The 57,671-nt window shown below is 44.4% G+C and carries 50 protein-coding genes and 2 tRNA genes (1 of these 52 cut by a window edge); 33 read left to right on the plus strand and 19 right to left on the minus strand.

All coding sequences use genetic code 11. The annotated features are described in order from the left end of the window. Positions 1-25: 25 nt before the first annotated feature. The 10 genes from truB to tpiA form a co-directional block, all read right to left on the minus strand. A complete protein-coding gene (gene truB / locus ACH0AB_RS01555; RefSeq protein WP_406876896.1) occupies positions 26-976 on the minus strand; it encodes a tRNA pseudouridine(55) synthase TruB in 951 nt (316 codons plus the stop codon). Between the two features lie 20 nt (positions 977-996). Next, entirely contained in the window at positions 997-2,013 is a 1,017-nt protein-coding gene (locus ACH0AB_RS01560) for an Lnb N-terminal periplasmic domain-containing protein (protein WP_406876898.1), read from the minus strand. 58 nt (positions 2,014-2,071) lie between these two features. Next, the gene (locus ACH0AB_RS01565) at positions 2,072-2,461 is read right to left on the minus strand and encodes a ribosome-binding factor A (protein WP_007115084.1); all 390 of its coding nucleotides are present in this window, start codon (positions 2,459-2,461) and stop codon (positions 2,072-2,074) included. Positions 2,462-2,566: 105 nt separating this feature from the next. Continuing rightward, complete coding sequence (gene infB / locus ACH0AB_RS01570; protein WP_406876899.1) at positions 2,567-5,296, minus strand: translation initiation factor IF-2; 2,730 nt, start codon at positions 5,294-5,296, stop codon at positions 2,567-2,569. A 13-nt stretch (positions 5,297-5,309) separates the two neighbouring features. Next, positions 5,310-6,791, minus strand: coding sequence for a transcription termination factor NusA (nusA, locus tag ACH0AB_RS01575; RefSeq protein WP_406876900.1), 1,482 nt, complete (start codon positions 6,789-6,791; stop codon positions 5,310-5,312). A 117-nt stretch (positions 6,792-6,908) separates the two neighbouring features. Then, positions 6,909-7,418: a ribosome maturation factor RimP gene (gene rimP, locus ACH0AB_RS01580; RefSeq protein WP_406876901.1), complete on the minus strand. Its 510-nt coding sequence runs from the start codon at positions 7,416-7,418 to the stop codon at positions 6,909-6,911. Positions 7,419-7,642: 224 nt separating this feature from the next. Then, positions 7,643-7,719: transfer RNA gene (locus tag ACH0AB_RS01585), tRNA-Met, on the minus strand. A gap of 68 nt (positions 7,720-7,787) precedes the next feature. Further along, positions 7,788-7,872: transfer RNA gene (locus ACH0AB_RS01590), tRNA-Leu, on the minus strand. A gap of 108 nt (positions 7,873-7,980) precedes the next feature. Continuing rightward, complete coding sequence (gene secG, locus ACH0AB_RS01595; RefSeq protein WP_278931163.1) at positions 7,981-8,301, minus strand: preprotein translocase subunit SecG; 321 nt, start codon at positions 8,299-8,301, stop codon at positions 7,981-7,983. A 91-nt stretch (positions 8,302-8,392) separates the two neighbouring features. Beyond that, positions 8,393-9,202 (minus strand): triose-phosphate isomerase, encoded by an 810-nt coding sequence (gene tpiA, locus ACH0AB_RS01600; RefSeq protein WP_406876902.1) that lies wholly within the window; start codon positions 9,200-9,202, stop codon positions 8,393-8,395. Between the two features lie 418 nt (positions 9,203-9,620). Between tpiA and pilB the strand changes: the two genes are divergently transcribed. The 4 genes from pilB to coaE are packed head-to-tail and all read left to right on the plus strand — an operon-like array spanning position 9,621 to position 14,141. Continuing rightward, positions 9,621-11,327, plus strand: a complete 1,707-nt coding sequence (gene pilB / locus ACH0AB_RS01605; RefSeq protein WP_406876903.1) for a type IV-A pilus assembly ATPase PilB — start codon at positions 9,621-9,623, stop codon at positions 11,325-11,327. A gap of 56 nt (positions 11,328-11,383) precedes the next feature. Then, complete coding sequence (locus ACH0AB_RS01610) at positions 11,384-12,607, plus strand: type II secretion system F family protein (protein ID WP_406876904.1); 1,224 nt, start codon at positions 11,384-11,386, stop codon at positions 12,605-12,607. Positions 12,608-12,612: 5 nt separating this feature from the next. Further along, complete coding sequence (locus ACH0AB_RS01615) at positions 12,613-13,488, plus strand: prepilin peptidase (RefSeq protein WP_406876905.1); 876 nt, start codon at positions 12,613-12,615, stop codon at positions 13,486-13,488. Further along, on the plus strand, positions 13,485-14,141 hold the full coding sequence (gene coaE, locus ACH0AB_RS01620) for a dephospho-CoA kinase (protein WP_406876906.1): 657 nt from the start codon (positions 13,485-13,487) through the stop codon (positions 14,139-14,141). Before ACH0AB_RS01615 ends, coaE begins: the two co-directional genes overlap by 4 nt. A 57-nt stretch (positions 14,142-14,198) precedes the next feature. Here coaE and ACH0AB_RS01625 read toward each other — a convergent pair whose 3' ends face one another. Both ACH0AB_RS01625 and ACH0AB_RS01630 read right to left on the minus strand, forming a co-directional pair. Continuing rightward, entirely contained in the window at positions 14,199-15,605 is a 1,407-nt protein-coding gene (locus ACH0AB_RS01625; RefSeq protein WP_406876907.1) for a nicotinate phosphoribosyltransferase, read from the minus strand. A gap of 69 nt (positions 15,606-15,674) precedes the next feature. After that, positions 15,675-16,778 carry a bifunctional nicotinamide-nucleotide adenylyltransferase/Nudix hydroxylase gene (locus tag ACH0AB_RS01630; protein WP_406876908.1) on the minus strand — a complete coding sequence of 368 codons (1,104 nt, stop codon included), beginning with the start codon at positions 16,776-16,778 and terminating at the stop codon, positions 15,675-15,677. A gap of 284 nt (positions 16,779-17,062) precedes the next feature. Here ACH0AB_RS01630 and nfuA point away from each other — a divergent pair, with 284 nt between their 5' ends. Beyond that, positions 17,063-17,680: a Fe-S biogenesis protein NfuA gene (gene nfuA, locus ACH0AB_RS01635; protein ID WP_036594945.1), complete on the plus strand. Its 618-nt coding sequence runs from the start codon at positions 17,063-17,065 to the stop codon at positions 17,678-17,680. A gap of 168 nt (positions 17,681-17,848) precedes the next feature. On the opposite strand, the gene gltA is transcribed toward nfuA, so the two are convergent. Next, on the minus strand, positions 17,849-19,135 hold the full coding sequence (gene gltA, locus ACH0AB_RS01640; protein ID WP_095356558.1) for a citrate synthase: 1,287 nt from the start codon (positions 19,133-19,135) through the stop codon (positions 17,849-17,851). A 779-nt stretch (positions 19,136-19,914) separates the two neighbouring features. Here gltA and sdhC point away from each other — a divergent pair. The 22 genes from sdhC (at position 19,915) to ACH0AB_RS01750 (ending at position 48,011) form a co-directional block, all read left to right on the plus strand. After that, on the plus strand, positions 19,915-20,304 hold the full coding sequence (gene sdhC, locus ACH0AB_RS01645; protein WP_188875239.1) for a succinate dehydrogenase, cytochrome b556 subunit: 390 nt from the start codon (positions 19,915-19,917) through the stop codon (positions 20,302-20,304). Further along, positions 20,304-20,639: a succinate dehydrogenase, hydrophobic membrane anchor protein gene (sdhD, locus tag ACH0AB_RS01650; protein WP_065264324.1), complete on the plus strand. Its 336-nt coding sequence runs from the start codon at positions 20,304-20,306 to the stop codon at positions 20,637-20,639. Before sdhC ends, sdhD begins: the two co-directional genes overlap by 1 nt. Before the next feature lie 98 nt (positions 20,640-20,737). Beyond that, positions 20,738-22,600, plus strand: coding sequence for a succinate dehydrogenase flavoprotein subunit (sdhA, locus tag ACH0AB_RS01655; RefSeq protein WP_178086238.1), 1,863 nt, complete (start codon positions 20,738-20,740; stop codon positions 22,598-22,600). 77 nt (positions 22,601-22,677) lie between these two features. Next, positions 22,678-23,388 carry a succinate dehydrogenase iron-sulfur subunit gene (locus tag ACH0AB_RS01660; protein WP_007115066.1) on the plus strand — a complete coding sequence of 237 codons (711 nt, stop codon included), beginning with the start codon at positions 22,678-22,680 and terminating at the stop codon, positions 23,386-23,388. A gap of 427 nt (positions 23,389-23,815) precedes the next feature. Next, positions 23,816-26,758: a 2-oxoglutarate dehydrogenase E1 component gene (locus tag ACH0AB_RS01665; protein ID WP_406876909.1), complete on the plus strand. Its 2,943-nt coding sequence runs from the start codon at positions 23,816-23,818 to the stop codon at positions 26,756-26,758. A gap of 140 nt (positions 26,759-26,898) precedes the next feature. Continuing rightward, positions 26,899-28,134, plus strand: a complete 1,236-nt coding sequence (odhB, locus tag ACH0AB_RS01670; RefSeq protein ID WP_007115064.1) for a 2-oxoglutarate dehydrogenase complex dihydrolipoyllysine-residue succinyltransferase — start codon at positions 26,899-26,901, stop codon at positions 28,132-28,134. 87 nt (positions 28,135-28,221) lie between these two features. Further along, positions 28,222-29,670 (plus strand): dihydrolipoyl dehydrogenase, encoded by a 1,449-nt coding sequence (lpdA, locus tag ACH0AB_RS01675; RefSeq protein WP_065253793.1) that lies wholly within the window; start codon positions 28,222-28,224, stop codon positions 29,668-29,670. A 189-nt stretch (positions 29,671-29,859) separates the two neighbouring features. After that, on the plus strand, positions 29,860-31,035 hold the full coding sequence (sucC, locus tag ACH0AB_RS01680; protein ID WP_007115062.1) for an ADP-forming succinate--CoA ligase subunit beta: 1,176 nt from the start codon (positions 29,860-29,862) through the stop codon (positions 31,033-31,035). Positions 31,036-31,122: 87 nt separating this feature from the next. Next, a complete protein-coding gene (gene sucD, locus ACH0AB_RS01685; protein WP_312115404.1) occupies positions 31,123-32,025 on the plus strand; it encodes a succinate--CoA ligase subunit alpha in 903 nt (300 codons plus the stop codon). 213 nt (positions 32,026-32,238) lie between these two features. Next, positions 32,239-33,126, plus strand: a complete 888-nt coding sequence (locus ACH0AB_RS01690; protein WP_406876910.1) for a UTP--glucose-1-phosphate uridylyltransferase — start codon at positions 32,239-32,241, stop codon at positions 33,124-33,126. A gap of 17 nt (positions 33,127-33,143) precedes the next feature. After that, the gene (gene pgi / locus ACH0AB_RS01695; protein ID WP_406876911.1) at positions 33,144-34,790 is read left to right on the plus strand and encodes a glucose-6-phosphate isomerase; all 1,647 of its coding nucleotides are present in this window, start codon (positions 33,144-33,146) and stop codon (positions 34,788-34,790) included. 40 nt (positions 34,791-34,830) lie between these two features. After that, positions 34,831-36,093, plus strand: a complete 1,263-nt coding sequence (locus ACH0AB_RS01700) for a UDP-glucose 6-dehydrogenase (RefSeq protein WP_406876912.1) — start codon at positions 34,831-34,833, stop codon at positions 36,091-36,093. A gap of 8 nt (positions 36,094-36,101) precedes the next feature. Next, positions 36,102-37,136: a UDP-glucose 4-epimerase GalE gene (galE, locus tag ACH0AB_RS01705; protein WP_406876913.1), complete on the plus strand. Its 1,035-nt coding sequence runs from the start codon at positions 36,102-36,104 to the stop codon at positions 37,134-37,136. Positions 37,137-37,383: 247 nt separating this feature from the next. Continuing rightward, a complete protein-coding gene (gene rsmH, locus ACH0AB_RS01710) occupies positions 37,384-38,343 on the plus strand; it encodes a 16S rRNA (cytosine(1402)-N(4))-methyltransferase RsmH (RefSeq protein WP_007115055.1) in 960 nt (319 codons plus the stop codon). A gap of 183 nt (positions 38,344-38,526) precedes the next feature. Continuing rightward, on the plus strand, positions 38,527-39,033 hold the full coding sequence (gene ftsL, locus ACH0AB_RS01715) for a cell division protein FtsL (RefSeq protein WP_406876914.1): 507 nt from the start codon (positions 38,527-38,529) through the stop codon (positions 39,031-39,033). Positions 39,034-39,045: 12 nt separating this feature from the next. Next, positions 39,046-41,115, plus strand: coding sequence for a peptidoglycan D,D-transpeptidase FtsI family protein (locus tag ACH0AB_RS01720; RefSeq protein ID WP_406876915.1), 2,070 nt, complete (start codon positions 39,046-39,048; stop codon positions 41,113-41,115). A gap of 19 nt (positions 41,116-41,134) precedes the next feature. Further along, the gene (locus tag ACH0AB_RS01725) at positions 41,135-42,712 is read left to right on the plus strand and encodes a UDP-N-acetylmuramoyl-L-alanyl-D-glutamate--2,6-diaminopimelate ligase (RefSeq protein ID WP_406876917.1); all 1,578 of its coding nucleotides are present in this window, start codon (positions 41,135-41,137) and stop codon (positions 42,710-42,712) included. A gap of 14 nt (positions 42,713-42,726) precedes the next feature. Next, positions 42,727-43,371 (plus strand): histidine phosphatase family protein, encoded by a 645-nt coding sequence (locus ACH0AB_RS01730; protein ID WP_007115051.1) that lies wholly within the window; start codon positions 42,727-42,729, stop codon positions 43,369-43,371. A 65-nt stretch (positions 43,372-43,436) separates the two neighbouring features. After that, positions 43,437-44,918: a UDP-N-acetylmuramoyl-tripeptide--D-alanyl-D-alanine ligase gene (locus ACH0AB_RS01735; RefSeq protein WP_406876918.1), complete on the plus strand. Its 1,482-nt coding sequence runs from the start codon at positions 43,437-43,439 to the stop codon at positions 44,916-44,918. Between the two features lie 233 nt (positions 44,919-45,151). Then, on the plus strand, positions 45,152-46,270 hold the full coding sequence (gene mraY / locus ACH0AB_RS01740) for a phospho-N-acetylmuramoyl-pentapeptide-transferase (protein WP_406876919.1): 1,119 nt from the start codon (positions 45,152-45,154) through the stop codon (positions 46,268-46,270). A gap of 205 nt (positions 46,271-46,475) precedes the next feature. Next, positions 46,476-47,051 (plus strand): hypothetical protein, encoded by a 576-nt coding sequence (locus ACH0AB_RS01745; protein ID WP_406876920.1) that lies wholly within the window; start codon positions 46,476-46,478, stop codon positions 47,049-47,051. 63 nt (positions 47,052-47,114) lie between these two features. Continuing rightward, positions 47,115-48,011, plus strand: coding sequence for a putative RNA methyltransferase (locus tag ACH0AB_RS01750; protein WP_406876921.1), 897 nt, complete (start codon positions 47,115-47,117; stop codon positions 48,009-48,011). Positions 48,012-48,056: 45 nt separating this feature from the next. Here the strand turns inward: ACH0AB_RS01750 and xerD are convergent, their stop codons facing one another. From xerD to recN, 6 genes are all read right to left on the minus strand, one after another. After that, positions 48,057-49,001 carry a site-specific tyrosine recombinase XerD gene (gene xerD / locus ACH0AB_RS01755; protein WP_406876923.1) on the minus strand — a complete coding sequence of 315 codons (945 nt, stop codon included), beginning with the start codon at positions 48,999-49,001 and terminating at the stop codon, positions 48,057-48,059. A gap of 36 nt (positions 49,002-49,037) precedes the next feature. Beyond that, the gene (gene tusA, locus ACH0AB_RS01760; RefSeq protein WP_406876924.1) at positions 49,038-49,310 is read right to left on the minus strand and encodes a sulfurtransferase TusA; all 273 of its coding nucleotides are present in this window, start codon (positions 49,308-49,310) and stop codon (positions 49,038-49,040) included. Further along, on the minus strand, positions 49,303-49,755 hold the full coding sequence (locus tag ACH0AB_RS01765) for a hypothetical protein (protein ID WP_406876925.1): 453 nt from the start codon (positions 49,753-49,755) through the stop codon (positions 49,303-49,305). The genes tusA and ACH0AB_RS01765 overlap by 8 nt, the downstream gene beginning before the upstream one ends. Beyond that, the gene (gene ruvX, locus ACH0AB_RS01770; RefSeq protein WP_406876926.1) at positions 49,752-50,237 is read right to left on the minus strand and encodes a Holliday junction resolvase RuvX; all 486 of its coding nucleotides are present in this window, start codon (positions 50,235-50,237) and stop codon (positions 49,752-49,754) included. The genes ACH0AB_RS01765 and ruvX overlap by 4 nt, the downstream gene beginning before the upstream one ends. Then, positions 50,230-50,796, minus strand: coding sequence for a YqgE/AlgH family protein (locus ACH0AB_RS01775; RefSeq protein ID WP_144918508.1), 567 nt, complete (start codon positions 50,794-50,796; stop codon positions 50,230-50,232). Before ACH0AB_RS01775 ends, ruvX begins: the two co-directional genes overlap by 8 nt. 99 nt (positions 50,797-50,895) lie before the next feature. Next, positions 50,896-52,602, minus strand: a complete 1,707-nt coding sequence (recN, locus tag ACH0AB_RS01780) for a DNA repair protein RecN (RefSeq protein ID WP_406876927.1) — start codon at positions 52,600-52,602, stop codon at positions 50,896-50,898. Positions 52,603-53,188: 586 nt separating this feature from the next. Here recN and ppnP point away from each other — a divergent pair. From ppnP to ACH0AB_RS01810, 6 genes are all read left to right on the plus strand, one after another. Then, entirely contained in the window at positions 53,189-53,527 is a 339-nt protein-coding gene (ppnP, locus tag ACH0AB_RS01785) for a pyrimidine/purine nucleoside phosphorylase (protein ID WP_007115041.1), read from the plus strand. Between the two features lie 61 nt (positions 53,528-53,588). Further along, positions 53,589-54,365: a 23S rRNA (guanosine(2251)-2'-O)-methyltransferase RlmB gene (gene rlmB / locus ACH0AB_RS01790; RefSeq protein WP_239743360.1), complete on the plus strand. Its 777-nt coding sequence runs from the start codon at positions 53,589-53,591 to the stop codon at positions 54,363-54,365. A 15-nt stretch (positions 54,366-54,380) separates the two neighbouring features. Further along, complete coding sequence (imm45, locus tag ACH0AB_RS01795; RefSeq protein WP_239743357.1) at positions 54,381-54,728, plus strand: Imm45 family immunity protein; 348 nt, start codon at positions 54,381-54,383, stop codon at positions 54,726-54,728. A 78-nt stretch (positions 54,729-54,806) separates the two neighbouring features. After that, positions 54,807-55,466 (plus strand): potassium channel family protein, encoded by a 660-nt coding sequence (locus ACH0AB_RS01800; RefSeq protein ID WP_135889987.1) that lies wholly within the window; start codon positions 54,807-54,809, stop codon positions 55,464-55,466. A 37-nt stretch (positions 55,467-55,503) separates the two neighbouring features. Further along, the gene (locus ACH0AB_RS01805) at positions 55,504-56,901 is read left to right on the plus strand and encodes a TrkH family potassium uptake protein (RefSeq protein WP_406876929.1); all 1,398 of its coding nucleotides are present in this window, start codon (positions 55,504-55,506) and stop codon (positions 56,899-56,901) included. A gap of 201 nt (positions 56,902-57,102) precedes the next feature. Continuing rightward, on the plus strand, positions 57,103-57,671 hold the 5' portion of the coding sequence (locus ACH0AB_RS01810) for an exonuclease domain-containing protein (RefSeq protein ID WP_406876930.1). It continues 142 nt past the right edge of the window; the window shows 569 of its 711 coding nt (coding positions 1-569); its start codon is at positions 57,103-57,105; the stop codon falls past the right edge of the window.

Here is a 57,671-nt window from a genome sequence, read left to right on the forward strand (position 1 = left end):
GGATAGATTTTTTGACTTATCGTGGCTAATTTAAATTGACCAGCTTCAGCGGTTGTAAACGACCATTGGGTTCAAGTAGCCCTGTACCCAAAAATTGCTGCTGGTCGTCAAACAAGCGAAACGTTTGATTGGCGGTTAAGTTAAGCTGATGAGTTAACATCGTCGCCTTGACGTTTAAGCGTTGACCCTGTTGGATGCGCTTTGATTGGCTATCGTCTAATACTAAGCTTGGTAATGAGTGAACGCAGGCATCCACTGCTAATAGCTTATCAAACCGCGCTGCAAAATCGAGCGCTACAAAATCGGCTAATGGGATGGCATTAGCAATCTCAAAATCACCCGTCTGTACACGCCTAAGCGCTGTCAGATGTCCTAGCGTACCTAGTGCTTTGGCAATATCTTCAGCCAGCACGCGCACATAAGTGCCTTTGGAGCAAGTAACGGTTAATTGCAATTGTTGGTCGGATAGGGGAGTGAGTGACAGCTTATAAATGGTGAGAGGACGTGCTGCTCGCTTAACTTCAATACCTTCACGCGCCAGTTCATACAGCTTTTTGCCGTCTTTTTTGAGCGCGGAATACATGGGCGGCACCTGCATTATCTCACCCAAAAATTGCTCAGTGACGCTTTGTAGCATCGCTTGTGTCACATTTGGCACAGGAATAGTGGCAATTATCTCACCCTCAGCATCCCCGGTATCGGTTTGCTCGCCGAGTTTAATAATGGCTTGGTAAGATTTGACCGCATCGAGTTGGTAATGGCTAAACTTGGTCGCTTCTCCCAGACAAATCGGCAGCAAGCCTGTTGCCATTGGATCAAGGGTACCGGTATGACCCGCTTTTTTACTATCGTGCACATCAGATTTGAGCAAGTATTTGACTTTTGATACCACTTGCTGGGAAGTCATCCCTTGCGGTTTATCAATCAGTAAGACACCAGAGACGATGGATTTGGCTGTTTTTGGTTGGGTCATCATGTTATGGATTTATCAATTCATTAAAAGTCGGTTCGAATCAGCTGCGAGTAATCTGCTGCGCTAATAGGGTGGTTGACAGAATACGGCTTTGACTTAGGGTTAATATGTGCCCGTTGTTGCCACTGTTGCAAGCTATAGCGGTTATCAATCAATTGCTGGTCATACAGATAACTGGGAATATAGCCTGATAACAAGATACGATAATCAAATGGCAAAGGTTGGATATCATCAATCAGCTCATAAATTGCCGTGGTACAGTTATTTACCAATGAATTATACCATGTCGGCTGCGTTTTTAAGGACTTAGCTTTCGCTAGATACGCAAACAGCAGCGCTTGAATATGGTCTTTTGGCATATTGATGGGATAAATATAAACATCTTCATGACGGATATTACTACGGGTGTAAATAATATCTTTTTCATCGGCAGCGATAATCACCAATTCAAACTTGCGAAAAAATCCACCCAGCGTACTAAACTGTTCATTGACTTCTTTGCGAATCTCGATAGATAACGCAAGCTGCTTTCCATCACTAAACCCAAAACTCACTAGCGTATGGGCAATGGCATCGCCCATCCAATAAGAGGCTATAAAATCGACAGTTTGTAGTTTTGCCAAGTCGTATTGCCTAGTTTCCCAGCGCGGCTGAAAATGGGTTTTATCTTGCCAATCAAAATTTCTAACATTGCTAATGGTGAGTGTATTGCCATCACTGTCAAGCCGATAGTCTAACATTTGGGCAACTTCAGGGTTCCAATCTCGCTCATTGCTAGCTGACATCGAAAAAAAGCATGCAATGGCAATCGCCACCACCGCAAAAAAAATCAATAATAAAGACTGGTGAGAAAGTAGGGATGAAAATAGGGTCGGTTTGATGATACTGACCAAAACAGCGAGGGTAAAAAATACCCATACGCTAATCAGTGCCAGACTGACATATCTGCCTAAGGGCTGATGCGTCCACACAAACACCCCGACCCACAGGCTTGAGAGAATAATGACGATAAACTTAATGATACCCCAAAGTAACTGCATTCAACATCCCTGTTAATGACTCAAAGTGATAAATAGGCTCGTCATAGCCTACAACGCATCAGTCGTCTGATGGCTGACCTTCGCTACTTTGTACCGCTTTAGAAATCAGATTCATCATATAGTTAGCGTTAGCTGTCACTTCATCATAGTGAAAGCGTAGACGTGGGGTAGTGCGGGTTTTTAGCAAATGACTAAGCTCAGTACGCAAAAAACCTGATGCTTTGTTGAGCACTTCTAAGCTCTCGGTATGATAATCTTTTGCCATGGCATCATCCATCGACTTTTCCATGATGGTGACATAGATATCAGCATAACCCAAATCTGGGCTGATTTTGACACTAGAAATGGTCACAAACCCAGTCAAGCGGGGGTCGTTAATCTCGTCACGAATCAAAACCGCTAGGTCGCGCTGAATTTGATCGGCAAGACGTTGTAAACGTTGATTCATTGGTAATCCTTTTTATAGTAAAAAAAGGTCTAATTAACCTAGATTAATTAGACCTCTGGGAAGGTTGCTAATAGCAAGCTGGCAATATTAGGTTGTCAGATTAGCTTATAAGGTACGTTTGACTTCATGAATCTCGAAGACTTCAATCTTATCGCCTTCTTTTACTTCATAACCTTTCACCGCTAGACCACACTCCATACCAGCACGCACCTCATTAACATCCTCTTTAAAGCGACGTAATGATTGTAATTGACCGGTGAAAATAACTTGGTCATCACGCAATACCCGAATTGGCTTGTTACGGATAATATTACCTTCCGTCACCATACAACCCGCTGCATAACCAAAGCGACTAGAATGGAAGACTTCACGTACTTCTGCGATACCCAAGATTTGCTCACGATGTTCTGGCGCAAGTAAACCGCTCATCGCCGCTTTCACATCATCAATCAACCCATAGATAACACTATAGTAGCGAATATCTAAGCCTGCTTCATCCGCTTTGCGTTTGGCAGCGGTATCGGCACGAACGTTGAAGCCTAATAATACCGCTTCGCTTGATTCAGCGAGTACCACATCCGATTCGGTGATTGGACCGACACCCGATGAGATGACTTTGACTTTAACTTCATCCGTAGATAATTCATCAAGCGCGGTTAACAAGGCTTCTAGTGAACCTCGAACATCAGTTTTAAGAATCAAATTAACGGAAGGTAGTTTGGCATCGCTCATTTGGTCAAACAAGTTTTCTAAGCGTGATTTGGCTTGACGTTCAAGCACTTTTTCACGCTCACGCACCGTGCGATATTCTGCAACTTCGCGCGCACGTTTCTCATCTGAAACCACCATAAACTCGCTACCAGCCGCTGGTGTATCAGGCAGACCTAAGATTTCAACAGGAATCGAAGGACCCGCTGAGGTGATTTTTTGACCGTTTTCATCGGTCATAGCACGGACGCGTCCATAATATTCGCCAGCAAGTACCAAGTCACCTTGATTTAAAGTACCTTGTTTAACCAGCAAACTGACCACTGCTCCGCGACCTTTTTCAAGACGTGATTCAATTACCACACCTTGTGCTGCACCGTCAGTAGCGACTTCAAGTTCCATCACTTCTGCTTGTAGGTTAATCACTTCGAGCAATTCATCGATGCCTTGACCTGTTAACGCAGAGACTTTGACCACCGGTGTGTCACCGCCCCATTCTTCAGGAACGACTTCTTTGGTGGTTAGTTCGTTGAGGACGCGGTCTGGATCGGCGCTGTCTTTATCCATCTTGTTGATAGCCACGATAATCGGGGTACCTGCGGCACGCGCATGGTCAATCGCTTCAGCCGTCTGCGGCATCATACCGTCATCGGCTGCAACCACTAACACCACGATATCTGTCGCTTTGGCACCACGAGAACGCATCGCGGTAAATGCGGCGTGACCTGGGGTGTCTAAGAAAGTAATAACGCCTTGGTCAGTCTGCACATGATAAGCACCGATATGCTGAGTAATACCACCTGCCTCGCCCGATGCCACTTTACTTGAACGGATCTTATCGAGCAGGGACGTTTTACCGTGGTCAACGTGACCCATGATGGTAACCACAGGCGGACGCGCTTGGACATTGCTACTTTTCTCGCCCACCGCCTCACGTAGTGAATCTTCAACTTGTGTTGAGCTCACAAGCACTGGGTTATGACCCATTTCTTCAACAAGTAGGGCAGCGGTTTCTTGGTCGATGGATTCGTTTTCACGGACCAACTCGCCCATTTTCATTAACATTTTGACGACTTCGCGTACTTTGATTGCCATTTTTTGGGCAAGTTCAGATACTACGATGGTCTCACCGATTTCAACGTTATGCACGATTTTTTCAACCGGTTTTTCAAATTTGTGTCTATTGGCTTGCGATGATTTTAGGCCGCGACCACGGTTCTTAATCTCTTGCTCACCTTCATCGTCACGGCGACGACGACGGTTTTTGTTCGCAGTGCTTGCGGTGCCGCGTTTAATTTCACGGCGTTCTTGTTCAAATGAGTCTTCAAGCGCTGCGCCCACCAAACCTTCTGCCAATGGTTCATCTTTTTTGACAACCATCGTAGTTTCAGTATCGGTTTCGCTATATTTACTCGCCATTTGGCGCATTTGCTCAAGGGTACGCTGCTGAGCTTCTTCAGCGGCTTTACGGCGATTTTCTGATTCGATTTGACGTAAGCGTTCTTCTTCTGCTTCACGCGCTTTGCGTTCACTATCCGATTCTTTTTTCGGCGCAGGTTTTTTGTCAGCTTTTTTGACTTCGATTGCCGCAGTTTTGTTGCCTTTTTTCACTACCACACTGGTGGTTGTGTGCTCTTTGGCAGCTTGACTACCACCACCTAAGTTAGCACGCATTGCAGCTAAAGTGGCTTGTTGACGCGCTTCAGCGGCTTGTTTGGCTTTGTCTTTTTCAGCTTGTTCTTGGGCGGCTTTTTCTTTTGCCAAACGCGCTTTTTCTTCAGCTTCTTTGGCCGCTGCTTCACGCAACGCTAGTTCTTCAGCGATTTTATTGGGATTTGGTTTATCAAATACCATTTTTTTGCGTACTTCAACATTGACACTTTTGGCTTTACCAGAAGTGCCTGTCACCCGCGCAGTAGAAGTGGTTTTGCTTTTTAAGCTAATGCGAGGTTTGTCATTTTGACCATGACTTTGTTGTAAAAAGCTGACCAGTTTTTGTTGTTCGCTATCGGTGACGATGTCATTGTCACCGCGCGCAGACAGCCCTGCCTTGACCAGTTGATTATTAATTGCTTCAACGGTCTTGTTGGTCATTGCTGCAAGTTCTTTTACGGTTTTATCTGCCATTCATACACCTTTTTTAATTAAACCATGATTCACGGGCTTTCATAATGAGCTCACCTGCGGTCTTTTCATCAAGACCTTCGATATCTTGGATATCAAAGATGGCTTGTTCGGCAAGGTCGTCGACGGTGATGACGTCACGTTCGGCAAGCTTGTAGGCCCATGCTTGAGTCATGCCTTCAAGGTTTAGAAGCTCTTGGCTTGGCTCTTTAATATTTTGTTGTTTGACCAATTCATCGGCGATTACCGCTTCTTTGGCACGTTCTTGGATTGCGTCGATGGCGTCATCATCTAGCCCATCGATGTCATAGAAAGTCTCAGCAGGGACATACGCAACTTCTTCAAGTGAGGTAAATCCAATATCCACCAAGGCTTGTGCCAAATCTTCATCGACTTCAAGACGTGTGTAGAATAGGTCGCGATACACTTTGGTTTCTGATTCTTGTTGTGCATTGTACTCGTCTTCGAGCATCATGTTAAGACGATAACCTGTTAATTCTGATGCAAGGCGCACGTTTTGACCTTGTGAGCCAATCGCACGGGCCAACTGATCGTTAGTGGCAAAGATGATATCTGCAGTTTTGGTATCTTCATCAAGAATAATACGATCGACATCGGCTGGTTCCAAAGCGCTGATAATGTACTGCACTGCATCATCCGACCATACCACGACGTCGATACGCTCGCCTTCAAGCTCTTGTTGCACCGCTTGGATACGGGTGCCACGCATACCAATACAAGCACCGACAGGGTCGATACGATGATCATTGGTTTTGACTGAAATCTTAGCACGTAAGCCAGGTTGACGCGCAACATCACGAATTTCAATGATTTGCTCAGCAATCTCTGGTACTTCTTTTTGCATCAGTGCCGTCAGCATTTGTGGTGAGGTACGAGACAATACGAGCTGAGCACCACGGTTATCACGATTGACTTGCTCCAAAATCGCATTGATACGACCTTTGATGCGTAGCTGCTCACGGGGCAACATTTTATCGCGTGGTAGATAGCCTTCGACATTATCGCCCAAATCAATAATATAACCATCGCGCGCCGGTTTTTTGACTTCACCCGTAATCATCTCGCCGATACGATGTTCAAATGCATCTGCCACCAGTGAGCGTTCAGCTTCACGGATTTTTTGAATAATGACTTGTTTGGCTTGGGTAGCAGCAATACGACCAAATTCAATGGATTCGATTTGTTCTTCTTTGACGTCGCCGATTTTCCACTCGTTTTCATCCAAATCGCTAATTGCTAGCTGACAGGCAGGCATTTCATGATCTTCATCTGCCACTACTGTCCAATAACGGTAAGTGTCATAGTCGCCCGTTTTGCGATTAATATGCACGCGCAAGGCAACTTCAGGCTGCTCACTATAAACTTTCTTTTTGGTCGATACCACCAAGGCTTGCTCAATCGCTTCAAAAATATCTTCAGGATTTAAGCCTTTTTCATTACTGACGGTTTCAACGACCGTTAAAATTTCTCGATTCATGTAATCACCTATAATTTAAGTCATTCTAGACTTTATTCTTTAAAATCTTGCTTTTAGCTAGAAAAGAGTTAGCTAGAAGACATAGCGTAAAAAAGGCGTTAACCCCAAATTTAAAAGCTAAAATTGGTAGACCAAATTGGCTTTATCAATATTATCAAGCTCGATGGCTAAAAGTTGGTCATTGACTTGATCATTTTCAGTTTTGACCATCAACTGGCGCTCGTCAATATTGACCAATTCGCCTGTGACTTTACGGCGCTTATCACTACCTTGTCCAATCGCATGAATCAATCGTAAGCTGAGGGTTTGCCCCACATAGTCATGCAGCTGCTCAGCAGAAAAAAACGCGCGGTCTAAACCGGGCGAAGACACCTCAAGTAGATACTCGCCTGCAATCGGGTCGTGTAAGTCTAACACACCACCGACTTGGTGGGTGACCGCAGCACAGTCTTCAATAGTGACTTGTTTGCCTTCGGCACGGTCTTCAGGTAGGGCTTCAATATAAATACGAAGAAGAGAGCGTCGACCTTGTGGTACAAATTCAATACCCCACAAGCTCACATCACAGGCAGTTACTGCTGGCTCAATGATTTGGGTCAGTTCAGCAACTTTCGTTGATAGTTTCATGATATCCTTTACAGTTGATTATTAACATCTTTGTTGATTTTAAAAGCTAATTTTAAAAATCGGTAAATTACTAAAACGCAACCGCTAATTTAGCAAAACTTAAGTTTTTTCGAAACCAACAGATACAAAAAAACCCACAAACTAATTGGTGGGCTTTAAATCAATAAAAGTGTGTCTAAATTGATTTTTCTAGTAATGATACCAAAGCAATGCTACTAGAAAAGTGGTAGCGGGGGCTGGATTTGAACCAACGACCTTCGGGTTATGAGCCCGACGAGCTACCAGACTGCTCCACCCCGCAACAATTCAGAGAGCGTATTATAGAGTGAGATATTAACCTTGTCAACAGTTATTTAAAATTAATTTAGTTGGTGCGAATGGAGGGACTCGAACCCTCACACCTTGCGGCACTACCACCTCAAGGTAGCGTGTCTACCAATTCCACCACAATCGCAAAAAACCAAACTACTTTAACCAAGCTATTTTTTAAATAACAACACTCTAAAATAGACGCTGTATTCTAGGTCAAAACTACCAATAACGCAACATTTTTTTTAATTACTTATTTGGATGGTGTAGGCGTCGTTGGTGTAGGGCTTGCAGGCGCAGTATTAGTCGCTAGGCTGGTATCAAGAGTACGACTAGATAGCGATTGCTGTTTAGCAAATACTGCCAGTGTCATACTGGTAATAAAGAAAATTGCTGTTAAAACCGCCGTCAAGCGCGTCAAAAAGTTGGCAGAGCCAGACGCACCAAATACGGTTGCCGAACCACCTGCACCAAATGAAGCGCCGGCATCGGCACCTTTACCGTGTTGAACTAAAATCAGACCAATCATTGAAATCGCGACAATGATATGAACCACTAAAATTGCATTATACATACTTATCTCTACAAAACTTGATAGCACTGATGCCCAACAAGAACGCTGTCAGTGGCAAAAGTAAAAAATTTTAAATGGGTGATATTTTACCTTAAATTTGGGCAAATGCTTGAATAATTTGTGTAAAGCCAGTCGCGTCAAGTGATGCCCCGCCTACCAACACCCCATTTACATTTGGGCATTGGGCGATTTCTGCAGCATTATCCGCTTTCACACTGCCACCATACAATATCGGTGTGGTCGCTAAAGAGGCATCCATGTCCATTAATGTGATGTTGATAAAGGCATGAATGTTTTGTACTTCTTGTATAGTTGGGATTTTACCTGTACCAATCGCCCAAACCGGTTCATAAGCGATAATTAACTTAGAGGATAAGTTATCACATTCAGCGGCTAGTTGTTTAACCACCGTTAATTGCGCTGCTAGCACATCTTGGGTCTGATTTTGCTCATACTGGGCTTGTGTTTCACCGATACAAAAAACAACGGTTAAATCATGGGCAAAGGCATTGCGAATTTTTTGGATTAAACAAGTGTCATCTTCATTAAAATATTGACGGCGTTCTGAATGTCCGACTAAAACATAATTTACTTGAGCGTCTTTGAGCTGAGCACCCGAAACCTCCCCAGTAAACGCGCCTTTATCGGCGTGTTGTGCACATAAGTTTTGCGCAGCTAGCCCGATGTTGCATGACCCATGTTGGATGGCTTGTTGTGTAGTCGCTAAATGAATAAAACTTGGCGCGACAACCACGTTACAGCTTTGCAGTGCATCTGCGGGTAGCTGCTGCTGTAAATCGGTCATGAGGGCTGTGACAGTCAGCTGTGTGCTAGGATTCATTTTCCAATTAGCAATCACCCAAGAATTCTGCCAATTTGCTACATAATCAGATGCTTTCATAATGTCCCTGTCAATTGAGGTAAATGGTTATCTATGGATTTGCAAAGTATAAATGTCAAGATAACCTTAAAGTATAAGTAACGCTATTTAACATATCACGATGTAAAACATCACCATTTAAAGATATCAAGATATGAAAATAGGAGTATTTAGAATACCAGGCATAAAATGGTAGGTATTATATAAGCAATTGCCGCGATTTGCCGAATAAATTATTGGGTCACGCAAGTGAGGGGTTTAAAGAAGGTATAAAGTATAAAACAGTTTTATGAAGGTTGATGGAGATAAAATGCGTTAAAAAAATATTTATCGCTTAATTCACGGATTTGTCGAGAATGATTTGTTAATATATAAATGAATAGTTTACACTAACAAACATTAGCCCATTTGAATCAATATTGAGGGAACGAGAAAAACAATGGCAGCATCACTTCCTGGTTTTGGTGGCATTGCGTCACGATTAGTGCATGAAGGACTAATTAGCGAAGCGTCAATGCAAAAAGTATTGGCAGAATCGCAGCAGCAAAAAATAAATTTAATCGCCTATGTGGTTGATAATAAGCTTGCGCAACCAGACGCGGTAGCGTGGGTGATTTCGCGAGAATTTGGCGATCCCCTCATTGATTTGGATGCCATCAATGTCAACTATATTCCAAAAGAAGCGGTTGATGAGAAAATTATTCGCGAATTTAATATTCTGCCGATTTTTCAACGAGGTAGTCGCTTATTTGTTGCCATGAGTGACCCGACGCGGGTAGATGCTTTAGACGCGCTGCGATTTGGTACAAGATTTACTGTAGAAACAGTGGTTGCCGAACACCATAAAATAAAATCACTCATCGAAAAAATCTTTACTACCACCAATTTAGCTGATTTTGATGATATGGAAGCGGTGGAGTTTGATGAAACCCGCGCCGATGACGACAATAGTGCCACCAGTCATTTAGATGTCAATGATGAAGCGCCTGTCGTCAAGTTCGTTAATGGGATGCTCATCAAAGCCATTACCATGGGCGCTTCAGACTTACACTTTGAACCCTATGAAAAATCTTATCGCGTGCGTTTTCGTATTGATGGGGTGTTACAAAAAATGGCAAATCCACCGACGCAGCTAGCGGGTAAAATTGCTGCCCGCTTGAAAGTCATGTCACAAATGGACATCTCTGAACGCCGCGTGCCGCAAGATGGTCGTATCAAATTAAAAATTTCCAAGGATAAGGCAATTGATTTTCGTGTCAACTCATTGCCAACCTTATTTGGTGAAAAAATCGTACTGCGTATTTTAGACCCATCATCAGCGATGCTTGGGATTGATGCACTCGGCTATGAGCCTGACCAAAAGCAGCTATTTATGGATGCGCTGGCAAAACCGCAAGGGATGTTATTGATTACCGGCCCTACTGGTTCGGGTAAAACCGTCTCCTTGTACACGGGTCTTAATATCTTAAACACAGTTGAGACCAATATTTCTACCGCAGAAGATCCGGTTGAAATTAACCTTGAAGGCATTAATCAGGTCAACGTGAACAATAAAGTTGGCTTGACCTTTGCCAGTGCGCTCAAATCATTCTTGCGTCAAGACCCTGATATTGTGATGGTCGGTGAGATTCGTGACTTGGAAACGGCGGAAATTGCTGTCAAAGCTGCCCAAACAGGGCATATGGTGCTGTCAACCTTGCATACCAACTCAGCGCCAGAAACCTTAACGCGTCTGCGGAATATGGGTGTGGCATCTTTTAACATTGCCACCTCAGTCAATTTGGTAATCGCACAGCGCTTAGCACGTCGCCTATGTAAATCCTGCAAAAAACCGACAGATGTACCAAAAAATAGCTTGCTTGAAATGGGCTTTACGGAAGAAGATTTGGCAGATCCCAGCAATGTCATTTATGAGCCCGTTGGCTGCTCTGAATGCCGCGATGGCTATAAAGGACGTGTTGGTATTTATGAAGTGATGAAAGTAACACCAGAGATTGCCCGAATTATTATGGAAGACGGCAACGCTATTGAGATTAAAGACGCTGCTTTAAAGCAAGGGTTTAGGGATTTAAGGCGCTCAGGTATTTTAAAGGTTCTAAAAGGCACGACCAGTATCCAAGAGATGTATCGTGTTACTAGCGAATAGTGCGTTTTTCATCCGTCTTTATTGAAGATTAGTTCAGATAGTAAGGGGTTAAGGGTATGGCAAAAGTCCAAACAGAAATGTTATTAGACTTTGTCTATGATGGGGTGAATCGCCGTGGCGAGAAAGTTAAAGGCGAAACCACTAGCCGCAATATTGAGCTGGCAAAGGCGCAACTACGTAAGCAGGGCATCCAAGTCAAGACGATTAAGAAAAAACCTAAGCCTATTTTTCAAATGAAAAAAAGCATCAAGGCAATCGATATTGCTATCTTTGTGCGGCAGTTGGCTACGATGATGAAAGCGGGTGTACCCCTTACACAGTCGTTTGAAATCGTTGCAGATGCGCTCGATAACCCCTCAATGAAAGAGTTGGTGCTTAGTGTCAAGTCAGAAGTGGAATCAGGGAGCACCTTTGCTGCAGCGCTGCGCAAACATCCCAGATATTTTGATGACCTATTTTGTTCATTGGTAGAGGCAGGTGAGCAATCAGGTGCCCTTGAAACCATGCTTGAGCGTGTCGCGACGTATAAAGAAAAAAGCGAGCTACTAAAAGCAAAAATTAAAAAAGCTTTGAAATACCCGATTGCGGTTATCGTGGTTGCGATTATCGTTACCATTATTTTGTTGGTCAAAGTGGTACCGGTATTTGCTGATTTATTCCATTCATTTGGCGCAGAATTACCCGCGTTTACCCGGATGGTAGTCAGTATGTCAGAGTGGATGCAAAAATGGTGGTGGTTATTGCTATTTAGCATTGCAGGTGCTGTTGTTGGCTTTTCTGAAGCTAAAAAACGTAGCAAGCCCTTTAATGATTTTTTAGACCGACTTACCTTAAAATTGCCAATCTTTGGCAATATTGCTTATCAAGCGGTGGTTGCCCGTTTTTCCCGCACCTTATCTACCACTTTTGCGGCAGGTGTGCCGCTGATTGATGCGTTAGATTCAACCGCTGGAGCAACCAATAATGTGGTGTTTTATAATGCCACGCAAAAAATTAAAGGCGATGTTGCGACGGGTCAACAGCTGCAGTTTTCGATGCGTTCTACTAATCTTTTTCCCAGTATGGCTATTCAAATGGTCGGTATTGGTGAGGAGTCAGGTAGTCTAGAGGAAATGCTTGATAAAGTCGCGACTTATTATGAAAACGAAGTGGATAACGCCGTAGACGGGTTAACAAGTCTGATGGAACCGATGATTATGGCTGTTTTGGGGGTGCTGGTAGGGGGTCTGGTGATTGCCATGTATCTACCAATTTTCCAAATGGGCTCGGTGGTGGGCTAAATACGATGGGGATTTTTTCAGATTTTATTTTGTTACTACAACAGTCGCAATGGCTGACGTTGATTATGGTATCAATCTTGGGCTTGTGTGTGGGTAGTTTTTTAAATGTGGTGATTTATCGCACGCCTTTGATGATGGAGCAGCAGTGGAAGAACGAATGCCAGCTATTGCTCCATCCTGAAGCTGTTGCTGACCCTCATGAACCGGTTACCTTAAGCCGTCCCGCTTCTCGTTGCCCGCATTGTGGGCATTCAATACGTTGGTTTGAAAATCTACCTGTTGTTAGTTGGCTACTGTTAAAAGGAAAATGTAGTGAGTGTCATCACGCCATTGGTTATCGCTATCCGCTTGTGGAAATCATCACCGCTATTTTGTCTATGCTGGTGGTGATGAAATTTGGTGTTACTTGGCAAGCGCTGGCAGGATTAGCACTCACATGGACATTAGTGGCTTTAACAGGCATTGATTTTGATACCCAATTGTTGCCTGACCGATTGACATTGCCGTTAGCGGGATTGGGCTTATTTGTCAATGCCTTTGGCTTGTTTGTCAGTCCCACAGCGGCTATTTTTGGCTATGTGTTTGGGTTTTTATGCTTGTGGATTGTCTACCAACTGTTTTTGCTGATTACGGGCAAGCACGGGATGGGGCATGGCGATTTTAAATTATTAGCAGCTTTGGGGGCTTGGCTAGGGCCTTTGATGCTACCGTTAATTGTGCTTTTATCTGCGTTTGTCGGCTCGGTTGTGGGTGTGATATTGATGAAGCGATCTGGCGAGAGCAAACCTTTTGCTTTTGGACCTTATATCGCAATTGCCGGCATGATAGCACTTTTGTATGGGCAATCAATAATGTCGTGGTATCTAGGTAAAATGTCATGACGTCATTTATGGGTCAATTATCCGTGAATCAAGGAGGGGTTGCAATGTTGGTAGTGGGGCTTACAGGTGGCATCGGTAGTGGTAAATCACAAGTGAGCCATTGGTTCGATGCGCATGGAATTGTTATTATTGACGCAGATGTATTGGCACGTGACGTCGTTGCCAAAGATTCGCCAACGCTAAAAAAAATTGTCGCCAAATTTGGTGACTGGGTGATTGATGAGGCAGGTGAACTTAATCGCCGTGCCATGCGAGAGCATGTATTTGGTAGCGCGCAAGCGTTAATGGATTTGGAACAAATCACCCATCCTGCCATTCGCAGCCGTGCCAAAGAATTACTAGCAACTGCCCAGTCGCCCTATGTAATTTTGGTAGCACCCTTACTGTTAGAAGCCTCTGAAGCAGGGTTAGCCAATCTGTGTGAGCGAATATTGGTAGTTGATAGTCATGAATCCTTGCAGATTGAGCGCGCCAGTCAACGGGATGGTCAAACACCTGAACGTATTCAAAATATTATGGCAAATCAACTGTCGCGTCATGACAGGCTCAGACAAGCCGATGACATTGTCGACAACAATGGTAGCTTAGACGATTTGTATTTAAAACTTGAACAGTTGCACAAAAAATATTTGGCAATGGCAGGGGTTAATTAGCTTTAACGATAAAAAGCCGTCTGATTAAGACGGCTGTTAAGATTGCGACAAGTTCAATTATGATTTTACCGATGAGCGTTGACGAATCGCGGTCAGTGTATCATCAACTAGTAAATCACCGTTCAAAAATACATCCTGCAATAAATTATTCTGCTCAGCAAGCTCATCTTCACGCAGCGTCATATAACTACCCTGACGTTTGACCAAGGCTAAACGCCCGCGTTTGCTGCGTTTGCTCACACTGGTAATCGGGTCTTTATATACATCTCGCCAAAAACCGTCCACCCGTGCGCTGCTGGTCTTCATGGCAAAATTCAAAGTATCGCGGTTGACTTGTTGCAGTAGCCCGCCACCCATCCCAAAGGTGATATTGTCACTACTAAATCCGGCTTTAATCACCGCATCAATAATTTTACTCATGCTGGTGGGGTTAATACCATCACCTTGGATGAGTCGCACGTAGCTTGGCAGTAGCTTATAGCCTTTTGAGTTGGTGGTAGTGCCAAATTTCGCTGCAAGGCGCTGAAGGGCTTCACGCACCACTTTAATCGGATCGCCACTGTCAGGGCGAATGACTAACGTGCCACCTGTTTGCGCCACTTTTTCTTTTAGCTCACCACCCCAGATATTATCAATGGCATTCCATAAATCGTAGCTATCACTCACCACCGCAAAGGTTTTACCTTCACCGCCAAATTTGGCAATCATATTGCCATAGGCATCCGCTTCATGCTCACGTCCCCAAGTGGTCATGGTGCTATGTTCTGCTGCAGGAATGGAAAAAGCAGTCATGTCATTTTGCATACCATACCAACGATTGGCAGCCACAATCGCGCTTAAAGTATCTGTACCAGAAAAATTTACCAAGTGGGCAAGAGCACCAAGCGCAGCTGATTCAAGGCTAGACACCCCACGGGCGCCAAAATCATGCAATTTAAACGGTAGATTATTTAAGTTATCGGCGGATTTTTCCAAGCCTGCTTTGATGATTTGTTTACAATAATAAGAAAGGCTCGCCACAGTGCTAGGATACCAAATAGCGCGTAATAGTGTGGTCTCGATATAGCTTGTCAACCAGTAAAACTCAGGGTCGGTATTTACCACCTGACACAATACTTGACCCGTTGGTACCACCATACCCTCTGGTATCGCTTGAATGCGAAGTGGTAATAGACCCCTATGTTTGGCGACTAATTGTCGCCAGCCTGCTTCATTAAACGGTACGCCATGAGCCGCAAGTAGCACTTTGGCTTCATCTATATCAGCGTCGGTAATGGGTTTGGTAAGATACTGTTTTAAAAAAGCTTGTAGACCAAAAAATAGCACATTTTCAAAGTTGCTATTGCCGCCACGCGCTTCAATATAGCTAGATACGTACTCGGTATTTGGCGGGTATTGCAGCCAATGCGACGTCTTATAGCTGTCAGTATTTAAAATAAAATTGTCAAAATTTTGACTAAACATCACAGAACTCCTCTGTTGATTGCTTGCGCAGGTTAAAACCAAACCGTCTATCAGTTTGGCAGGAAAAAATCAGAGACCCACCATTTTACAAATAATGGCATAATGGTCTTCAAACAGTTTATCGGCTCTTAATTCAGCCAAGGGTAGCCAAAACGCTTTTTTGGCATCATCGCCACCTTTCACTGATGGTAAGCCTTTGGGGTCGTTTTTGAGCATAAAGTAAAACGCTTGGGTGATGGTACGACCACGAGCTGAGCGATACGGGTCATCAAAAGTGTGTTGACTATGGCGTGAGCCGCGCAGAACCGCTTCAGGTACTTTTAACCGGGTCTCCTCACGTAGCTCACGAATACAGGCGTCAAATAGCGTCTCTTTAGGGTCGATAAAGCCACCAGGCAATGCCCATAGTCCTTGACCTGGCATACCACGACGCTCCACCAATAAGATGTGTCCTGATTGAATGACCACCGCATCAACCGTCATAAAGGTGGGTGGGTAGGGGCTTGATTCCCATTGTTTTTTGTATTTATCAATGAAGCCAGCCTCTTCGTGTAGGCGTTTATATGCTTCGGTCTTTTTAAATGCCTTCATGACATCGGTTGTCGATTGCGGTACCGCATCGGTTAACGGATCGGCACCCAGCAAAAAGCCTTCGCGAATTGGCGTGGCAGACAACTCATGAAAATTGGGCACAGCCACTGACTGCCAATTTGGGAAAAGTGACAAGTAATACGATGATCTGTCTTTTGAATGTCCAATTAGACCAATATTGGCGTTTAAATCGCCGGTAACCGACTTCACGCACTGCTGCACGTATTGAAGCCATTTTGTGTCATTGTATAAGGCATCATCCAAACCGACACAATGTATGCGTTTGGCATCTTTTTTGTCAAAGGCGCCCAAAATCATTTGGCTACGCGCTTCAACACTAAAGCTATTGCGGATACTACTTGGCAAATTGGCAGAGCCAATGAGCATAATCACATTTTCAGCAAGCTTTAATGCTTCATCGACAACCGATTTATGACCTAAGTGAAACGGCTGAAAACGCCCGATAAACACCAAATAGTCATATTGATAGCCTTTTTTATTTTTGGGTGTGCTAAAACGCCCTTTATCTTCGGTAATGTCGTTTTTAGTAACCGTGATAGTGTCAGTCGTGTTATTTGGCATGACGCAAACTCCTTGCGAATGATAACGCCCTCGGTCTATCCAATAGCGTTTTGGTGATAAAGTTCGGTGATAAAGCATGTTTTTTTAACTATCTTGCCTAAACTTTCAACCAATGCCAAGTTATTTTTGGTTAAAGATAATGGCTAGATTCAAGTTTTGGCTTAGCTAAAAAATATTGTGACGACCCTTGATAAGCCAAAAAACCACCCCCAATAAAATCCGAGTAAATTACTCAAGTTTATGCTAAAATATGGGTAAAAATTGATGACAAGCTAGGGTGACATATGAGCGATACAGAAAAAACCACAAATATCAAAATTACCGATTCAGCGCAAGGTTATCTGACTGAGTTATTGGCAAAACAAAATACTGACGGCATCGGCGTACGTATTTTTGTTGAACATCCAGGCACGCCGCGAGCAGAATGCTGTATGTCATACAGCCAGCCAGATGAACACAATCCGGATGATTTAAAATTGGATTATGAGACATTCACCGCTTATATAGATACCCCGTCTATTCCTTATCTTGAAGATGCGGTGATTGATTACAATAAAGACCGTTTCGGCGGTCAATTGACATTCCGTGCACCCAACTCAAAAGTGCCAAAACTGGGTGAAAATGCGAGCCTAGAGGAGCGTATCAATTACGTGTTGTCTTCAGAAATCAATCCAAATCTAGCGGCGCATGGGGGTAACGTGCAATTGGTGGATTTGGTACATGAAGAAGGGGTTGGTATCACCGCCGTACTCAAATTTGGCGGCGGCTGTCAAGGCTGCTCTGCAGTTGATATGACGCTAAAACAAGGGGTTGAAGTCTCGCTAAAACAGCAAATACCAGAATTAACCCAAGTGATTGATGAGACTGACCATACTTATACTGCCAATGCGTTCTATAAGTAAGGTGAAGAGATTGGCAAGTGATACTTAATTCAAGTGACACTTGATTAAAGAAAGGGTAATTCAAGAAAGGGCGTCATAAGATGTCCTTTTTTATTATTAAATTATTATTAAATTATACTCAATAAAAAACCCAGTTGTGCACTGGGTTTTTTGGTTTGACGTATTGGCTTAATCGCGGTCTTCAACTGGTACAAAATCACGCTGGGTATAGCCAGTATATAACTGACGTGGGCGACCGATTTTGTAAGGTGCAGAGTGCATTTCTAACCAGTGACTAATCCAACCAGAAGTACGTGCTAAAGCAAAGATTACGGTAAACATAGAGGTTGGAATACCGATGGCTTTTAGAATGATACCTGAGTAGAAGTCAACATTTGGATATAGGTTACGCTCTTTAAAGTACGGGTCATTCAAGGCGATTTGTTCAAGTTTCATCGCAAGTTCAAGTTGTGGATCTTTGATGCCAAGCTCGCCCAATACTTCGTCACAAGTTTCTTTCATCACTTTGGCGCGTGGGTCAAAGTTTTTATAAACACGGTGACCAAAGCCCATTAATTTCACTTCTTTACGTTTGACTTTTTCCATGAATTCGTCAACGTTGTCTACGCTGCCGATTTCATCAAGCATTTTAAGTACAGCTTCGTTGGCGCCACCGTGTGCAGGTCCCCAAAGAGCCGCAATACCCGCTGCGATACAAGCGTATGGGTTAGCGCCCGTAGAGCCTGCTAGACGTACAGTTGAGGTAGAGGCATTTTGTTCGTGGTCAGCATGTAAGGTAAAGATTTTATCCATCGCTTTTGCCAGGATTGGATTGACTTGATAGTTGACATCCGCTGGGGTTGCAAACATCATGTGTAAGAAGTTTTCAGCGTAGTTTAAATCATTACGCGGATACATAAATGGCTGACCATTGCTGTATTTGTAGCACATGGCGGCGATGGTAGGCACTTTAGCAATCAAGCGAATCGCAGTGATTTCACGATGGTCTTGTTTGCTCACATCAAGATTGTTGTGGTAGAACGCAGATAACGCACCCATCACACCGACCATAATCGCCATCGGATGAGCGTCACGGCGGAAACCTTCAAAGAAACGACGTAATTGGTCATTTACCATTGAATGTTTACGAACTTTTTCATAGAAGTCAGCTTTTTGCTCAGCATTGGGTAATTCACCGTGAATGAGTGCATACGCAACTTCTAAGTATTCTGCTTTATCAGCTAATTGGTCAATTGGGTAACCACGGTGTAACAAGATACCTTTGTCACCATCAATGAACGTGATTTTTGATTCAGTGGAAGCGGTTGACATGAAACCTGGATCGTATGTCCAAAAACCAGCTTGGGGTACGGCCTTAATATCGAGTACAGGATCGCCTAATGTTCCTTCAATGATAGGAAGCTCATAGTCCTGGCCATTGACGTGCAAGGTTGCAATATTGTCTTTCTCTGACATAAAATCCTCTCAGACGTGTAAAAAAAGAAGACCTATACTTGCTCAAATGCATTGGCGCAATGACAAGGATAGGTGAATGCCCAGCCACACAGAGACGTGCAGGGCGACTTTATTAATAGCGAAAAAATAGCGAAAACCCAAAACTAAAACATATCTATATTAACAGCATTTTTGCCAAAAATGAAAGTAAATTTACGCCTTACGCGTACAAACAGTTAGTTATAATTAACAGGAGTTAGCTAAAACTATGCTCTATACTACTGACATTCTATCAACCCTTGATACGGTTAACTATCTAGAAGAGTGGGTGGCAAAACGCTGAATCTTATCAAATTATTTCTGAATTTTAATAGTGCGCTACAGGGGTTTGATAAAAGATGGTTTTTTTTCTGTTTTTGTTTGTATTTGTAATCAAAGACTCTTATAATTATAAAAATTTTACTGGTGGCTAGCTTTGTATTATTAATATTTGCTAAACATAATTTACTTTTTAGGTTTGTAATTTAACAAAATTAAAAAGTAAATTGTGGGTGGCTTTTTGTCGATTATTAGTTGGTAATTTATTAGTTTTTAATTGTGAGATACGATTAGGTTTGCGGCTAATAACTATCTATTATTTAAATAATCCAAAGTACGCTAGCTATTCCTTATCTTCGATTTACCTGTTTTTTGACAGGCTATGTGATTCATCAAATCCTGCAAGTGATTTGAAGTTCGTGCTTGATATTTTGGATATTGGCATAGCGATAACACAGGTAAGTTATAACTGCGAATAAAGGATGCCCGCTGTGAAAAGCAACCGACCGATTGACCTTCCTTTAAGCCAAGTAATTAATGTTAATTCAAAAAACCCAATTGCTTTGGCTTCAATTACCCACCGTGTTTCTGGTGTGGTGCTATTTCTCCTAATTCCTGTGATGTTATGGATTTTTCAAACGTCGCTTGCCAGTGCTGAAGGCTTTGCAGATATTTTCACCAACCCAGTGGTGAAGTTTTTGGCTTGGATTTTTGTGGCTGCATTAGGCTACCATTTTGTGATGGGCTTCAAACATTTATTTGCCGACATGGGCATGAATGAAGAATTAAACAGTGGTCGCACCGCGACATTCATTGGTTTTGTGCTTGCAGCGCTTTGGGTTGTGGGTTCATTTGTATGGGTGATGTTCTAATGAAAAGTGCAACAGGTTTAACAGGCTCAGGCTCTCGCGATTGGGTGGTACAACGTATTAGTGCGGTTGTATTGGCAGTTTATTCATTGGTGATGTTGGGTTGGTTCTTAACCCACCAAGCAACGTTTGAATTATGGCAAGGCTTTATGCTAAGCCTACCGATGCGCTTATTTACGCTATTGATGATACTAGCATTAGTGGGTCATGCGTGGGTAGGGATGTGGACTGTATTAACAGACTACGTTAAGTCAAATGGTTTACGTTTTGTGCTGCAATCTGCCATGATTCTTGCAGTCCTGGTTTATTTATTTTGGGGCGTGATGATTTTCTTCTAAACATCCTGTTAGATAAATTTTGTTAACGTATTTATCGATTTTGACATCCATGGCTTTTCAAGTATGTGTATGGATAGAATCGAACCATCATTTAGGAAATTAAAGCAATGGCAACAAAACAAGACAACACCATTAGCAATATTCAAACCTTAACCTTCGATGCGGTTATCGTTGGCGGCGGTGGCTCTGGTATGCGTGCGTCGCTACAACTGGCGCGTGGCGGTATGAATGTTGCGGTATTAACCAAAGTGTTCCCAACGCGTTCTCACACGGTTGCTGCGCAAGGTGGTATTGGCGCAAGTTTGGGTAACATGAGTGATGATAACTGGCACTTTCACTTTTATGACACCATCAAAGGGTCTGACTGGTTAGGTGACCAAGACGCTATCGAGTACATGTGCCGTGAAGCACCAAAAGTGGTATATGAACTTGAGCATATGGGCATGCCATTTGACCGTAACGCAGATGGTACGATTTATCAGCGTCCCTTTGGTGGCCATACTGCCAACTACGGTGAAAAAGCGGTACAACGTGCGTGTGCGGCAGCTGACCGTACAGGTCATGCGTTATTACATACCTTATATCAAAAAAATCTTGAGCAAGGCACAGAGTTTTTTATTGAGTGGATTGCGCTTGATTTGGTCAAAGATAGCAAAGGCGACATTAACGGCGTTATCGCGCTGGAGCAAGAAACAGGTCGTGTTGCGGTATTCCAAGCAAAAACAACTGTGCTGGCAACGGGGGGTGCAGGTCGTATTTTCGCTGCGTCTACTAATGCCTTTATTAACACCGGTGACGGCCTAGGTATGGCAGTGCGTGCCGGTATTCCACTACAAGATATGGAATTTTGGCAATTTCACCCAACAGGCGTCGCAGGTGCGGGCGTATTATTGACCGAAGGTTGTCGTGGTGAAGGCGCGTTACTTCGTAATAAAGATGGCGAAGCCTTTATGGAGCGCTATGCGCCAACCCTAAAAGACTTGGCACCGCGTGACTTTGTATCACGCTCAATGGACCAAGAGATCAAAGAAGGTCGTGGTTGTGGTCCACAGGGCGATTACGTGGTACTTGACATGACGCACTTAGGTGTGGATACCATCATGAAGCGTTTACCATCGGTTTATGAAATTGGTAAAAACTTCGCCAACGTTGACATTACCAAAGAGCCAATCCCAGTTGTACCGACTATCCATTACCAAATGGGCGGTATCCCAACCAATATTCATGGTCAGGTTGTCATGCCAGATCTTGAGGCAGGTACGGATGCGGAAGGTTTATACGCCGAGCAAAAAATCGTGAAAGGCTTATATGCGATTGGTGAATGCTCATGTGTATCCGTTCACGGCGCCAACCGTCTAGGTACAAACTCACTACTCGACTTGGTAGTATTTGGTCGTGCAGCGGGTCAGCATATCATTGATGAGTTCCACGCCGCTGACCGTCATGACTATGAGCCACTATCACCGCGTGTTCTTGACAAAACCTTGGCGCGTTTGAATGTGTTACAGCAATCTACGCAAGGGCTAAATGCGCAAGATGTGGCTGACGAAATCCGTCGTACCATGCAGCAACATGCAGGTGTATTCCGTACCCAAGCGTCAATGAATGAAGGCGTACAAAAAATCTTGGCACTTGAAAGTAAGGTCAATAGTCTTCACCTAGCTGATAAATCACAAGTGTTTAATACCGCCCGTATTGAAGCGCTTGAAGTGGCTAACCTCTATGAAGTTGCCAAAGCGACAATGATTTCAGCTTCCCTGCGTCAAGAATGTCGTGGCGCGCACACCGTCGTTGACTACGAACGTGCGGCAGATGATGCGTATGCCCCGCTTGGTCGTAATGACCACGAATGGATGAAGCATACCCTTTGGTTCTCTGAAGGTAACCGTGTTATCTATAAACCTGTTCGTAAGAGCCCACTGACTGTAGACTATGTTGAGCCAAAAGTGCGTACATTCTAATTAATATTTTTTTGGTCTTTGCAAACTATTGTGAAGACCCTATAAACCAATACCATAAACGTGTGGAGTTTAGCATTATGAGCAGAGGTACTCGCACCATCGAGATTTTCCGCTACGATCCAGATAAAGACGCAGCACCCCGTATGCAGACATACCAAATTGAGCTTTTAGACTCTGACCGTATGTTATTAGACGTACTTGTCCGTTTGAAAAAAATGGACGAAACCATCAGTTTCCGCCGTTCGTGCCGTGAAGGTATTTGTGGCTCTGACGGTATGAACATCAATGGTAAAAACGGTCTATCATGTCTTATCAACATGAACACGCTGCCACAAAAAATTACTTTACGCCCGCTACCTGGTTTACCTGTCGTGCGTGACTTAGTGGTAGATATGAATCAATTCTATGAGCAATATGAAAAAGTTCATCCGTACTTGATTAATGACCAGCCAGCGCCACCGACTGAACGTCTACAATCACCTGAAGACCGCGAAAAGTTAAACGGTCTATATGAATGTATTCTATGTGCCTGTTGTTCAACTAGCTGTCCATCATTCTGGTGGAACCCAGATAAGTTCTTAGGTCCATCTGCGTTGTTGAATGGCTACCGCTTTGTGGCAGATAGCCGTGATACTAGTACACAGGAGCGTTTAGCACGTTTGGACGACCCATTTAGCTTGTTCCGTTGCCGTGGCATCATGAACTGTGTATCGGTTTGTCCAAAAGGCTTGAATCCTACCAAAGCGATTGGTCATTTACGTAACATGCTGTTAGACCAAGCAGGTTAGTACCAAAGTTTGGTGACAAAAAAGCTCTGTATCGACAGGGCTTTTTTTATTGGGATGTGATAAATTAATAGTAATTGGCTATCTATTAATGAAAGTAATAAATGATATCCAAATATCATAATATTTTTTATACCTTTTCAGCCTAATGAATGAGATAAATTATCATTAATTTTGTATAATATACGATAGGTATCTATAGGGAATATTCATTTAGGTTTTCTAAGGAAGGAGAAAACTAACTTTCACATTACTCTTCTTTTACTGCCATTTGATAGCCATTTATCCACACGCCAAGCCGCGTGAATCGCTATATTTAGTAAATGAATGGTAACTATTACCTTAACAAAATTTTTTGTTAATTATAAAAATGCTAGGCTATTCCCTAAAATTTTTATTTCCACCTTTAAATACTACAGTAGAAAGAATCATGGCTAACCAAAACCAAACTTCTGTCTCATCTGCTCAGTTTACCGAATTGTCAGCAGATAACGCAGTCTATCTTGAATCACTCTATGAACAGTATCTTCAAGATCCACAAAGCGTTGATGAAAAATACATTCCTTACTTTGCGCAGTTTGCCAAAGATGATGATAAGAACGCCCTTCACCATACTATTCAAGACCAATTTTTGCTATTAGCTCGCAATACCACTGCCCACAAAGTTACCGGTCAATCAGGTGCAGGTGCCGTCAGCCCTTCTGAAATTCGCGAATTTGCGGACAACCAAATGGGCGTGCAAAAACTGATTACCAGTTATCGCCGTCGTGGTCATCGTATTGCTAATTTAGATCCTTTAGGACTCATGCCACGTCCAGAAGTTGAAGAATTGACTTTGGCGTATTATGGTCTTTCTGAAGCGGATTTAGACACTGTATACCCTGTCAGTGACCTAAATATCGGTAAAGACAAAGCCACACTGCGTGAAATTATCCAAGTGTTAGAGCGAGTTTATTGTAGCAGCATTGGTGCAGAATATTTCCATGTGACCACTGCCAAAGAAAAACGCTGGATTGAAAAATACCTAGAGCAAAATCTTGGCTATGTCAAATTTGACAATGAAAAACGTAAATCTATCCTTGAGCGTTTGACAGCAGCGGAAGGATTAGAAAAATACTTAGCGCGTAAATATACTGGTGTGAAACGTTTTGGTCTTGAGGGTGGCGAGAGCTTTATCCCGATGGTCAATGAGATAATTCAGCGTGCGGGTGAAAACGGTACCAAAGAAATGGTTATCGGTATGGCACACCGTGGGCGTTTAAATTTATTAGTGAATATCTTAGGTAAAAACCCTAAAGATTTGTTTGATGAGTTTGATGGTAAAAAACAACCGACCGTGGGTTCAGGTGACGTAAAATACCACAATGGTTATTCATCTAACGTAATGACACCGGGCGGCGAAGCACACTTAGCCTTGGCATTTAACCCCTCGCATCTTGAGATTGTATCGCCTGTATTGATTGGTTCAGTGCGTGCCCGCCAAGTACGCCGTCAAGATAAGACGGGTGATGCCGTTTTGCCAATCGTGGTACACGGTGACGCCGCGTTCGCCGGTCAAGGTGTCAACCAAGAAACCTTCCAAATGTCACAAACCCGTGCCTACTCAACAGGTGGTACGCTGCATATTATTATCAATAACCAAGTGGGTTTTACCACCAGCCGCTTAGAAGATGCGCGTTCAACTGAATACTGTACCGACATCGCCAAGATGGTACACGCACCGATTTTTCATGTAAACGGTGACGATCCAGAAGCCGTGGTATTTATGGCACAGCTTGCCCACGACTATCGCCAAACTTTCCATAAAGATATCGTGATTGATATGTACTGTTACCGTCGTAACGGTCACAATGAAGCGGATGAGCCTTCCGCCACTCAGCCACTTATGTATTCGGTCATCAAAAAACTGCCAAGTACTCGTGAGCTATTTGCCAATAAATTGGTTGCTGAAGGCGTTATTAGCAAAGCTGAAAGTGTGGCATTTGAAGATGACTACCGTGAGTCACTCGATAAAGGCGAATATGTTGCTAGCGCACTCGTGCGTGAGCCAAATAAAACGCTGTATGTAGATTGGACACCTTATATTGGGCATAAGCTTGAAGACAATTGGGATACGGGCGTTGATCTCAATCAATTAAAAGCGTATGGCGAAAAAATGGCGCAAATCCCGGAAGGCTATGAGCTACAACGCCAAGTGCAAAAAGTGGTTGAACAACGTAAAGCCATGCAAACCGGCCAAGAGCCATTGAACTGGGGCGCGGCAGAGACCTTGGCTTATGCGTCACTGGTGGAAGAGGGCTATCCTGTCCGTATCACGGGTGAAGACGTGGGTCGTGGTACTTTCTCGCATCGCCATTCAGAATTATTCAACATGAAAGACGGCAGTATGTATGTACCGCTTGCCAACATGAGCCCTAACCAAGCACGTTTTGACACCTTTAACTCATTGTTGTCAGAAGAAGCGGTGTTGGCGTTTGAATATGGTTACGCAACGACAGTACCCAATGCGCTAGTGATTTGGGAAGCGCAGTTTGGTGACTTTGTCAATGGCGCACAAGTGGTCATTGACCAATTTATTTCATCAGGTGAAACAAAATGGCAACGTCTATGTGGTCTGACCATGCTATTACCACACGGCTATGAAGGTCAAGGTCCTGAGCACTCATCAGCGCGTCTAGAGCGTTTCTTACAGCTATGTGCTGAAGACAACATGCAAGTGATGACCCCAACTACACCTGCACAGATTTTCCATGCCCTGCGTCGTCAAGTCGTTCGCCCAGCGCGTAAACCGCTGATTGTGATGTCACCAAAATCATTGCTACGTCATAAATTGGCAGTGTCAACGCTTGAAGAGCTTGCGCAAGGTCAGTTCCAAACCGTGATTCCAGAGATTGACCAACTTGATAATAACCAAGTGACGCGTTTAGTGTTGTGTGGCGGTAAAGTATATTATGACTTGCTTGAAAAACGTCGTGAATTGGGTCTTAACCATGTGGCGATTGTGCGTATCGAGCAGCTTTATCCATTACCTGAAGCACGTATTTTGGAAGAAGTGGCAAAATATCCAAACCTTGAAGGTATTGTTTGGACACAAGAAGAGCCACGTAACCAAGGTGCTTGGTACTATCTAGCACCGCACTTATTCCGTTTGATTGCACCACCAAAACCCGCGACTCGTCCGACTAAAGCCTACTTGCTTGAGCCAGTGGCTCGCCCTTCATCGGCAGCACCTGCCGCAGGTTCGATGCAAATGCACGTTGCCCAACAACAAAAAGTTATCAACGAAGCATTGGGTTTGCCAAAGAATGAAGATTCAACCGAAGACAAGCTAGAAGCTAAAGCGGAGATCGCAGAAAAACAAGCGACTGACTAAGCGTTTTAAAGGATTAGTACTCACTAGATGTGTACTAATCCTTCTTGGTTTTTGGTATAGGCAATTGCGCCGAGTGCTAAGACAACAATGAATTTAACCCATTAAAAATGAAAGAATGTGAAATTAACTAGGAGTTTTCCATGAGTGAGATTAAAGTCCCCGTATTCCCAGAATCCGTTGCTGACGGTACAATTGTTGCTTGGAATTTTAATGAAGGCGACCAAGTAAGCCGTGACGCTGTATTGTGTGAAATCGAAACTGATAAAGTTGTGATGGAAGTGGTAGCACAAGCTGACGGCGTGCTTAGCAAAATTCTTAAACAAGTTGATGACACAGTGCTTTCTGCTGAAGTCATCGGTGAGCTGACTGAAGGCGCAACCGCGGCTGCACCAGCAAGCCAACCTGCTGAAACCCAAGCACCGGCTGCCCAAGCTGAAGCCGCGCCTGCAGCTGCACAACAAGCGCCTACCGCTCAAGCGACTGCTGAAGCAGATTATAAAGACCAAAGCCCAGCAGTTCGTAAAGCAGCGAATACCACAGGCGTCAATCCTGCAGATGTTGAAGGTTCAGGTCGTGGCGGTCGTGTGACTAAAGAAGACATGGCAAACCCAACCTTGAAAGCCAACAATGCAATTAAAGCAGACAACGGTCAAGTGGTTGCCAATGCCGTCGGTCAACGGGCAGACAAACGTGTGCCAATGACACGTTTACGCGCCCGTGTTGCTGAGCGTCTGTTAGCCGCTACCCAAGAAACTGCAATGTTGACCACGTTTAACGAAGTGAACATGAAACCTATCATGGACTTACGTAGTGAGTTCAAAGAGCGTTTTGAAAAACGTCACGGTGTAAAACTAGGTTTTATGTCATTGTTTGTAAAAGCTGCTACTGAAGCGTTAAAACGTTTTCCAGCGGTAAATGCCTCTATTGATGGCAGCGATATCGTTTATCATGGTTATTATGATGTGGGTGTTGCGGTATCTAGCGACCGTGGTCTTGTGGTGCCGGTATTACGTGACACTGATCAAATGGGTATGGCAGATATCGAACGTGCGATTGGTAACTATGCATCAAAAGCGCGTGAAGGTAAATTAGGCATTGAAGACATGACGGGTGGTACATTCACCATTACCAATGGTGGGGTATTTGGCTCATTGATGTCAACCCCAATCATCAATCCACCACAAACAGCGATTTTGGGTATGCATGCGACAAAAGAACGCCCAATGGCTGTTAATGGTGAAGTAGTAATTCTACCTATGATGTACTTGGCATTGTCGTATGACCATCGTTTAATTGATGGTAAAGAAGCCGTACAATTCTTGGTCACTATCAAAGAATTGGTTGAAAACCCAGCGATGCTACTTCTCGATTTATAATGAAAAAAGCCTGTATTGGCAAAGGTTGATACAGGCTTTTTTGTTTAACAACTTTAACAATAACAATTCAAATTTTTGGTGAAGATTATGAAAGAAAGCTATGATTTGGTAATTATCGGTGGTGGCCCTGGTGGCTACGAAGCCGCAATCCGTGCAGGCCAATTGGGTATGAGCGTGGCTTGTATCGAAAAACGTATTAATAAAGGTGAGCCAGCGTTAGGCGGTACCTGTTTGAACGTCGGTTGTATTCCTTCAAAAGCATTGCTAGACAGCTCACATCGCTATGAAGCAACCAAGCATGACTTAGCCGACCACGGTATCACCACAGGTGAGGTGGCGATTGACATCAGCAAAATGTTAAGTCGTAAAGACGCTATCGTTAAGCAATTGACCGGTGGTGTGGCTGCGTTATTAAAAGGTAACGGTGCTGACTGGCTACAAGGTACAGGTAAATTACTTGATGGTAAAGGTGCAGATAAACAAGTTGAATTTACCCCATTAGATGGTTCTGCGCCTACCACTATTACCGCTAAAAATGTGATTTTGGCCTCTGGTTCTGTGCCAATTGATATCCCTGTTGCCCCGATTGATAACGAATATATCGTTGATTCAACCGGTGCGTTAGACTTTACCGAAGTGCCTGCGCGTCTAGGGGTTATTGGTGGTGGTGTGATTGGTCTTGAACTAGGTTCGGTATGGCGTCGTTTGGGTAGTGAAGTGGTAGTATTTGAAGCCATGCCAGAATTTTTAGCAGCGGCTGACAAAGCCGTGAGCAAAGAAGCGGCAAAACTACTAAAAGCCCAAGGTATGGATATCCGTATTGATACCAAAGTTACTCAGGCTCAAGTAGAAAACGGTCAGGTACTTGTATCGTTTGACGCCAAAGGTCAAGCAGGACAAGAAACCTTCGATAAACTCATCGTGTGTGTGGGTCGCCGTGCTTATAAAGAAAACCTACTTAGCGAAAATTCAGGAGTAGAGCTTACTGAACGTGGTTTGGTAGCGGTAAATGACTTCTGTCAAACCAACCTTGATGGCGTCTATGCAATCGGTGACTTGGTGCGTGGTCCAATGCTGGCGCACAAAGCGATGGAAGAAGGCATGATGGCAGTTGAACGCATTCATGGTGAAAAAGTTCAAGTCAATTATGACACCATTATTAGCGTGATTTACACACACCCAGAAATTGCATGGGTGGGCTTGACTGAAGAACAAGCCAAAGAGCAAGGTCATGAAGTCAAAACAGGTCAATTCAGCTTAGCTGCCAATGGCCGTGCGTTAGCCGCTGGTGAAGGCCAAGGCTTTATCAAAGTGGTTGCCGATGCCAAAACTGACCGTTTATTGGGTATGCATGTCGTGTCAGCGGGTGCGGGTGATATCGTTCATCAAGGCATGATTGCGATGGAATTCGTATCAAGTATTGAAGACTTACAATTGATGACGTTTGCTCACCCAACCATTTCTGAAGCGGTACACGAGGCGGTGCTATCAGCGGATGGTCGTGCGATTCATGCGATTCAACGTAAGCGCAAGTAACGTAGTTCACAAGTAACTTGGCTCACAAGTAACTTAGTTCATAAGTAACTTGGCTAATTAGCTTATGCATCAATAGTTTGAATAAGGCAAGTGAGCTAACCTCATTATCAACTAGGTTAGCTTACTGTTGACCACAATATTCAAAAATAATTTTAAAACAATGTAAACCAAAACCGAGAGGATAAATTCATGAATTTACATGAGTATCAAGCCAAAGAATTATTAAAAAGCTATGGATTGCCAGTACAAGAAGGTATCATCGCTAAAAATGGCGACGAAGCCGCAGCAGCATTTGATAAAATGGCAGGCAACGCCGGTGCTGTGGTTGTTAAAGCCCAAGTACATGCCGGTGGCCGTGGTAAAGCGGGCGGCGTAAAAATCGCTAAAACGCGTGAAGAAGCCAAACAAATTGCTGAAGAATTAATTGGTAAAAACTTGGTAACTTACCAAACTGACGCCAACGGTCAACCTGTTAACAGCGTACTTATCGCCGAAGACATGTACCCAATCGCAACTGAATTGTACTTAGGTGCAGTAGTAGACCGTTCAGCCCGTCGTGTGGTATTCATGGCGTCAACTGAAGGCGGTGTTGAAATTGAAAAAGTTGCCGAAGAGACCCCAGAAAAAATCTTGAAAGTAGAAGTTGACCCACTGGTGGGCTTACAACCTAGCCAAGCTCGTGAAGTGGCTTTTAAACTGGGTCTAAAAGACAAACAAATCAACGAATTTGCCAAATTGATGACAGGGGCTTATAAAGCCTTTACGGAAAATGACTTCGCGTTATTTGAAATCAATCCATTAGCGGTTCGTAAATCTGGCGAATTAGCCTGTGTTGACGCCAAAATCGGCATCGACTCAAATGCCCTTTATCGCCTACCAAAAGTCGCTGAACAACGCGATAAATCACAAGAAAATGAGCGTGAATTAAAAGCCTCAGAATTTGACCTAAACTATGTTGCGCTTGAAGGTAACATCGGCTGTATGGTGAATGGTGCCGGTCTTGCGATGGCAACCATGGACATCATCAAACTATATGGCGGTCAACCCGCTAACTTCCTAGACGTAGGCGGCGGTGCGACCAAAGAACGTGTGGTTGAAGCGTTCAAATTAATTCTTGAAGACAAATCAGTCCAAGGCGTACTCATCAACATCTTTGGTGGTATCGTACGTTGTGACATGATTGCTGAAGCGATTATCGAAGCGGTAAAAGAAGTCAACGTCACCGTACCTGTGGTTGTGCGTCTTGAAGGTAACAACGCTGAAAAAGGTGCGCAAATCCTACGTGATTCAGGTCTTAAATTAATTCCTGCTGAAGGTCTTTCTGAAGCCGGTCAAAAAATTGTTGATGCGGTTAATAATGCCTAATTAAGAAAGTATAGGTATGAGCGAGTAGGGCTATGTGCCCTACTAGTTAATCGTTTAAATCAAACATAAAAAGTAAAAGGAAAAACAATGAGCGTATTAGTTGGAAAAGACACTAAAGTATTAGTGCAAGGTTTCACAGGTAAAAACGGTACTCTACACTCAGAGCAATCAATTGCTTATGGTACCAACATCGTTGGCGGTGTGACCCCAGGTAAAGGCGGTACAACCCACCTTGACCGTCCAGTATTTGATACCATGGATGAAGCAGTAACAGAAACGGGTGCTAATGCCTCTGTTATCTTTGTACCAGCACCATTTGTATTGGACTCAATCGTTGAAGCGATTAACTCTGGCGTAAAATTGATTGTGGTCATCACCGAAGGCGTACCTACCCTAGATATGCTAAAAGCCAAACGTTACTTAGAAAACGTCAACGCTGACCTACAAGCCAAGGGCGAAGAAATCATCCGTATGGTAGGTCCAAACTGTCCAGGCGTGATCAGCCCAGGTAAATGCAAAATCGGTATCATGCCAGGTCACATCCACCAAGAAGGTAAAGTCGGTATCATCTCACGTTCTGGTACATTGACTTATGAAGCGGTTGCCCAAACCACTAAACTTGGCTTTGGTCAATCAACCTGTATCGGTATCGGTGGTGACCCAATCCCAGGTATGAACCAAATCGACGCATTGAAATTGCTTCAAGACGACCCACAAACCGAAGCGATTGTATTGATCGGTGAAATCGGTGGTACGGCTGAAGAAGAAGCGGCTGCATATGTCAAAGACCACGTGACTAAACCCGTCATTGGTTATATCGCAGGTGTCACAGCACCAAAAGGTAAACGTATGGGACATGCCGGTGCGATTATCTCAGGTGGTAAAGGCACAGCGGAAGAAAAATTCAAAGCCTTTGAAGAGGCTGGTATTGCTTATACCCGTGACCCTTCAAAAATCGGTGAAAAAGTAAAAGAAGTCACTGGTTGGTAATCATCAGCTATTTTGACTAATTAAAAGCAGATAATTATTGGGTTATCTGCTTTTTTATTATCCGCTGGTGTTAGCAAACGCTGGTGTTAGCAAAATACCCTCAATCAATGTTAATAATGCCTTTAAAATATTCGGGCAGATAAAATATTTGCCATAAAAATATGTTAAGCTTGATGTAAACTATTTGAAAAACTTGTCTTATTAAGAGTCACTATGTCGAAAAAAATCACTCACGCTGTTATCCCTGTGGCAGGGTTTGGCACGCGTATGTTACCACTATCAAAAGCAGTGCCAAAAGAGTTACTACCGCTTGGCAATAAACCAGCCATTCAATATGTCGTTGAAGAAGCGATTGCCGCAGGTTTAACTAATATCGTCTTGGTCAATCATGGGCAAAAAACCGCCATTGAAAACTATTTTGATATCAATAGTGAGCTTGATACCCAATTACGGGGTAAAGGTAAAGCGGCGCTAGCAGATAGTTTAAACTGGCTACCTGCAGGGGTCACGGTTACCAGTGTGCGCCAAGGCAAACCGTTAGGGTTAGGGCATGCCGTTTTGCAAGCCAGTGCCATAGTAGGTGATGAACCGTTTGCTGTACTATTACCCGATGTGATTTTGAACCCTTATAATACTGACTATACTCAGCAGAATTTAGCCTACATGCTACAGCAGTTTGCCAAGCAGCAGCATTCACAGATATTGGTTGATCCAGTGAAAGAAAGTGATATTTCTAAATATGGTATTGCCAAGCTAGCCCGCACACAAATGGTAGCAAAGTCTGAACAAAACCAGTCATTTGCTGTGACAGGTTTTGTGGAAAAACCCAAAGCTGAGGATGCGCCCTCTAACTTGGCTGTCGTTGGGCGCTATGTATTTAATAATGCTATTTTTGATTATCTAGCCAACACGCAGCCAAGTGTGGGTGGAGAAATTCAGCTGACCGATGCCATTGATGCGCTTATTAGCACGCAAGGGGTAGAGGTGGTTAGCATGGTGGGTAACAGCTTTGATGCAGGTGATATGAATAGTTACTTGCAAGCCGTGGGTTATTTTGCCAATCAATTGGGTGTTGAAGCGTTTCAGCATACAGCAAATTAATATGAGGTCATAGACGAATGTCAACCGATACAAGTGCGAATCGTACATGGCAAACACTGTCTACCCAGGCAGATAGTATGGCCACGCTTAATCAATTGTTTAGCCAACAATCCAATCGCGGCTCACAGTACCGCGTTGCTGCGTGCGACATGATCATGGATTTTAGTAAACAAAAAATTGATGAGGCTGTGCTCAGTAATTTAATCACCCTGGCAAATGAGCGTGAATTAGCGCAAGAAATTCATCGGCTGATGACGGGCGAAATCGTGAACGATACTGAGCATCGTCCGGCACTGCATACCGCGTTAAGACAGCCGCAAGGCGAGCAGGTTTGGGTCGAAGGTGTCAATGTCATTGAGCAGGTGCATACTAGCTTACAAAAAGCGGAAAAGTTGGTTGAGCGGATTCGTAATGGGGTCTGGCGTGGTTATTCTGGGCAGGCAATCACCGATGTGGTGAATATCGGGGTCGGCGGCTCAGATCTAGGGCCAGTGATGGCAACAACGGCACTAAAAGAATGGACAGATACTGCTATCAATGTGCATTTTGTCTCCAATATGGATGGCACCCAGCTCGATAGTTTGCTTAAGGTATTAAATCCGCAAACCACGCTGTTTATTATCTCGTCAAAATCATTTTCCACCATTGATACGCTGTCCAATGCCAAGACGGCGATGTCATGGTTGTTAGCCAGTCATGATAACAAAGCCACTATTTTGCGTCGTCATTTTATTGGGATTTCTACCAAAGCCGATAAGATGTCAGAGTGGGGTATCCATGTCGATAACCAACTAATGCTCTGGGATTGGGTTGGGGGTCGATTTTCCATGTGGTCGGTGATTGGACTGGCAATTGCCATAAAAATTGGCATGCACAATTTTTATGAATTGCTAGCAGGTGCCTATGAGATGGATCGGCATTTTGCCACCGCCGATTTTACTCAAAACATGCCTGTGTTGTTAGGGCTACTCGGTGTTTGGAACAGTACGTTTTTGCACATTAATGCCCATACGGTGTTACCTTATGATGGTCGGTTATCTTTTTTCCCCAACTACTTAACCCAGCTTGAGATGGAGAGTAACGGTAAATCCGTCAATCGCCAAGGTGAGGCAGTGGCTTACAGTACTTGTCCGATTTTGTGGGGTGATATTGGCTCCAATGCCCAGCATGCGTTTTATCAGTTGCTGCATCAAGGCACACAGGCAGTCAGTTGTGATTTTATTGCGCCCATCAAACGCTACGCAGATGCCCAAACAATCAATAAAAACTTGCTTGAGCAGCATGGACTTTCGCTTGCCAACTGCTTAGCGCAAAGCCAAGTGCTGGCGTTTGGCAATGCCGCCATCAAAGACAGCAATAATGGTGTGGATAAATTCAAACATTATCGAGGCAATCAGCCATCAACGACCATTCTACTCAAACAGCTGACCCCAAGAACGTTAGGGTCATTGATTGCGCTGTATGAACACAAAGTATTTGTTATGTCAGTCATTTGGCAGATTAACCCATTTGACCAATGGGGAGTCGAAGTGGGTAAAGTGATGGCTAATGCCGTCTTTGATGCCTTGGTATCAACGCAAGAATTATCGCCGCAACAACCGCAGCCATTTGATAGCTCAACCAATCAGTTGCTAAATACCATTAAAACAACCTTTGCAAGCTGATGATAGATAGGGATAAAAGAAGAAAACGATGACAAAAACAATGACAAAAACTGTATATGTAATTGGCAGTACCAATGAATCAATCAATGCTTGTATTTTGCTTGCCACCCTTGAATACCAAGTTAGGCTATTGACCGATGATGATAGCCTTCAGCAGGTCATGAATGATTACCAGTTTGATCGGCAGATGGTGCTACTGTGGCAGTTGTACCAATCTCAAGGCAACATCGTTACCCAGCCTTTGCCAACCCATGATTTTTCAGCCTATGTCAGCGCAGATGATATTTGGTTGTTTGTCGATGGTGTATCAGCGCAGGCGCTTGAGCAATTTGGCTCATTTCATTTTAACCCCACCACCCAGATTATCATCAGCGGTGTCAAAGCCATGGGTGAGATTGAACAATTCGCCCGCAAATTGACGACTACTTGGGTGTATTATCTTCCCTTTATTTTTATGAAAGACGGGGCGAATTTTAGTTCTTTTTTCCAAGCTGATTTGGCATTGATTGGTGAAAAAACGCAAGGCAGTAGCGCGCACAACAACATTTTGCTGTTTTTCATTGAAAAAAGTGACAAGCACTTTATTACTGATATCAAAACGGCAGAATTTGCGCGCAGTAGTATCATGGGAATGTTGGCAACACGCTTATCTTTCATGAATGAAATGGCGCGTCTTGCCGCCAGTGAACAGGTCAATATCAAACAAGTTGAGCAAATCCTTGGGCTTGATAAACGCATTGGTAAAGATTATCTCAAAGCAGGTTGGGGATTTGGTGGCAAGTCATTACCGCTAGAATTGGATTTTTTGATTGATGGTTTTAAGCGCAATCAAGTGGAGACGTCATTGCTAGAGGCGGTAAAATCGATTAATGAAGACCAAAAAGAGCTGATTTTCCGTGAATTTTGGCAATATTTTGATGGTTTTATCGAAAATAAAACGGTGATGATTTGGGGCTCAGGCTATCGTAATGGTACAGGACGCACCATCCATTCAGCGTTTCACCCACTCATTAAATTATTGTGGTCATACAATATCAAGACGATTGTGTATGCCAACAATACCAAAGAAGAATTGTTAGAGTTGTACGGTAATCATCCGCTGTTTTCATTGACTGACGATGCCTATGCGCTGCTTACGCAAGTGCAAGCGTTGTTTATTGTCAATTGGTCGCTACCAATCAAGCCGGATATCAATCGTTTAAATAACATTGCATTACCCATTTTTGATGCAAAAAATACGTTAACCGAACCACAAATTCAGCAGCTCGTTGGTTTTTATACGGGTATAGGCTGTAAAAAATAGGCAAAACAATGATAAATCAAAGCAAAAAAATCTTAGTCACTGGCGGTGCAGGCTATATCGGCTCACATACATTAATTGAGCTAATTGCTGCAGGATTCACCCCCGTGGTGTATGATAATTTATCCAATAGTAGTCCAGCCTCGCTGGCGCGCGTCCAGCAAATTGTAGGGCAGTCCATTGAATTTATCGAAGGCGATATTTTGGACACACAGCTGCTTGCCAAAACCTTTGCCGCGCATGACTTCACTGCGGTGATTCATTTTGCAGGACTAAAGGCGGTCGGTGAATCGGTTGCCAAGCCACTTTGGTATTATCAAAACAATGTTGCAGGCACGCTCAATCTACTCGATGCGATGGCCAAAGCCCAAGTAAAAAACTTGATTTTCTCGTCATCAGCAACCGTCTATGGTGACCCAGAAGCCTTGCCGATTGTCGAATCCTCACCGCGTTCTGCGACCAATCCGTATGGGCAAAGCAAGCTGATGATTGAATATATGCTTGAAGATTTGGCAAAATCAGATAACCATTGGCAATTAATTTCACTGCGCTATTTTAATCCCATTGGTGCCTACCATACCGGAACCATAGGTGAAAATCCCAATGGTATCCCGAATAATTTGATGCCGTATGTCAGTCAAGTGGCAGTGGGTAAGCTGCCGCAGTTAAGCGTGTTTGGCAATGATTACGATACCGTGGATGGGACAGGCGTGCGAGATTACATCCATGTGGTTGATTTGGCAAAAGGGCATGTCGCCGCTTTACAGTATTTGCAACACCAAACCCAGCTCGGATTTGAGCCGATTAACTTGGGTACAGGTAAGGGAACATCTGTATTAGAATTGGTCAATGCCTTTATCAAAACCACTAATCAACCCGTGCCTTATAGCATAGCACCAAGACGACCTGGCGACATTGCCAGTTGTTATGCCAGTAGTGATAAAGCCAAGCATCTGTTGGGCTGGCAAGCTGAGTTTGATATCGAGCGTATGTGTACCGACACTTGGCGTTGGCAAAGCCAAAATCCTAATGGCTATGACGATTAAGCGCCCCTTTAATATTAGCGAGTATTAACGAATATTAATGACGGTTTTATGACCGTCTTTTTTATGGGTAGGTTTTATCAAAGATGAGCATTTTTATCATAAAAACCCAGTCAAGGTTATGATTTTACTTGACCTTAGGCTCGCTTCAGCGATAATAGGGGATTAGATAAATTATGCTTTTTATTTGTTTTCACCCTAGCGATTGTTTAGCGAATTTCTTTTTTCTTATTGTCCCATTGAGCCTGTTATGACTGTTAGCGCACCTGAATTTATCCATGAAACCGTTTTATTAAAGGAAACGGTAGCAAGTGTGCTCAATGTAACTGTAGCGGCGCTAGAAACAGGAATCATCAAAAAAACGGGCACCTTTGTCGATGCGACATTTGGGCGCGGTGGGCACAGCCGATTGCTGTTAACTTATTTGGATAAAGACAGTCGTCTGCTCGTGTTTGATAAAGACCCCCAAGCCATACAAACGGCGCAAGCATTGGCAGCCAGTGATGCGCGCGTGATAGTGATTCATGATAGTTTTGCCAAACTGCAAGACAATCTGCAGCGATTAGGCATTGAACAGGTCGATGGGATTATGGCAGATTTGGGCGTGTCCTCGCCGCAGCTGGATGACGGTAGCCGCGGCTTTAGCTTTATGCGCGATGGGGCAGTTGATATGCGCATGGATACCACTCGTGGCGAATCGGTCGCCCAATGGTTAAAACGCGTGGATGAAACCGTGCTTGCCGATGTGCTGTATAACTACGGCGAAGAACGACACAGCCGCCGTATTGCAAGGGCAATCAAACAAATGGAGCACTATGATTCTACCCTAGCGCTGGCAGAAACCATCAAGCAGGCGCATCCCAATTGGCAAAAAGGCAAGCACCCTGCCACCCAAAGTTTTCAAGCCATGCGTATTTTTATCAATAATGAACTCGGCGATATCGATAGCTTTTTGGCTCAATCGCTCATCGCGCTTAAGGTCGGGGGACGCTTGGCGGTGATTAGTTTTCATTCGCTAGAAGACCGCATCATCAAGCAGTTTTTGCAAAAACACAGTAAAGGTCAATATCCTGAAGATGCCAATTTGCCGATGCCACCCAAACGCCCCAAACTCCTATCTAAGCCTGAGCGTGTCGCCCCGTTGGCTACTGAAATAAAAACCAACCCGCGTGCCAGAAGTGCTTTGCTTCGGTCAGCCACCCGATTGTAAAAGCAGCCGTTTTTGTAACATGATATTTATAACAAACAATAAAAAGCGATTGCATTAACCAAACTTAGATGGGTTGCGTTATAATGACTTGTTTTATCTTGATACCCTGCTATTTGATATAAAAAGCTCTTTGATATAAAAATGCCAAAATCTCAGCCCCTGCCTCCCATGACGAGTAAACCCATGTCAAATGGCCGCGATAACCAAAATTCGCTCAAAAAAACGCGTCTTTTCTCCGCCAAAAATAAAGAAGCTACGGTAAAAAATAACACGACGATGAAAAAAAGCAGTGAAGGCTTGGGTGCCAGTATTAGCGAGATGCTCGATACCGAGTATCGCGGCGTTAGTCTATATACGGTTGCGATGATGCTATTAGTGATTGCGATTTTGTGGACAGGGGTGAGCGTCGTCGAGCAAATCCAAACTTATCACCAACAATATGGCGAGCTGCAAAAACTCAAAAAACAATTTCGCCATCTGCAAATGGAACACCAACGTATGCTGATTGAGCAGCAAACTTTTAGCGCTACCCCGCAAGTGACCAACCGCGCGGTGACCGAACTCAATATGTTTTACCCTAACTTGTCCGATCGTATGATTATTCACGACAACAAAGTCACGGTATTTACTAGTGACGCCAGCAGCAACGAGTCTAACACTCCAGCTATCAATCCAGAAACGCAGCATTGATGAGGCAACCGCGTGACTATTCGTAATAAAAAATCGATACCCACCAAAGTTGCCAATGCCATGTCAGGGCGACCCACCAAAGTGCCTGTGCTCAAAGTCACTGCCCCTAAAATTAATGCGTCAAAGCGTCGTAGTGGTGCATCACGCCAAGGCAGCATTGAAGAAGATGCCATTCGCTTTAAGTCCATTTGGATAGCGATGGGGCTGGTATTTGTAGCGATTTTTGGGCGATTGGCATACATCCAAGTCATTAATAAGTCCTACTATCAAGGTAAAGGTAATTCGCTCATTACCACCGTCAAAAAAGAGCCGTCTTACCGGGGTATGATCACCGACCGCAATAACATGCCGCTTGCGATTTCAGCGCCATTAACCTCTGCGTATTTTAGTCCGCATGATTATGCGGTGGAATACTATGAGCTCAAAGCGCGCCAACAAGAATTGCAAAAGTCTAAACCGAGTAAATCGGTCAGCCGTGAGCTTGAGCGCGTTGCAAAACGCTTGCAGAACATGGATTTAGCAAAACTTTCGGCATTGACAGGCATTAGCGTCAGCGAATTTAAAAATGCGGTACGTATCAATGACAACATCAATCTTGCCGATAAAGAGGCAATCAAAGCCGTATTGCCCACGGGCGCAGGGTCGCATTATTTTCCATTGATGAAAAATGTGCAACCTGAAGCAGCACAGCCGCTCATTGATGCCAATTTTGCTGGGGTCAGTACCGACACGTTTTATCAGCGCTACTACCCACAGCCACAGCCGAATGCCCAATTATTGGGCTTTATGGCGCGTACCAACATGACAGATGGCACGCATTACCAAGGGCAAGCTGGGGTAGAGCGCGTATTTAATGACATGCTATCGGGCAAAGATGGCGAAGTCATGGTCATGCGTGATGCCAAAAACAACAGCATTAAAGAAATCGAACAAGTCAAACCTGAGGTCGCTGGCAAGGATTTACAATTAACCGTTGATTCACGGCTACAATATATCTTGTACCAAGAACTTGAAAAAGTCGGGCGTGTGCAGCAGGCGCGTTGGGCAGCGGGCATGATTGTCGATGTCAACTCGGGCGAAGTGATGGCGATGTCCAACTGGCCGTCGTTTAACGCCAATGACTTAAATAGTTTATCCAATGAAAACCAGCGTAACCATGCCTTGATGGATGTATTTGAACCAGGTTCGGTGATGAAACCCATCACCGTTGCCACGGGCTTAAAGTCAGGACAATACAATGCCAACTCACTGGTTAATACCAGTCCAGGGAGCATGGTGGTGCAAGGGCATACTATTCGTGACCATGGCAATTTAGGCACTATTAGTCTGCGTACCCTACTGCAAAAATCGAGTAATATCGGCTCAGCAAAAATAGCCCTTTCTTTGCCAGCGAGTGCGATGAGTGATACGCAAAAAGCCTTTGGGTTTGGCGCAAAAACCAACCTAAAATTACCTGGTGAATCTGCAGGTCTAGTGCCAACGCCTGAGCAAAATGAAATCGCACGCCGCGCAACTGTGTCGTACGGTTACGGTCTGCAAGTCACGCTAGCGCAGCTTGCACAAGCTTACAGTGTGTTAGGTGCAGGGGGCGTGATGCATCCGTTGACGCTCCTTAAAAGTACCCGTGATAACGCGCTCAATAGCAGTAGTACCAATAATGTCTCCGTTCCTTTTGCCAAACCTGCCGCCAAGCAAGTCATCAAAACGAGTGATGCCCTTACCATTGTCGATATGATGACGTCAGTCACTGAGCCTGGTGGTACGGCAACCTTAGCGGCTATCGATGGCTATCGTGTGGCGGGTAAAACCGGTACGGCAAGACGCACCAATCCCAAAGGCGGTTATTACAACGACCAATACCGCACCGCGTTTGTCGGTATTGCCCCTGCTTCTAACCCGCGTTTTGTGGTCGCCATCATGGTTGAAGACCCGCGTGTTTACAAATTTGGTGGTTTGGTTGCAGCACCCGTGTTCCGCAGTGTGATGAAAGAAGCCTTGCGTTTGTACAATGTGCCGTTTGACAAGCCGCTATCGGGTAAAGAAACCACTGCCGCCAGCATCGAAAGTGTCAATGACTTATAACAACCCTATGGAAAAAGCTATGATTACGTTGCAACCGATGATGTCTGCGCTATCGCTACCAGAAAGCGTGCGACAACTGTTAAACCCTGTCATGAATCAACCATTTGGGCAGTTTGTGGTCGATAGCCGTCAAGTGGTTCAGGGCGATGTATTTGTATTGCTAAAGAGTCAAAACGCGACCGACAGCCTCGATTTGGAAAAAGTTGCAGGTTATCTTGCCCAAGTCGCAGACAAAGCGGCGTTTGTGTTGTCAGAAATTGATGTATCCGCGATCCAGTCGCAGTTTATGTTGCCGATTATTTATTTACCCACCATTCGTGATTTTTTAGGTTCTCTGATTCAAACCAGTTTGCAACAGCAACATCCCACCAAGTTACCGGCGGTCATCGCGGTGACAGGCACCAATGGCAAGACCACCGTAAGCCAACTGGTCGCCCAACTCATCAGTCAATCAGGCATCAAAACTGCGGTGATGGGCACGGCAGGTAATGGCGTGCTTGGTGAAAAAGGGGCGCCAAATTTAACCCCAAGTACCCACACCACCTTAGAAGTCTTTAATCTGCAACATGCGATTGATGATTTTGCCAAGCAAGGCGTACAAGCCTTAGCCATTGAAGCCAGCTCTCACGGATTGCACCAACAGCGGCTGCAAGGCGTACCCATCAACGTGGCGATGTTTACCAATTTAAGTCGTGATCATCTCGACTATCATACTGACATGGACGATTATGCGCAGGCGAAAGCGCGACTGTTTGATAAAGCACATTTTCCCACCCTCACTCACGCGATTATTAATTTAGATGATGAATTTAGTGAATTGATGATTGAGGCGGCTAACGCATCCCATTTAACCGTGTGGACGTATAGCTTGACCAATGACCAAGCCGATTTTTTTGCCAAAACCATCCTGCCTAGTTTGCAAGGGGGTGATTTGACCATTGCTCTTTCAAAAGCTGTCACGCCACAAGGTGAATTAACGGTGAACAGTCCACTGTTAGGGCGATTTAATGTGGCCAATTTGTTGGCGAGTATCGCAGGCGCCTTCGCGTTATCACAAAGTGCCGCGATGGGATTGAGTGTGGCGCAAATCCAAGCGGCAGTGCCAACGCTTCGCGGTGCCACAGGTCGTATGGATCGGGTGCCATCGACCAGTAGCTGTTTTATCGTGGATTATGCGCATACGCCAGATGCGCTAGAGCAGGTGTTGACCAGTTTAAAATCGCACTGTACAGGTGAGCTGTGGGCGGTATTTGGCTGTGGTGGCGACCGTGATAAGGGTAAACGTCCACTGATGGCACAAGCAGGACTTCGCCTAGCTGACAAAGTGATTTTGACTGCCGATAACCCACGCAGTGAAGACCCCAACGCGATTTTGAACGATATGCAAGCGGGCATGACTTGCCAGCAGCACTATCAAGCCATTATCGAGCCAGACCGTCAAAAGGCGATTGAATATGCGGTGCAGCATGCCAAGCCTAGTGATATCGTGGTGATTGCAGGCAAAGGGCATGAAACCTATCAAGAAATCAAAGGGGTGCGCCACGATTTTGATGATAAAGTGGTGGTAAAAAACGCCATTGAAAAATTCGGCAAATAACTTAGCCTAGCATCATGAAAAAAATCTACCTAATCCGTCATGCCCAAAGCGAGTCCAATGCAGGGCAAGCAGTGCGCCCCAATCATGCCATTAATCTTACTGACGTTGGCAAGACGCAAGCGCAAGCATTGGCGGATTGGCTTACTGACCATATCAGCGAGCCAGTCACCGAGATTTTTGTATCCCAGTATCTTCGCACCCAGCAAACGGCTCAGCCTTATCTTCAAAGCACTAAGCGCACAGCCACTGTCATCGAAGAATTGCACGAATTTAACTTTTTGGATTTTGACACCATCAAGGATTTGTCATTTGATGACATCCGTGTGATTGCCGATGATTTTTGGCAACAGCATTCTGCGCACCGAGCCAGTGAGGTGACGGACAGTTTTGAGCATTTCGTAGCGCGGGTACAAAAAGTGCGTGCGTATTTTGATGCCTTGCCCGATGGCACCTATCTAGTATTTACCCACGGCATGTGGATTGGCATGCTTATCTGGCAACTGCTACTTGGCGATAGCCCGCGTCTATATAACATGAAAAAATTCCGTGAGTTTGAACTGGCAATGCGCCCCAAAAATTGCGAAGTGTTGTTGCTCGCTCCTGCAGGAATCAAGAAAGTATGGGTGCGCAATGATGGGCAAGATGACGAGATTCGCTAGTAATAAACTATAAAGAGACCCGAATAAAGAGACCCCAATAAAGAGACCCTAATAAAGAGACGACAATGACTGCATATATTTGGCAATCTGCCAACTTAACCGAAGCGCTAAAAGATCTAAACCCAACCTTTCACAGTGATTTTACCCAGACATCCAAAAAAATTATCACCGACACCCGCAAAATCGAACAAGGCGATATCTTTTTAGCCATCCAAGGCGATAACTTTGACGGCCATGATTATGTAAAAACTGCCAAAGATAAAGGCGCGGTCTTAGCGATTGTCAGCCGTGCAGTCGAAAGTGACTTGCCGCAACTCGTAGTGACTGATACAAAATTGGCACTCGGCAAATTAGGTGCTTACCGCCGTGACCAACATCCCAATCTAAAAGTCGTCGCGATTACAGGCTCGAGCGGTAAAACCACTGCCAAAGAAATGCTTGGCAGTATTTTAAACCGTATTGCGCCGACACTTATCACCCGCGGCAATCTCAACAATGATTTGGGCGTGCCGATGATGCTGCTAGAACTGACCGATGCGCATCGTTACGCCGTCATGGAGCTTGGTGCCAATCATGTCGGAGAGATTGCTTATACCACCCAGCTTGTCAAGCCTGATGTCGCTTGTGTGCTCAATATCGGCACGGCCCATTTGGGGGAGTTTGGCGGGCGTGATAATATCGCCAAAACCAAATCTGAGATTTATCAAGGATTAAGTGACGCAGGTACAGCGATTGTGCCATTTGGTGATGATTATTTTGATACGCTACTCAATAATGCCCAACAATTTACCCAAAATATTCTGACCTTTGGCGAGCGTGACGTGTCCTTGGCGGATGCTGGCGTGGATATGCAACAAGCCAAAGAAATTGGCTTAACAGATGAAGATACGGTGCTACTGATGGGCGATGTGTTTGCTGATGATGTGGAAGTCGGTAATACCAGTACATTTAGCCTAAATTTCAATTTTGAAATTGATGAAATCGAGAGTCAAAACGTCAGCTTAAACTTTGCAGGTGAACACAACATCAGCAATGCCTTAGCCGCCGCGGCCTGTGCGCAAGCTTTGGGGCTGTCGATTGATGATATCGCCAAAGGACTCGATGCCGCCAAACCTGCCAAAGGTCGGCTCAATTTTATTGAGTTTGGTAAACATACTTTAATTGATGATACTTATAATGCCAATCCCAGTGCCGTCCTTGCTGCCACGCAAGTGTTGGTGAGTCAAGGTGCGCCCACCATGTTGGTATTGGGCGATATTGGTGAGTTGGGTGATGCCGCGCAAGAGGAGCATCGCAAGCTCGGTGAGGCTATTGCCGCCTCGGGCGTGACTGTGCTGTATACGGTGGGGGAGTTAACGCCTGTTACCGTCGCGCAAGCGCAGGCATCCGGCATGCAAGCACAGGCATATCCAGATAAAGCCACCCTACTTGCAGCGATCAAAGATAAGCTGACGAGTAGTGATGACGCTTGGCATATCTTGTTTAAAGGCTCGCGCTATATGATGATGGAGCAGGTAATTGACGAGTTAACCCGTCAGCCATCCTAGCTAAAAACAGAGCTTTCATCAGCCATTTGATAAAAATTGGCTGATTTTTTGTGAATTTTTACTTAAAATAGTCAACTTTTCATGATGGTTTTTTGCTGATGAGTCAACGTGAGACGGTTCTTATAGACGGTTTTCACAGATAGTTTTCATAGCGAGTTTTCATTTATTTCATCATGATCATGATAGGGACATTGCATCCCTGTTTTACCCGACATTCCCTAAGGAGTCCACTCGTGCTATTGTGGTTATTTGAATGGCTAAGCCAATTTTATTCCCCATTTTCGGCTGTGTCATCGCTGACCTTACGCGTTTTATTAGCGGTGCTGACTGCGCTGGGTATCAGTATGGTGTTTGGTGGAAGCGTCATTGAACGGTTGCGGGCGCTCAAATATGGACAAGCCATTCGTAACGACGGTCCACAAAGTCACCTTGCCAAAACAGGCACACCCACCATGGGCGGGATTTTGATTTTGGGCAGTATTTTGGTGACCACGCTATTATGGGCGAATCTAACCAACCCTTACGTATGGATTTTGATGGTGGTCTTGGTGATTTTTGGCGCCGTGGGCTGGGCAGATGACTGGCTAAAAATCAAATATAAAGACCCAAAAGGCTTGATTGCACGCAAAAAATATTTTTGGTTGTCGGTTGGTGCTTTATTTGTGGGTGTGTCCTTGTACTGGATTGCCAGTCAGCAGCCGCATGTGGCGACAGCTCACGCCATGCAAGATTTACTGATTCCGTTATTTAAAAACGTGTCAATTCCTTTCTCCGCTGTACCATTGGGTTTGGCGTTTATTATCTTTACTTATTTTGTGATTAACGGCACCTCAAATGCGGTCAACTTAACCGATGGTTTGGATGGTCTCGCCATTTTTCCTGTGGTGTTGGTCGCGGCAGGCTTAGGGGTGTTTGCTTATGTGTCAGGGGATTTTCGCTTTGCTGAATATCTCCACGTGCCCTATATTGCTTATAATAGCGATGTCACAGTCGTGTGTGGTGCCATGGTTGGGGCAGGCTTAGGGTTTTTATGGTTTAATGCCCATCCCGCCCAAGTGTTTATGGGCGATGTTGGTGCATTAGCCTTGGGCGCGATGCTTGGCACCATTGCTGTGATGACGCGCCAAGAGATTGTGCTGTTCATCATGGGTGGTTTATTTGTGGCAGAAGCGGTATCGGTCATGCTACAAGTAGGCTCTTACAAACTGCGTAAAAAACGCATCTTTCGCATGGCGCCCCTGCATCACCATTTTGAAGAAGGCGGCTGGAAAGAAACCCAAGTGGTCACCCGTTTTTGGATTATTACCATTGTCTTGGTTATTTTAGGGCTGATGACGTTGAAACTTCGCTAACTTTGCTAACTTTGCTACGCTCGCTAACGGCGCTTTGCATCAAATGGCATCTTTGGATGTCATTTTTTTTGTCTGTATTTATTTGCGCATGTGCAAAAAATTAAATATGTTATAATTTTTCTATGGTGATGACTAAATTATATGCAGGAATTTTGATGACAAGCCACTGATATAGCAGAGCACTGTCACAATAAGGAGGTGTGTGTTGAAAGTAACTATTAATGAAATCCCTGTTACACTAGCTTGTAGTGAGGCAGGCAAACAAGCGCTTAACACGGTTGAAATGACGCTTAGACAACGCCAGTTTATCTTATTGATTAAGGAAAATACTAGCTTGGGCGAGCAAGCGGTGAGCAATTTATTGTCTAAGTTAGATTTACAACAACTGATTGAAAAAGGCTGGATTAGCTGCGATGTGCCGCTAGGGCAAATTTTCAAACAATCTAGCACCCCTGTTGCAGCGTTGGCAAGCGCTATTGCCAGTACAGACGCACCATCCGCTGAAACTGAAACTGTATTGAGCAAAAAATGCTGTGATAAAAAGACGGGCGTGAAAAATTTACAGTCATTCCTAAATACTTATACCAATGCTAAGCTAGCGGCTCCTACCATCCCTGATGTGTCAAACATTGACTTGCCATCGCTGCGAGCAGCGGACACCTCACAGCAGCATCCGATAGCAGATTCAGCACTGGCATTAAAAATACCTGAGGCACTGCAGCCAAAAATGGCTCAAGTGCATGAAGATATTATGATTTTGCAAAGTCTGATAGACGACTGATTTTGCGCAGTTACAGCGGGTTACACGCTTTGGGTTTTTAACGGTTTTTTTTGAGATATTTTTATGGTGGCATTGCCTTCGACATTTTCTGCAATTTTTCGCTGCCCGATTTGCCAAAGTCCGCTAAAGGTGGGTGAAAAAGTTTGGCAATGCACGGGTGAAAATCCGCAGCAGCGGCAACATGACTTTGATGTCGCTAAACAAGGGTATGTGAATCTACTGCCGGTGCAAAATAAGCATAGCAAAAACCCTGGCGATAGTGATGAGTCGATTATGGCGCGGCGTCGTTTTCTACAAGCGGGGTTTTATCAGTCGCTGCAAGATGGGCTGTATGACTTTTGCAAAGGGCTATTATCCTCCCAACCATCGGTAAATTGGCTAGACATTGGCTGTGGCGAGGGGTATTACACTGAGCGATTTTTACAGCTTAACCCAAGTAAGTTAGTCGCGCTTGATATCAGCAAACCTGCCGTACTCGCCACTGCCAAACGACTTAAACCAATTAGCACGACCACACAAAAATATTGCTTAGTGGCATCTGCTTCGCAAGTACCATTGGCCAATCAGGCGGTGAGTATATTGACCAGTATTTTTAGCCCGATTTTGGCGGATGAATTTCATCGGTTGGTCAGCGATCAGGGCTTTTTAGTGATTGCCAAGCCTGCCGTCAATCACTTGATTGAGATGCGTGATGGGCTATTTGAACAAATCGTGGCGCACGACTCAGACAAATTTATCGATGAATTAGCACCGTATTTTGCGTTGGTTAAGCAAACGCGGGTGGAAACCACGATTTCGCTTACCGCTACGCAGTTACAAGATTTATTGACTATGACGCCCTATGCGTTTCGGGCGCAGCCAGCCAGACGTGAAGCATTAATCGACCGCTGCCAGCAAGCAGGGTCAATGGGCTTTACGACCGATTTTATGATTTATGGGTTTCAAAAAATTTGTTTATAAAAAAAGCGCCCGTCAGTGGGCTATTCTTTTACCTTATAAACAGCCTTAAGCGCGCGGATGATGCTGCTGATGCAGCTGTTGCAGTCTTGCCGTAGCCACATGGGTATAGATTTGGGTAGTTGATAAATCACTGTGACCCAATAACATCTGTACACTGCGCAAGTCAGCGCCGTGATTGAGCAAATGAGTAGCAAAGGCATGACGTAAGGTATGCGGAGAAATTTCGCTTTCGATGCCGGCTTGCTTGGCGTAACGTTTAATGACATACCAAAAGTTTTGGCGGGTCATGTAGCCGCCTTGTTGGGTCAAAAATACCGCTTGGCAGCGACTTTCTCGCCCATTTTTCATAATACATAGCTGCGGTCGCGCCAGGGTCAAATAATCGGTCAATACATCAATCGCCACTTCGCCAAGGGGTACTAGCCGAGTCTTATCACCTTTACCGGTAACCTGTAACCAGCCTGCATTGAGATTGACTTCACTTAACGATAAATGAATAAGCTCAGAGACACGCAGCCCGCAGGCATAGAGCACTTCAAACATGGCTTGGTCACGCATGCCCAAAGGGGTCGATGTATCTGGGCTGGCAAGTAGGGCATCGACATCACTTTCGGATAAATCTTTGGGCAGCGCGCGCCCAAGTTTTGGGGTCTTGATATGCTCACACGGGTTGTCATCACGCTGATTGGCGTTGATTTGCCATAAAAAAAACTGTTTGAGCGATGATAAGGCACGCGCTTGGCTGCGCGCTGTTTTGCCTTGTTTATAGAGCGCCGCTAGGCAAGCCAACACGTCACTGGCGTCCCAACGGGTGATGGCTTTGCTACAGGTGGTTTCACACAGCATCAAGTCACGAATATAAGCATTTCGCGTATTGGTGGCAAGTCCCCGCGTAAGCAATTCTTGGCGAAACTGCTGAATATAACTGGGCTCATCATGAAGGTGTAAGGCTTTGACTTGGCGAGGTTGGCGCGCGGGGACTTGGGACATAAATGACTTGAAATCTCGGGATAAGGGGGTGTTTTTTTAACCAGCTTTTTTCTTAATCCAGTAATGATACACATTGGCATGCGGATCAGGATTTTGATGTTGTTGCGGGTTGATGATGTCTTGCCGTTCGATAAGTTCATGCCCCAGATGGCGACAAAAATTGGGGATATCGCGCGTGGTCGCAGGGTCAGTGGCGATGACGTGAATCACCTCTCCCGACTGCGCTTTACGAACAGTTTTATGCAGTAGCATAATCGGCTCTGGACAAATCAGCCCTTGGGTATCGAGTTGGTAATTGGCATCAGGCATGTTGAGTCTCTGTTTGTTGACTTTCTTGGATAAAATTAAAAAAACGGGTTAAATTGGCTTTAAACATAAACGCCACCCCAATCCAGGCGGCTAGGGCGACATAGCTACTGATAACAAACAAGCCAAATCCCATACCGATACACAGCGCAAGCATGCTCGGCTGGCTTAAACGGTAACGGTATAAAATAAACGCCACATAGCAGGATAGCGGTATGGTCAGTCCAACAAGTCCGTAAGGCACCCAATGAAACAAAGTATAAATCGTTTGACTGTCCTTAAACTGTGACAAGCTCTTTAGGGTACCAAATAATAAAAATAGCGCAATTGCCAAATAAACCAGATAAATTGACCATTTGTTGAGTCGCTGTGCGTGCTCAATCAAACCAAGAACAGGGGCAGAAAAGCCTTTGGTCGTTGGCGTAGTAGGTGCATTTAATTGAGTCATGATAACAGCGCTCCTTCGCCACTTCTAAGCCAACTGCCGAGCATAATCGCTGAGGCGATACTATCAATCGGCTCTTTGTCACTTTTGATTAGACCATATTCCCAAGCCAAATTTTTGGCTTCACGGCTAGTTAAGCGCTCATCCGCCAAAATAATCGGCCGTGGTCGATGCGCTTCCTCGAGCTGGTGTTTAAGCCTACGAGCAAATTTTTTGGCACGATTGCCAAGCTCAGATGCAGAGCCATCCATATTCAGCGGCAAACCGATGATGATGGTGCTCACTTGCCATGACTCAATAATTTTTAGCAATTCATCCCAATTGGGTTTGCCATTATCCATTTTAAACTGCATCAACGGGCTTGCGGTTTGGGTTAAGGTATTGCCCAAGGCGATACCCATTTTTGCGATGCCAAAATCAAGCCCCATCACCGTTTCGATAGTGTGGGTGTGATGGGTATCTTGCGCCATAGTCAGGTTAAGCATGCCCGATATCCGTACTCAGTTTGTTAAAATCAACGCCCAACTGCTGAGCGGCGACTTGCCAGCGAGTCTGATGGTCAATATCAAACAATAATCCCATTGATGCCGGCAAAACAAACCAATCACCTTGGTTGATTTCTTCTTCTAGCTGCCCTTTTCCCCAGCTGGCATGACCTAGACAAAGCTCAAAATGCTCAACGCCTTGACCATTGGCGATACTTTGTAAAATATCCTTGCTAGTGGTGATACAGACGTTTTCGGTGATGGCAAACGAAGATACCCAATCTGGCTGTCCAGTATGGAGCACAAACCCAACTTCCGGGTTCATGGGGCCTCCATCTAAGGGTAATTTTCGGTGCAAGTCGGTGATTGTCACATCAATATTTAATTCTTCAAAAAGTTTGGCAACGTTGCTGGTTTCGATGGGTTTGTTAATTACTAGCCCTAACGCGCCTTGTTGGTCTTGACGGCAAATATAGACCAAAGATTGATAGAAAATCCCGCCGTCAATATTGGGCGAGGCTATCAAAAAATGGTTGGTAAGATTTTGGTTTTTTGACATTCAGTGGCATACCTAATTAAAAGCGACTTAAAAGCGGCAAACATTAAAAACAATAAGCATTAAAAGCGATAAACATTAAAAGCGACAAGCAATGTTAAATTAACTGACACGGCGACTTGCTAGCAAACTGCGCGCGTGTTTTAGCGTGTCTTCGGTGATATTGACCCCGCCCGACATGCGCGCTAATTCCTGTACTTGGTCATCGCCCGACAGAATTTTTAAGTGAGACTGGGCTTTCTCTTGTTGGGTTTTGTACACCAAAATATGCTGATGGGCTTGTGCCGCGACTTGCGATTGGTGGGTGATAGCAATGATTTGTTGTTCTTCACCCAGTTCACGCAGTAACTCGCCTACCACTTGCGCCGTGCCACCACTGATACCCACATCTACTTCATCAAATACCAATAACTGACGGGTGGTGGTTGCCATATCGGTGGTCGTATTACGGCAAACCCCTTGCGCATCAATGACTTGCATGATAAGGGCTAGTCGTGATAATTCACCGCCTGAGGCGATTTTGTGAATCGGTTGCATCGGCATACCGACATTGGCACTAAATAGCAGTTCAATTTGCGATAACCCGATACTTTGTGGTTTATCAAGTGGGGTAAATTCAAATGCTGCCTGCACATTGGGCAGTGCCAATGGTTTTAACCGTGTGACTAGGGCTTCAGCTAACGTCTTGGCATTGGCTTGGCGACTGTCATCCAACGCTTGGGCTTTTTGCAAGTAGGCTTGATAAGCTTGTTCAATTTGCTCTGCCATTGCTTCAGGCGACATCACCGATTGCAAATCATCTAATTGCTGTTGCCAGGCTTGGCTGTCTTCAACAAGGCTTTCAGGGGTGGTGTGATATTTACGCGCGAGTCGGTGGAACGTCGATAACTGCTCATCAAGTAACGCTAACCGCTTGGGGTCAAGGCTTTGTCCTTCGGCATAATTGCTCAAAGTGCTAGCCACTTCAGCGATTTGGGTATGTGCTGAGTACAACTGTTCAACGCAATCCGCATAGGTTTGGCTAAGCTCGGTTTGCGCTTCACACAGTTTAATCGCCCGATTAAGCAGGCTTACCACATCGGGCTCATCACTGTCATTATCCAGTAATTGCACCGACAAGGCGGCTTGCTGCATGAGGTTTTCAAGGTTAGATAATTCATCGTATTCAGCTTCAAGTTCACTGTACAAGACAGTGGCAATTGGCTCAATATCGGCTAATTGATTGGTCAATAGCTGAATTTGCTGCTGGCGCAATTGCTCGTCTTTGGCGTGCTGCGCGGCTTGTGATTTAAGGCGTTCGTACTGCAAAAAAGCCTGTTTCACGTCGTTTGCTTGGCTGTTTAAGCCTGTGGCACTATCCAGCCATTCCATCACAAATTGCGGACGTAACAAACTTTGCTGGGCGTGTTGGCTGTGAATATTGACCAGTAACCCACCTAAAGTTTTAAGCTCATTCATACTAATGGGCATGCCATTGAGCCAAGCTTTACTACGAAGCGCACCGTTTTGGTTAGCAAGTTGCCGGCGAATCAGCAGCGTATCGTCTTCAAATGGGTAATTTTGCTCACTAAGCCATGCCATGACTTCGGGTAATTGACCGATATTAAATTCTGCAAAAGCGTCTGCCGTGGTCTGTCCATGCCGAATCAAACCTGCGTCACTACGACCACCCACGCACAAGGTCAAGGCGTCAAGCAACAGTGATTTACCAGCACCTGTCTCGCCAGTGATAATGTTAAATCCAGCATTCATCTCAATCTCAGCATTGGTGACGAGTGCTAAATTTTGTAAGGTTAACTGTGTCAGCATATCAATCCTATCATTGACGTTAAGAGTGGCACATTGGCGGTCAAATTTGCAAAAACTTTATTGTAACCTGGTCATGAAAAGCTCACAATAATCCTAGACAAGTCTTCAAAAATCAGTAAAAATTCCATCTAGCTGTTTCACACTAAACAATAGCATAATTGGGACAATTACAAAATAAGCAACGCAAAAATCAAATTTCCGTCAGCTGGCTATCTTTGATGGGTATCTGTGTCTAGCAATCTTCGCCTAGTCAAGTTAAGGGCGGTTTCATCGATTGTGATAAAACATAGATTGTTATAATAGATTGTCATAAAAGTTGACTAAATTTGATGCTATCCTATTGCTCTAAACAACGTCTGCATAAGGATAACGGAACATAATTTTTTATCAACCGTTAACAATCTATCGGCAATAGCAGTGGCTGATTGCGACAAGTCACGGACTGCGTTTGATTATAAAGCCCATTTGTCGATTAAAAAAAGCGGGTTGCCGCAAAACGACTTGCCCATCTTTATAATTCTTTATAATTTTTTATAACAAGGCAGCGTTATCAAGTCAACTGACTGTGTATTTTAAGGAGAATCTCATGACGTCACCTAATCGTTTCGACCATGTATCGGTAGAAAAAATAGCGAATGTTTACTATGAAGGTCGTACTTTTAGTCGGACCGTTTGGTTTGAAGATGGACGCAAAAAAATGCTAGGAATCGTGCTACCTTGTGATGCCGATGTGCCAGCCTATGAATTTAAAACCGACTCATCTGAACGTATCGAAATTTTGGCAGGCGAGTGTGAAGTCAAACTGGCAGGCGAGGAAGAATTTACTTATTACCGTGCCGGTCAAGCGTTCTTGGTCGAAGGGCATAGCAGTTATGAGCTACGTAATGAAGCAGTCGTGCAGTACATTTGCCACCTAGAAGGCTAGCAGATAATCTACAAGGCTAGCGGCAAGGCAAATATAAAATTGAAGAAAAGGGTCATCAATCATGGCAAAACCGAGTTATTTTTATGGCATTCATGCCGTGCAATCCATCTTGCAACACCGCGGTATCGATGGGTTGACACTCTTTATTCAAGACGGTAAAAAACAAGATGATGCCACGGTAGCCAACATCACTGAGCTTGCCCAAACCTACGGGATTGCGATACAAATCAGCGCCAAAGACAAACTCACCAAACTTGCAGAAAGTCCGCAGCATCAAGGCGTGGTATTGCAAGCCCGCCCTGCTGAACTCCAAGATGAAGCAGATCTCAAATACTTAGTTGACAAACACCAAGCCGAGCGAAAACCGCTATTGCTACTGGTGCTTGATCAAATCACCGACCCGAACAACCTTGGCGCATGTTTGCGTACCGCCGTGGCAATGGGCGTCTCAGCCGTCATTATTCCCAAAAATCATAGTTCAAGCATCACCCCAGCCGTGGCAAAAGTCGCCGTCGGTGCGGTGGAATTAATGCCTTTTATCCAAGTCACTAATCTTGCGCGTACGCTCACTGACATCAAAAAACAAGGGGTGTTTGTGTTTGGTACGGCACTCGATGACACGGCAAAGCCCGTGCAAGACTGTGATTTGACAGGTGATGTGGCGATTGTGATGGGCTCAGAAGGTGACGGTATTCGCCGTTTGACAGCAGATACCTGCGACCAGCTGGTTTATATCCCGATGCCCGGCAATGAACATGGGCAAATCCAAAGCTTAAATGTCAGTGTCGCCACTGGCATGGTGCTATATGAAGCCAGCCGTCAGCGTTTTAAGAAATAATTTACGTTATCAGTAATGTTTACCAATCTTTTAGACTTTGATGAAGAAAAAATTTGGTCTGGCACAATTTTAAGAATTTGTTTGTCTGAAAAGTCAGAGTTTTATTATACCGACAAAGTTTTTGACCTAATGGTATTTGAGAACTATACGGAAGTGATGGGCTTAGATGCTGTAATCATCAATGGCTATAAAGCAGGAAAAATCAGCTTTTTCTTTCCTAAAGATGCTTATTATGACATGTCGCTTTATTCAGTTAGTACAAAATGGCTGCAACAAAATTTATTGGCGATTTTGAATATTGAGCCAAATAAAGCAGATATATTTATTTTGAAAAGTCAGAACGTATTGCCTTTTAGTAACTAAAGAATTTGTTGAAACCCATAGTTAAAATAATAAAATGAATCTTTAATAAGTAAAAAAATATCAAAAAGGAAAAATATAATGCAATTTGCCATTATTGGACTGGGTGTTTTTGGTATTACCTGCGCTAAAGAGCTTGAAAAATTGGGCAACCAAGTCCTAGCGATTGATATTGATGAAAAACTGGTCGATGACATCAGTGAATATGTCACCCGTGCCGTGATTGCTGACGCCACCGACAAAGACACCATAGAAGAGCTTGACCTTGCAAGTTTCGACGGGGTACTCGTGAGCATTGGTGATAACCTTGAAGCCAGCTTGCTATGTACACTCAACCTACTAAGCCTAAACGTACAAAACCTATGGGTAAAAGCCAAAACCGACTCCCATCACCAAATCCTACAAAGCTTAGGGGTGAACAATATTATTCACCCCGAACAAGACATGGGGATTCGTATTGCCCAAAAAATGAACTATCCGATGGTCAAACAATACATGGCGTTGGGTGACGAGCAGTTTTTGGTTCGCCTAGACCCACCTGAGCAGTGGCGAGGGCACCCGTGGTCGGATGTACAACACAGCCATCCTGATATTACTTTTATCATGCTAAAACGCAACCAGCAAATCTTTAACCAATTACCCGATGGCTTTTTCTTTCAAGGTGGTGATAAATTGGTGGTGGGTGGTGATACCCAAGCGCTGCGTCGCCTTGCCAAAGCCATTCGGCAAACGGCTATTTAGCCCACCACTCACGCAAAAAAGGTAATTAGGTGTAGATATGCCGTTTCGTGAAGTCAAAAAAGGCGAAAAACCAAAGATTGTTGATAAATCAAAACCCAGTACTCACGACCTAGAGACGCCTACCAGACAGGGACTGCAGTTGTCCTCGCCTGCGATTTTGTCCTTGGGGTTTTTAGCGTTAATCGTGATGGGGACGGTTTTGCTGTCATTGCCAATTGCCACAATTCAACCGATTAGTATCCTAGCGGCAGCCTTTACCGCGACGTCTGCGGTGACCGTCACGGGGCTAAATGTCGTGGATACCGCTAACTATACCACGTTTGGACAATTGGTGATTGCCGCGCTGATTCAATTTGGCGGTCTAGGCTTTATGACCTTTGCAATTTTGGTATTGACCAGTCTGCAAGGTAAAATGGGATTATCCGGCTCAATCACGGCGCAAGAAGCGTTGGGTACTCATAGCAACCAAATTGGCAGTACCGCCAAAGCGGTAATCAAAATTGCCTTTATCACCGAGAGCTTGGGTTTTTTAGGGTTAACGCTATTGTTAGCACCGCTAAAAGGGCTAAAAGATGCGATGTATGAAGCATTTTTTCTGTGTATCTCAGCGTTTAACAATGCAGGTTTTGCGTTAAATGGCAACAATATGACTGCCTATGTGCACCAGCCGATGATTAGTTTTATCATAAGCTTGCTTATTATCACGGGCGGCATCGGGTTTTTGGTGATTTTAGATATCATCAAACACAAGCGCTGGCAAAAATTTACCCTGCACACCAAAGTCATGGTTTTGGGCACGTTAGCGCTCAATATCATTGGTTGTATACTGTATTGGTTACTTGAGCGTCATAACGCCAAAACGATTGGCGGATTGAGCGAAGCTGGGCAGTGGTTTGCATCTTGGTTTATGGCGGTGGCGTCACGTACCGCAGGTTTTAATAATATTGATTATAGCCAAGTGACAGATGCCAGTACGTTATTGACCTTTATATTGATGTTTATTGGCGCAGGCTCAATGTCCACAGGTGGCGGTATCAAAATTGGCACCTTTGTGGTTATCCTAGCATCGACTAGGGCATATTTGCGTCAGCACCCGCAAGTGACGATTTTTCATCGTGCTATCTCTGATCACTTGGTAAAAAAATCGTTTGCGGTGATGAGCACCTCGATTTTGATGATTGCTTTAGCGGCGTTTATTTTAACGATATTTGAGCCAGAAGGGCATTTGACTGATATTTTATTTGAAGTGATATCGGCATCGGCAACGGTCGGTTTATCGCGAAATTTCACCCCGACATTGAGTGAACCTGGGCAATGGGTGATTATGTTTATGATGTATATGGGGCGTCTTGGACCATTAACCTTGGCGTATTTTATCGCCACCCCTAAACCGACCCGTATTCGTTATCCTGAGACCCATACCCTTATTGGTTGAGTTGGCGCCCTTATTGGCTAAGTTGGCTAATTCAACAGGGTTAGCGAAGCAGCAAAGACCAAGCAAAAATTTTACACAGCGGTTGGTGCACCCAAGATATTCAAAACCTAAGATACTTAAAACCTAACGAAGCTATCGCCAAATCGTGTATGATGATGGTCTACAACTGGTGAATTGAGCGATTTAGTAAGTTTTAAGGTTATGAGTAGTTATATTTTAGATACAGAAGCGCATGGATTGGTTGAGCCACATGCGACCGAAATCGCCTACATTGGCGTGGTGTTTAGTCCAGCAGGCGAGCTGATACTGCACACCCACAACGCCTTTGAGCAGCGCTTTAACCCACACAAAAAAATTACTTTGGGCAGCCAAGCCATCACAGGGATTTTTGACGACGATGTGGCAGACAAGCCGCCGCATACTGATTTTCAGTTACCAAAAGACTGCGAGTATCTGATTGGGCACAATATCGACTTTGATGCTGACGTACTGACCAATGCCGAATGTGATTTATCAAACATTAAGCGTATTTGCACTTTGGCACTGGCGCGGCATTTTTTCCCGCAGTTAGATAGCCATAGTTTGGGGGCGCTACTGTGTTTTTTTGAGCCACAAGTTGCCAAAAAAAATATCAAATTCGCGCATGGTGCCAAATACGATATTTGGTTTACTTTTTTGGTATTAAAAGCTATCTGCTATCAGCATCGCATCACCGATATGGCACAGCTGTATCAAGCCAGTGAACATGCCCGAAAACCCACGGTAATGCG

It is taken from the genome of Moraxella sp. 179-F 1C4 NHS, assembly GCF_045370505.1.
Taxonomy (GTDB): domain Bacteria; phylum Pseudomonadota; class Gammaproteobacteria; order Pseudomonadales; family Moraxellaceae; genus Faucicola; species Faucicola tetraodonis.

Excerpts from the sequence above, each read along its gene's own strand:
- nfuA (WP_036594945.1), top strand. The coding sequence starts at position 17,063 with ATGAGCGATACAGAAAAAACCACAAATATCAAAATTACCGATTCAGCG.
- truB (WP_406876896.1), bottom strand. The coding sequence starts at position 976 with ATGATGACCCAACCAAAAACAGCCAAATCCATCGTCTCTGGTGTCTTA.
- odhB (WP_007115064.1), top strand. The coding sequence starts at position 26,899 with ATGAGTGAGATTAAAGTCCCCGTATTCCCAGAATCCGTTGCTGACGGT.
- ACH0AB_RS01565 (WP_007115084.1), bottom strand. The coding sequence starts at position 2,461 with ATGAATCAACGTTTACAACGTCTTGCCGATCAAATTCAGCGCGACCTA.
- ACH0AB_RS01610 (WP_406876904.1), top strand. The coding sequence starts at position 11,384 with ATGGCAAAAGTCCAAACAGAAATGTTATTAGACTTTGTCTATGATGGG.
- ACH0AB_RS01630 (WP_406876908.1), bottom strand. The coding sequence starts at position 16,778 with ATGCCAAATAACACGACTGACACTATCACGGTTACTAAAAACGACATT.
- sdhD (WP_065264324.1), top strand. The coding sequence starts at position 20,304 with ATGAAAAGTGCAACAGGTTTAACAGGCTCAGGCTCTCGCGATTGGGTG.
- ACH0AB_RS01665 (WP_406876909.1), top strand. The coding sequence starts at position 23,816 with ATGGCTAACCAAAACCAAACTTCTGTCTCATCTGCTCAGTTTACCGAA.
- imm45 (WP_239743357.1), top strand. The coding sequence starts at position 54,381 with ATGTTTACCAATCTTTTAGACTTTGATGAAGAAAAAATTTGGTCTGGC.
- ACH0AB_RS01560 (WP_406876898.1), bottom strand. The coding sequence starts at position 2,013 with ATGCAGTTACTTTGGGGTATCATTAAGTTTATCGTCATTATTCTCTCA.
- infB (WP_406876899.1), bottom strand. The coding sequence starts at position 5,296 with ATGGCAGATAAAACCGTAAAAGAACTTGCAGCAATGACCAACAAGACC.
- ACH0AB_RS01625 (WP_406876907.1), bottom strand. The coding sequence starts at position 15,605 with ATGTTTAGTCAAAATTTTGACAATTTTATTTTAAATACTGACAGCTAT.
- sucC (WP_007115062.1), top strand. The coding sequence starts at position 29,860 with ATGAATTTACATGAGTATCAAGCCAAAGAATTATTAAAAAGCTATGGA.
- ruvX (WP_406876926.1), bottom strand. The coding sequence starts at position 50,237 with ATGCTTAACCTGACTATGGCGCAAGATACCCATCACACCCACACTATC.
- xerD (WP_406876923.1), bottom strand. The coding sequence starts at position 49,001 with ATGTCCCAAGTCCCCGCGCGCCAACCTCGCCAAGTCAAAGCCTTACAC.
- rimP (WP_406876901.1), bottom strand. The coding sequence starts at position 7,418 with ATGAAACTATCAACGAAAGTTGCTGAACTGACCCAAATCATTGAGCCA.
- ACH0AB_RS01800 (WP_135889987.1), top strand. The coding sequence starts at position 54,807 with ATGCAATTTGCCATTATTGGACTGGGTGTTTTTGGTATTACCTGCGCT.
- tpiA (WP_406876902.1), bottom strand. The coding sequence starts at position 9,202 with ATGAAAGCATCTGATTATGTAGCAAATTGGCAGAATTCTTGGGTGATT.
- ACH0AB_RS01660 (WP_007115066.1), top strand. The coding sequence starts at position 22,678 with ATGAGCAGAGGTACTCGCACCATCGAGATTTTCCGCTACGATCCAGAT.
- ACH0AB_RS01690 (WP_406876910.1), top strand. The coding sequence starts at position 32,239 with ATGTCGAAAAAAATCACTCACGCTGTTATCCCTGTGGCAGGGTTTGGC.
- ACH0AB_RS01725 (WP_406876917.1), top strand. The coding sequence starts at position 41,135 with ATGATTACGTTGCAACCGATGATGTCTGCGCTATCGCTACCAGAAAGC.
- galE (WP_406876913.1), top strand. The coding sequence starts at position 36,102 with ATGATAAATCAAAGCAAAAAAATCTTAGTCACTGGCGGTGCAGGCTAT.
- recN (WP_406876927.1), bottom strand. The coding sequence starts at position 52,602 with ATGCTGACACAGTTAACCTTACAAAATTTAGCACTCGTCACCAATGCT.
- nusA (WP_406876900.1), bottom strand. The coding sequence starts at position 6,791 with ATGAATCGAGAAATTTTAACGGTCGTTGAAACCGTCAGTAATGAAAAA.
- rsmH (WP_007115055.1), top strand. The coding sequence starts at position 37,384 with ATGACTGTTAGCGCACCTGAATTTATCCATGAAACCGTTTTATTAAAG.
- ACH0AB_RS01750 (WP_406876921.1), top strand. The coding sequence starts at position 47,115 with ATGGTGGCATTGCCTTCGACATTTTCTGCAATTTTTCGCTGCCCGATT.
- ACH0AB_RS01735 (WP_406876918.1), top strand. The coding sequence starts at position 43,437 with ATGACTGCATATATTTGGCAATCTGCCAACTTAACCGAAGCGCTAAAA.
- ACH0AB_RS01730 (WP_007115051.1), top strand. The coding sequence starts at position 42,727 with ATGAAAAAAATCTACCTAATCCGTCATGCCCAAAGCGAGTCCAATGCA.
- sdhC (WP_188875239.1), top strand. The coding sequence starts at position 19,915 with ATGCCCGCTGTGAAAAGCAACCGACCGATTGACCTTCCTTTAAGCCAA.
- pgi (WP_406876911.1), top strand. The coding sequence starts at position 33,144 with ATGTCAACCGATACAAGTGCGAATCGTACATGGCAAACACTGTCTACC.
- rlmB (WP_239743360.1), top strand. The coding sequence starts at position 53,589 with ATGGCAAAACCGAGTTATTTTTATGGCATTCATGCCGTGCAATCCATC.
- ACH0AB_RS01775 (WP_144918508.1), bottom strand. The coding sequence starts at position 50,796 with ATGTCAAAAAACCAAAATCTTACCAACCATTTTTTGATAGCCTCGCCC.
- coaE (WP_406876906.1), top strand. The coding sequence starts at position 13,485 with ATGACGTCATTTATGGGTCAATTATCCGTGAATCAAGGAGGGGTTGCA.
- secG (WP_278931163.1), bottom strand. The coding sequence starts at position 8,301 with ATGTATAATGCAATTTTAGTGGTTCATATCATTGTCGCGATTTCAATG.
- tusA (WP_406876924.1), bottom strand. The coding sequence starts at position 49,310 with ATGCCTGATGCCAATTACCAACTCGATACCCAAGGGCTGATTTGTCCA.
- ftsL (WP_406876914.1), top strand. The coding sequence starts at position 38,527 with ATGTCAAATGGCCGCGATAACCAAAATTCGCTCAAAAAAACGCGTCTT.
- ACH0AB_RS01615 (WP_406876905.1), top strand. The coding sequence starts at position 12,613 with ATGGGGATTTTTTCAGATTTTATTTTGTTACTACAACAGTCGCAATGG.
- lpdA (WP_065253793.1), top strand. The coding sequence starts at position 28,222 with ATGAAAGAAAGCTATGATTTGGTAATTATCGGTGGTGGCCCTGGTGGC.
- sucD (WP_312115404.1), top strand. The coding sequence starts at position 31,123 with ATGAGCGTATTAGTTGGAAAAGACACTAAAGTATTAGTGCAAGGTTTC.
- ACH0AB_RS01805 (WP_406876929.1), top strand. The coding sequence starts at position 55,504 with ATGCCGTTTCGTGAAGTCAAAAAAGGCGAAAAACCAAAGATTGTTGAT.
- pilB (WP_406876903.1), top strand. The coding sequence starts at position 9,621 with ATGGCAGCATCACTTCCTGGTTTTGGTGGCATTGCGTCACGATTAGTG.
- ppnP (WP_007115041.1), top strand. The coding sequence starts at position 53,189 with ATGACGTCACCTAATCGTTTCGACCATGTATCGGTAGAAAAAATAGCG.
- gltA (WP_095356558.1), bottom strand. The coding sequence starts at position 19,135 with ATGTCAGAGAAAGACAATATTGCAACCTTGCACGTCAATGGCCAGGAC.
- ACH0AB_RS01700 (WP_406876912.1), top strand. The coding sequence starts at position 34,831 with ATGACAAAAACTGTATATGTAATTGGCAGTACCAATGAATCAATCAAT.
- ACH0AB_RS01765 (WP_406876925.1), bottom strand. The coding sequence starts at position 49,755 with ATGACTCAATTAAATGCACCTACTACGCCAACGACCAAAGGCTTTTCT.